Source organism: Novosphingobium profundi (genome assembly GCF_018491765.1).
Classification (GTDB): Bacteria; Pseudomonadota; Alphaproteobacteria; order Sphingomonadales; family Sphingomonadaceae; genus Novosphingobium; species Novosphingobium profundi.
Genome location: NZ_JABWCU010000018.1, coordinates 1 through 57,392, shown reverse-complemented (window position 1 = coordinate 57,392; position 57,392 = coordinate 1). Strand labels below are relative to the sequence as shown.

Sequence of the window (57,392 nt, the reverse complement as noted above, 5' to 3'; positions counted from 1 at the left end):
GGCGGCGTGGAAACGGCGCGCGCCCGCGACAATCTCGAAGCGTTGAGGCCGCCCGTCGCCATCCATCTCCCCTTGCGGAACGGGGCGCACGAGGACCGGCTGGAGCACGCCGCGCGCCCTTACGCTGGGCAGGATGTCGGACACGTCGGGGGCCTTGCGCGCGTGGCGCATGTTGGCTTTGGAAACGCTGAGCTTGTCAAGTTCGATGAATTGCAGTTTCATGGGTCACAACACTCCTTTGGGTAGTGGGAGACCGGTCCTTCACGCGCAGTTTGTTTTGGGAAGGCGCGTGTCGGGCCGGTCTTTTCGCGGGGAGCGCACGGGCGATCCGCCCGCTCCCCGGGCTTTCATTCGCGCAGGCGCGAAAGTTGCAGATACCCCACCGGGCAGGCTCCCGCCGGGCTGGCCCCAGCAGGACTGGCGACGCCGCGCGCGAGGCCAAGCTCGCCAGCTAGGCGTTCGAGCAGTTTTTGGGCGCCATCGAGCGAGCGCGTCAGGCGCGCCGCCGCGCACCATGCCGACAGGCGATGCGGCGAGAAAAAGCGCAGGTCGCGCACCACGCGCGCGCCTACATCTGAGCCGAACGCAGACACATCGCTGAGCGAAAAATAGCCGGGTTCGGGAGAACCTGAACCGGTATCTGCAAGGCCATAGAGCCAGCACCCGTCCGCGCTCAGTTCGGTGCAGAGCCAGCGCGCGGGTCCACCGCGTTCGACGAGCCGGACCAGGGGGCGCGGATCGAAGCCGGGCCAGGCCCTGCTCTGGCGCGCGTTGGCCAGGAGCAGCGAGCGGGTCACGGGAGACAGCAGGCTCACGAGCCTTCCTCCCGGTCCGAGGAGGCAGCGCCCGATTTCGCGGCCTCGTGGCGGCTCAGCAGCCAGTCGGCGGCCTTCGAGGCAAGCGAGGCGGCGCGAAAGATCGCGCGGGAGTCCTCGCGCAGCACCTCGAGCCAGGCCCCGAGGTAGTCGGCGTGGCGCACGCTCGGGCGAATGCCGAGCGCGGCAAGCGTGAAGGCCGCGCCGAGTTCGGCGACGAGCTCCTCGCGCGCGTAGTCCTTCGAGCCGAAACGACCGGTGAGCGTACGGCCAAGGCGCGAGGCATGACCCGTTGCGTGGCAAAGTTCATGGCAGGCGGTCCGGTAGAAATTGACCGGATCGTGAAAGGCCGGATGCGGGGGAACCTGCACGAAATCGGCGCCGGGTGCGTAGAAGGCCTTGTCGCCGCCGATGCGAAAATCGACGCCCGAGGCGGCAATGAGCGCCTCGCCTTCGGGTTCGACCGCGCATTCGGGCAAGGGGGCTGCAGGCTCCAGCAAATGCGTGTCCAGCCCCTCGCACTGGGCGAGATTGAAGAGGGTGAAGCGCTTCAGGAAAGGAACGCTGCGCGCGTCCTCGCCGCTTTCGTTCGCGCGCGCCTTTTCCGCGCTCGGCGTGAAGCGGTCGGCGTAGACGACGCACGTGCCTTCCTCGCCCTTGCGCACATGGCCGCCGAGCGCGCGGGCCTGCCGGTAGGTGAGCCAGCCCTGCGTGGGCCAGCCGCGCGCGATGACCGCCCCCCACAGCAAGAGCACGTTGATACCCGAATAGGCGCGCTGGCTTACCGCGTTGCGCGGGAGCGAGGGGGCAAGCCCTGCCTCACCGGGCGAACGGGTCCAGGGCTGCACCCACGGGAAGCGCCCGGCCTCGAGTTCGCCCACGATCCGCGCGGTCACCTCCTCATAAAGCGAGGCGCGCCCTTCACCGCGACCGCGCTGCCCAACACACTGCTTACCGCGCGCGGGGCTCCTCGCCTTGCCCCCCGCATGCCCCTGCGAACCCGGCGCTTCCTCTCCTACCCTCGTGCTGCGATCGACCATGGAACACTCCTTCCTCCTGCCTTCGCCCCATGCCTCGCGGCGCAAGGCGCGAGGGTGAGCGGCAAGGATCCAGGTCGCGGGCCCGCCGGCACGCAGCGCCCTCACCCGCTGCCGGTCCGGCACGGGACGGCAAGGGCCGCAACGCATGTGAAGGAGCCGGGCCCAAGGGCCCGGCTTGACGGCGCTGCAGGCGGGCCCAGCCGGGAGCCCGTCCACCCGCGCCTTGCCGCCGCAGGCCCCCTCCCACAGCGCCGCGGGAATAGGCGGACCGGTACGGCCCGCCCCCGCGTCCGCATGGCCGGGCGACACGGCCAGGCGCCAGCGGCGCCCGGCCCCACGCGCCAGCGATCGTCGCCGCAAGGCCGGGACCCGTTTCCGGGGCCCGGGGCCAGGCGCTGCGCGCCGCCGGTCCAGAGCGCGATCGCGGACTGCAAGGCCGCGAGGCGCCCGAACTTCCGGCTTTTCGCATCGCGCTGCTGAAGCGCTGATCGAACCTAACCGTATCGGCAATCGGTCACGCGAAAACCGGCCGGCGAACGCCTACGCCGCGTGAGACCCTCGTAACCAGCGAGGACGAAGCCGCACGCGAGCAGACCATACTGCATATCCGTCGCGCTCCTGTGATTGGCCGCGCCGCGAGCGCTCGATAAGACGCGCCCCCCCCCCCCCTGATCTGATCTCCCCCCTGACTGGACAATGGGTCCCTACGCCTGCCGGCCAGGACGTTCATGGGCTTGGCCTGGTACCTTTGCCGCCACCCGATCAACGCCGGGCGCGCAGCAGCTCGCGATATCCACCCGCCGCCAGAGCCCGTGCCTCGAGCACGAGGCGACGCAGGCGCGAACGCTGCGCGTCACCGCCCTCGCCTTCGCGCCAGGCAAGATCGGGCCACAAGGCGCTGGCGATCTCGCGCTGACACGCGCCCGCCTCAAGGGCATCATGAACGCGCAAGGCCTCGATCCAGCGCGCGACGCGCGGATCGGGCGGGAACAGCGAGGGCGAAAACCGGGCGTGGACGCACAGCGCCAGGAGCCGGCGCAGGGTCAGAACCCGTGCCTTGGCCCCATGAATGCCGGCAAGGCGATAGGACAGTACGACTGCTCCCTCCTGCAGCGAACCGGTCACGACGTCGAGACGGATGCGCCGCCGCCCATCGGACAGGACGGCGTATTCGCGCCCGGTCGCATGCCGGGCGATCGTGAGGAACGGAGCGAGCCTCGCCGGATCGAACCGCTCGGGATCCTTGGCAGCCGTGGGCGCGGCGTCGACTTCGAGCGCAGCGGGATCGAGCGCGGCACGCCAGATGATCCGTGCCCGGGGGGCATCCCGGGCCGGGTCCTCGGCGAAAGTGCAGCCCCCAGTCGCGCGAAGCAAGGTCAAGACACGCATCCGCCTCGTCCAGGTCGCGCGTCGCGCGATCGCGGCCCGTCGCGCGTGAGGCACGCGCCTGCCAGGCGACATAACCGGCGTCGCGGCGCAGCCATTCCCACATGACCCCCGCCCGGTCGGTTTCGGCAAGGCGCGCATAGGCCGGCGTGTCGCGCCAGTCGGGAAGATAGGGCGCCCCGGCCAAGAGCGGTCAGGAAACGTTTGCAGGGGCAAGCGGCTGAACGCCGGGCGTCCGACATGTGACATCGCGTACGATATATGACACTATCGTGACATAATTGCCGGCACGGCCGCGTGAGAAACGGACGGGCAAGGCCAGAACTCGGGAAGGGGCGATCGGCGGGGCACCGGTGGCAAGAGGACCGGCCGACGTTCGCGACATCGCAGTTTGGACACGCAAGGACTGAAGGCCGTCGCGCCGCTGATCGCGGCGATCGAGGCCAGCGCCAGCATCGCGCAGCTGGGCGAAGCGCTCGCCCACGCCACGCGCGAGATGGGCTTCGACAGCTACGCGCTCACGCATCACGTCGACATGCGGCGCATGCGCTGGCAGGCGATCCGCCTCCACGATTATCCGCTCGACTGGGCCGACTACTACGATCGGCATGGCTTCGGCGTACGCGATCCGATCCACCGCGCGAGCCATCTGACGACCGTCGGTTTCGCCTGGCCTCGGCTCGGCGAGCTCCTGCCGCTGAGTGAGGAGGACGAGATCTTCCTCGAGCGCGCCCGCAGCGAGGGAATCGGGACCGGCTTCACGGTTCCCGCGCACATTCCCGGCGAGGCGCATGGTTCGGTCTCCTTCGTCAACGCCGTGGGCAAACCGCTGCCGCACGCGGCCTTGCCGCTCGCCCAGCTGGTAGGCACCTACGCGTTCGAGCAGGCCCGGCGGCTCTGGCGCCTGCGCGAGCCCCCACACCGGGCGGGCAATGATAACGCCGCCCGCACTGTGCCACGGCTTACGCCGCGCGAGCGCGAATGCCTCGTTCTCGTCGCCCGCGGCAAGAGCAACTGGGAGATTGGGCGGATCCTGGGGATCAGCGACCAGACCGCCGCGCTTCACGTGCGCAATGCCTGCCGGCGTTACCATGTGCACAAGCGCTCCTTCCTCGCGATACGCGCGCTGTTCGACGGTTCGCTGAGTTTCATCGAAATTCTGCGCCCCTGACCATACCGCAAAAGCGGTATGGTCAGGGGCGGCACCTCCCACGCATCCTTGGTTCTTCCACCAAGACCAGGGAGCTCTCACCATGTCCGCTCATGCACCAGTGCCAAGCCAGCCGGTTCCCGATGCGCTCTTGCGCGCGATGTTCGAAGCGCGAAAGTCGGTCTTCGTCGATCTGCTCAAATGGGACGTGCCGGTCCTCGAGGGGCGCTATGAGATCGACCAGTTCGACGATTCCCACGCCCGCTACGTCATTGTCGCCGACCGGCAGGGCAGGCACCTCGGCTCCGCGCGGCTCTTGGAGACCGAGCGGCCTCACCTTCTGTCGAGCTTTTATGCGCCGCTGTGCGAAGGACCCGTGCCGCAAGGCCCGGCGATCCGCGAGGTCACGCGCTTCTGCCTCGATCGGCGCCTGCGCGCCGCCGAGCGTCGCGTCGTGCGCAACGCGCTCGTCCATGGCCTGGTCGATCACGCCCTCCAGGAAGCGATAAGCGCCTTCACCGCGATCGCCGCGCTCGGTTGGTTTCAGCAAATCCTCGCCTTCGGGTGGACATGCCGCCCGCTCGGACTGCCAACGAAACTGGGCGGCGAGACGCTGGGCGCCTTGCGCATCGAGATCGGCCCTGAAACCCCTGCCCTTCTCGAGCGCGCGGGGATCGATCGCACCAGCCAATCCCCCGACCTCGTGCACTACGCGGCCTGATTCGAGGCGACCATGAACGCGGGCGCGACATCGGAACGTATCCACGAGACTATCCGCGAGCGGGTCCTGAGCGCGCAGCTGCATCCTGGCGACCGCCTCGATCCCGCCAGCCTCGCCGGGCCTCTGGCCTCGAGCACCACGCCGGTGCGCGAGGCGCTGTGCCGGCTCGTCGGCGAAGGTCTCGTCGAGACGCGCCCGGGCAGCGGTTTCCACCTGCCGCTGCTCGACGAGCCGGAGCTGCGCGATCGGATCGCCTGGTCGCGCTACCTCTCGCTCATCGCCCTTCGCGAAGCATCCCCTGAACACCTGCCCCAGATTGCGCGCGAGCCCGGCAGAAAAGCCGCCCCCGATCGCGCGGAATACTATGCTCACGCGATCGCGCGGCGCCTGGAGGGCCTCGCGCGCGCTTCGGGCAACTGCGAAATCGTGGACACAATGGCGCGAACGAACGCGCGCCTTCACGCCGTGCGCACCGGCGAGCCGGCCCTGTTCGAGGACACGGCCGAGGAACTTGCTCGCCTCGACGCCGCGCTGCGCGAGGCCGACACCCGGCGGCTCGCCCGCCTCCTCAACACCTGGCACCGGCGCCGCGAGCGCCACGCCGGACAACTCGTACGCCTGCGCTATCGGACACAATAACCGATGCAACGGCGCCTTTGACATTCCCTGTGACGTCGCTCGTCCAGCGCGCGCCAAAGGGCAGATTTAATATTCGCGATATCGAATCCGTATAAAGTTCGAATAACGCGTGCAACGCCATAGCCTTGATCCTGTCGCCAATTCCGGCGGCCATGAACGAGGAGCAAGACCATGGAACGCAGCGAACGCGAAACCCGCCCCATCGAACTCGGCACAGCCAGCGTCGAGACGAAGGGCATCCTTCCCGGCGACCAGGACGTCGCCCAGGGCAATCCCAACGCCGGCCTGACCGACGACTGACTCCCGATCGTGGTGCGCAGCCTCCAGGGCTGCGCACCACACGCTGGAAACGGGAGCAAGCGCAATGTCTTCAAGCGAGGATCGCCCCCATCTCCATTTCTGCCGGGTTGGCGAGCGGCACGTCTTTCTCGATGTGGAACGCGATCGCTACTTCGGACTTCCCGACCCGCTCGATGTCGCCTTTCGCAAGCTTGTCGAGGGCGACAGGTGCGAGGCGCACGAGGCCCGCGCCCTTGTCGCCGCAAGCCTCGCTTCGCGCGATGATCGCGGCACGCTGATGTGCGCAGCCCGCCAACTGACTTACGACTGGCCTACATCCGAGGTCGGCAGGACATCTGGCGCAGGCAGGGCAACGCTCGGCTCGGTTTCACGGGCGCTTTGCGGCCGCCTGGTCTGGCAGCATCGCACGCGCAGCAGGGCGCTCCTCGAAAATCTTCAAAGCCTCGCGCAAGCACGGGCGCGCCTGAACAATACCGGAGCCGCGCCCGACATTCTCCCCTCCGTTGCCCGCGCGTGGTGCGCAAGCGAGGTCATTCATTCGGCCCAGGGGCGCTGCCTTCCCAACGCCATGGCTCTCATGAGCGCGCTCACGCGCGCCGGTGTCGTCTCCCGGCTCGTCTTCGCCGTACGGCTTGCCCCGTTCAGCGCCCATTGCTGGATCGACCAGGAGCGGCACCTGGTCTGCGAGGAGATCGAACACGCCCGTAGCTACACTCCGATACTGGTATGGTAATGGGAGACTACCTGCTCGCGCTTTCGGCCGGAGGCCAAGCGCCTTCTCATCTCGTTCGCCTTGAAACCCTGGCCCGTGATCGAGGCCTGCGCATCAGGTCAGCGACGCCCAATCTTTTTCTCGCCGGCGCGTCGGACCTGGGTATCTTCACCGCGGACGAGGGGCACATCCTGGTTCTGGGCGACATCTACCGCAGCAACGGCGCCGTGCGCCTTCGCCAGCAGGACATCGGCGAGAAGGATCGGCAAGCACTCCTGGACATGCGCCGCCTGCACAGAAACTTCTGGGGAAATTTCATCGCCATCAGCCCCGGCGCAGACAGGCGCGATGCCATCCTCAGCCGCGCGCCGTTCGGGCGCCTTCCCTGCTATTTCGTCGCGATCGAGGGGACCTTGTTCGCGTCGAACTGCACGAACTTGCTGACAGGCGCCGGGCTCACCGCCAGCGTGCACGCGCCTGCCCTGGTGACACGTCTGGCGTTCCGCGGTCTTCCCTTGCGCGACACCTGCCTGGAAGGCGTGCGTGCTCTGAGAGGAGGCGCGGCCCTTTCCTTCGGTCCTGACGGATATCAGGAAGACGTGTCCTGGTCCGCCTGGGACCATGCAGGACGACAGGACCGTCATTCTTCTCCGCTCGAAGCCAGTGCGCACCTTCGCCGTGTCATCATCGAGACTACGCGCGCCATTCGCGACGATGCGCGCGCGCCTCTGCTCATGCTGTCCGGCGGTCTCGATTCCTCGGTTCTGGCTGCCAGTCTATCCAGCCTGGGGAGCGGACTGCGCGCCCTCAACCTTGTGCGCCGTGATGCAAGCGGCGATGAACGTCGCTATGCTCGAAGCGTGGCCGAATCACTGGGCATTCCCCTGTACGAGGCGGAATGGTCGCTCGATGACATCGACGTCACGCACAGCGCCAGCCACGCGGCGCCAAGTCCGGCCAGCCGAACGTTCATGCAAGCTACGAGCACCTGCCTGGCCCGGACCGCGCGGGAACACGGCTGCGATCTGACGCTCGACGGCGGAGGCGGCGACAACGTCTTTTGCGCGATGAATTCGGTGGCGCCGGTCTGCGATGCCGTGCTCAAGGGTCATTCCCTTGAAGCGGCCCTCGACGTGGCCGGCACGATTGCGGCCAATGCCCGGGAAAGCATCGTCAAGGTGCTCTGGCTTGCCACGCGCCGCGCCCTGCGCCGCTCTCCCGCCTATCGCTGGTCGAGGGACCTGACATTCCTGAATCCCGAAGTACAGGCAATGTTGCCGGCCGACGTCCCCCATCCCTGGCTAAGACCGCCCGCCTCGGTATCGCCCGGGTTCGCAGCCCAGGTCGCGGTCCTCGCGGTCGCGCAGGGCTGGGCCGAGGAAGGCGACCTCGTAAGCCCGGTGCGCCATGCGTCACCACTGGCCAGCCTCCCGGTCGTGCGTGCCTGCCTCGACGTTCCCATCTGGTGGTGGTTCAAAGGCCGCCGCAGTCGCATTCTCGCACGCGAAGCCTTCAAGGACCGCCTTCCACCGGACGTCTACACGCGCCAATCCAAAGGTTCGCCCGATGGTTTCGTCGCGGAGGTGTACCTTGCCAACCGCGCCGCGCTGCGCGAGATGCTGCTCGATGGCCACTTGCGACGTCTCGGCCTGCTCGATCCCGACGCTATCGAAACGGCGACCCGGTCAAATCAACCGGTACGCGGCGTTGTCCACGAGAGGATCCTCTTTCTCGCGCAAGCGGAGGCCTGGCTTGGCTCATGGTCCTGATCTGGATTCAGCGGGCTTCCAGCCGGCGGCCAAGGCGTTCCAGTGGGCGTACGTGCCCGCTTTCTCCTCAACTTCGTTCGGATCCGGGGCGGTCTTCCCCTGAAGCCAGAACGCGAACCAGTCGATGTTGCGCTGATAGGCCGCGAGTTTCTGCGCCGGTTGCCACTTGTGATGAAACGAGTCGGGAAAGACGTACATGTCGACAGGTTTGCCTTGTTCCCGCAGCGCCGCGTAGACGTCGACACCGCCGAGATATTCACGGTCGGCCAGTTGCATGAGCAAGGGCGTATCGATCCGCGCCGCGTTCGCGACCAGCGAACCGTGTTTCCAAAACGCGTCGTCCCGCGCGGTGAGCGGCGCATAGCCCTGTCCCTGCTTGAGGCGGGCGAAGGCCGGGCCATAACCTGCATTGACCGCCCATGGCTCCATGCAACAGGTGCTGATCGATGCAGCCGCGAACCTGCGGCTGTTGATCATGGCGAACGCCGCGCTCGTCGAACCGTCGCTCAAGCCCGTGATACCGACCTTGCTGGGATCGGCGACACCCATTTCGACGACACGGTCGATCCCCCGTTCGATCGCCGATTCGACCGCGCGCCGCCAGACCCAGGTCCGTGTCCCGGCCGCGCCGACTTGCTCCCGACTGTCGAGATCCGGATCGCTGGCCGATGCGCGCTCGGGCGCATTGTAGCTCAGAACAGCGAAACCGGCCCCCGCAAACGGATGAATAGGGTACTCGTCTCCCATCCCGCCGCGCAGAAATCCGTTGCTGGTATAAGTCGTCACGATGAGGGGAACGCGTGTTCCAGGTTCGTAGCCTGGCGGGAGGACAAGATCGCCGCGCACCTGAGCGCCCGCATCGTTGCTCCACTGCAAGTGCCGAACCGCGCCAAGCCGGAATGACGCCCATTCGGGATTGGGATCGTACAACAGTTCTGATTTCCCGGAATGGACATCGAAACGAACCAGACGTTGGGGCTGCGTGGAAGTTTCGCGCAGACAGACAAGGCCAGCCTTTGCGAGCACGCAATTGCTGATCAGGTCATGGGTCAGGACAAGACGCTCGGGCTCGCCTTGTCCCGGCGCCCAGCGATAAAGGCCACTCAATCCATGGGCCCAACCTTCCCGGCGTAGAAAGACAAGGGTCTTGGCGTCCGGTTTCCACCACATGTCGACGATACGCCCCTCGCACCGCAGGGAACGGCATGCGATCTGCGTTCCGTTGGGCAAGCTCACTGTGATCACGAGCGGACTTAGCGGGTTACTCGTCGAATGACTAGCCCGAGCGACGCGGCCATCGTACCCCTGCGCCACGGGCAAGGGAGGGAACTTGCCCAACTCATCGTCGGGCAACCGCTCCGCCTCGGCCTCACGGGCCGGACGCCGGGCTCCCGATTCCAGATCGACACTATAGCTCGTCCACCCGATCGAAGCATCGGGCATCGGCCGATCGGACATGATCGGAACGAAGCGGTCATCGTAGTGGAAGCCGGAACGTCCTTCGCGCGCAAATGCCGCGCGTTCCGCGATCTGCCCCGTGCGGCTGGCATAGATGAGCGCCTCGCCATCCGCCGACCAGCTCACCGCTTCGACATCGACCGCTTCGTGGGTGACAGCCCGCGCATCGCCGGTCGCGACATCGGCGAGCCACACTTGTGTAGTCCCGTCATCGCGGCGCAGCCAGGCGATCGACCGGCCATCAGGAGACCAGCGCGGGATCGTGAGCGAGGGATATCCAACGCCCCATATGCGGCCCCTGAACGAATTGACCGTGAGAATAATGCTCCCACCCGAGTTCAGGAGACGTGGCGGCCCCGGGCGATCCAGATCCAGAACGGCAAGGCCGGTACAGTAGCGATTGGCCTCGGGATCGGCGCGCTGAATCACGAAAGCGAGGTGCCGGCGGTCCGGCGACAGGGCGAGCGCAGGGTGGAACGTGAACATGGCTTCCGGCTCGCCGATCTGGCGCAGCCGCAACAGGTCGACCGGGCGAACGGTCCGAGACGCCCCTTTTAGCCTCGCCACGATGGTCGGATCGACCACAAGATCGGTGCAAGGCGCCTCGGCGCAGGCCGGCACAGCCGCGAGCGCCCACGCAAGGCTCAGCGCAACCACCGCGCGCCTGCGGACGACCGGGCTTACCATGTACGACGAACTTCGAATGCCACGAAGCGCCCAACGGGTGAGTAATTCGTGGAATCGTAAGGCGTGTCGTAGAACAACGTCGTCGAGATTTTTCCGGGCATGGCGTCGAAGAGATTGGTGATGGTAAGGCCCAGCTGCGTCCCGTTCAGCGCCCCATCGGGCTCTGAGAACGCGTAGCGAGCACCAATATCGAACGTCGTCATACCGCGCACTTTGGCCATCGGCTCGGAGCGTGTGTCGCGCACGCCGCCCTGGTAATTGACCGCCGCCGACAGGCGCAGCCCCGCTTTCTCCCAGCCGGCGCGAGCCTGTCCGCGCCAATGCGGCGGATTGTAGAGGTGCCCGGCCAATGTCTCGACACTTTGGCCCTCGGCTATCTGCTGCGAGCTTTCCAGGTAACTTGCGTTGAGGGCCGCCGTCAGGCGACCGGCGGCGAACTCGCCTTCGTAGGTCGCCTGGACGTCGAGCCCCTTAACGTCCTGCCGTCCCGCGTTGACGTTCCGGTTATCGATGAGAACCGCGACATTGGCGGGATCATATGGATTGGATGTTGCGTTGACGAAGGTATCGGCTCCCGCAAGGACGTCCTCGAGTAGGCTGGCATCGGGCGAATAGGTCAGTTGTGAGGCGTAGGCCGAGTTCGTCAGCGCCTGCGCCGTCAGCGTGATCGGCGTGACCACGCGGTTCGTGTAGTGCGTTGCGAAATAGCTCAGCTCCAGCCCGAAACCTGGAAGCGCTTGCGGACGGATATCGACACCGGCTGACCAGCTCTCGGCGCGTTCGGGCTTGAGATCCGCATTGCCCCCCGAGACGAGCAGTGCCGTGGCGTCCGGCGCATAGCCCTCACCGCCGAAGCGGGATATCGGATAGAGGTTCGCGGCCTGGACTCCGTACAGATCGTAAAAGCTCGGCGCGCGAAACGAACGTCCCCATGATGCCTTAAGCGCGATCCCTTCGAGAGGGGTGTAGATCGCCCCGAGCTTCGGCGTTGTTACCCCCCCGATCCCTTCGTAATGCTCGTGGCGCAGCGCGGCGCTTGCCGTCAGCGCGCGAACAAAGTGGATACCCATGTCGTTGGAAACGAGCGGCAGACTCAACTCTCCGTAGACATACTGACTGTCCTGGGTGGGACGAACGTTCTGATAATTTCCCGCGCCCCGGAAAATCTCGAAGCCGTTGCTGCGAAAGCCAGCTCCGGCGGCCAGGCCCACCGCGCCAGCCGGAAGCGAAACGAGGTCGCCGGTGGCCGAGAGTTCGCCTCCGGTCGAGCGATTCGCGTAGCGCAACCCGTCGGACAGCGACAGAACGTCATCATAGTAGTACTCGGCCAGCATATCGTTGCGGCCTCGCCCAAGGGTCATCGATGCCGAGAGCCGCCAGTCGTGCAAGGTGTAGTGGAGCGCGCCCGAGACGGCGAAGGAATAGGAATTGTAGCTGCGTTCGGTGCGGCTGACGTCGAGATCCGCCTGCGCGTTCAGAGGATAGAAGAACGATCCCTTGCGCCGATTGTAGAGACCATCGACTTCGAGCGTCAGATCGCGGGCCAGGTCCTGGTGAAAATGCCCCGCGAGAGCGTGGCGATGGCTGGCTGGAAGGAGCGTGAGATTGGGCTGGAAGGATGTCGAATCGCGCTGGTTCGACACGACATCCGTGTTGCGATTGTATTCGTAGGTCGCGAAGAACCCGCCGCTTTGCCAACGGTGTCCGCCCAACAGGCCGTAGCGTTGCTGGAAATCCCCGCCCTGCGTGGCTCCGCCCAGCCGCGCCTGCGCTTCGAGACCATCGTAGTCCTCGCGCAGGATCACGTTCACGACGCCGCCCACGGCATCCGAGCCGTAAATCGCCGATGCGCCATCCGCCACGATTTCAAGCCGCTCCACCGCCGCCATGGGGATTGCTGAAATATCGACGCCCTGCAGCGCGGAATCGTAAGGAAGGCGCCGTCCATTCACCAGGGTGAGAGTCGCATCGCTCCCCAGCCCGCGCAGATTGACCGTCGAGCCACCGCCCGCATTCGCCCCAGCCGACTGGGGAACACTGATACCGATGCCGGGGTTCTGTCCGCCTCCAAAACTCTGCGGCAGATCGCGAACGACTTCGCCCAGGTCAGCACGTCCCCCATCGCGCAGCGCATCGGCATCGAGCCGTATCACTTGCGAGGAGATAAGAGCCCCGCGAATGCGCGAGCCGGTCACGGTGATGGCATCGCCGTTGGCATTGGGCGCGTCGCCCCCAGCATCCGCGCGGCGCACCGCGTAACCACCCTGGACCGCATAGGCGACCAGCCCGGAGCCCGCCAGCAGCCGGTCGAGCGCCTGTTTCAGTGAATAGGAGCCGCGTAAGGCGGGAGCGCGCTTTGCAGCCACGCTCCCGCCATCGGCCAGGACGACCTGTCCCGACAGCGCCGCCAGTGCCCGTAGTGAATCGCCCAGGCGCTGCTCTGGAAGATCCATGGTAAGTTGCGCAGTTTGCTGCGCGTTTGCGACCGAAGGGCTGCTCAATGCCGCGATCGCGCCCAGAAGCGCGAGTTCGCGAGCAATGCCTGTACTTACGCCGGTGAAAGACGTCCTCATGATGATCGTTCCCCCCATTCGCCGGCTTTTCCGGCAGGTTCCCCCGGGGAGACGACGGGGTGTGAATTCACCCCCTGAATATTTTCACGAAAACATCATCGCGTGCGCAAGACCACCCTGTCCGTGCGGCTTTGGTCGATCTCAAGATCGTATATGCGCGCCACAGTTCGCGCAAAGGCCTCAGGATCCGAGCGTCGAAACGCCCCGGTGACCGGACGCGAGGCCAGCGCCGGATCAGCTAAGAGGAGAGGCCTTCGGGCGTAACGGTTGATGATCGCGACCGCCTCGCCCAAGGGCATGTTCTCGACCGCCAGCATGCCACTCACCCAATTCGCGTCGTCCGCGCCCGGGGCGAGCACTTTCGCGTCCAGGTCGCTTCTTTGCCCCATGGCAAGTTCGACGACCCGGTCCCCGGCGGCCACGCGGATCGGCACACGCGGGGCGAGGACATGGCCCATGCCTGCCTCGAAACTGACGTCGAACGGCGAACCGTCCACCCGCAGCGACCTCGCTCCGGCCCGCACGCGTACATGTCCTTCTGCAGTCTCAACCCGTATACGACCGCGTGCGAGATCGAGTTCCACGTCGCCACCTTCTTGCGAAACCGCGACACGCGAATTGCTGTCGAGCACGAGAACCAGCCCACCTTTCGTTTTGAAGCGCCGGATTTCGCCGATGCGTGTGCTGTAACTCGCCGCGTGCGCCACGCTCACCACGCCCAGGTCCCGGCCTGGGATTCCCACGACCGCCAGCGTCAGGCCAAGGCAACCGACCAGGCCGGCCGCGCCTAGCGCCAGATGCGTCGAGCGGCGCATGTAGACGGGCGCACGGACCAACCGGCGATCGCGCCCGATGGCGGTATGGCCTATCTCTCCTGGCACATCCCAAACGCCGTGAACTTCCTCGTACGCCTGTCGGTGGCGCGGATCACGCGCCAGCCAGGCCGCTAGCTTCGCGTCATAGTCGGCCTCACCCTTGCCCGCGCGCGCCACCCAGCGCGCGGCGGCCGCGTGAATGGCTGCCGGGATGTGCGCCCGGTCATTCATGGCCGCGCAGGTCCCGGGCCAGAATTTTGAGCGCCTTGCTCATCTGTTTCTCGACGCCTTTCACACTCAATCCGGTTTCACTCGCGATTTCGGTGTAACTATAGCCATCGACCCGGCTTGCCAAAAAGATCTGGCGCGTGAGCGGCTTGAGCTTTTCCAGAGCCCTCTCGATGCGGCGCAGCCGGTCGCGCGCTTCGAGCCTGGCCAGTTGATCGCCGTCGGCCAGCTCCACCTCGTCGAGCGAATGATGGTCGTGCTCGCTGCGCCGCTCTGCACGGCGCTGACGATCGCGCACCAGATTCCTCACCGCCTGCCCGAGATAGGCGCGCGGCAAGCGCACCGCGCGCACGTCCCGCTCGGCGAGCCGCACGAAAGCATGTTGCACGATATCTTCGGCGTCCTGGCGCGCGCCTCGCGCGCTGGCAAGCGAAAGCAACCAGGAACGCTCGTGCCGGTACGTATCCTCGAGCAACGCGTCGTCGCCCGCCGCGCGTTCGGAGGGCACGTGGTCTTCGGGCGGCAAGGGGTTCGCCTCGTCGAGTGGTGCACGGGCCGTCCCGAAAGGCCGGCTCACGCCGCACCACTCCCGTCGATGAACGGATATTTCGCAATCATCAGTCGGTCCCCGACTGCGAGGCGAACCGGCGAAAAGCCGGGTGGTGAGACACGCAAGAGTCGTGCACCGACGCCTTTAGCCGAGATGGCCTGGACATTCGCGTCGGCAACCCGGCCGCATCAGGAAGCGGGCTGTAAGGATCTCAAGCGAGGTTCTCACGCCTCGGCATCGAATTTAGATGCAAATTCAAATCTACAGAAGGAACCCGTAGGTGCAAGACCCATCTGCGATGGTCCATCTGCATGGGACTCACCGGACCGAACGCGCCCCGCTCGCGGGGGCATTGCGCGCACGACACCCAAAGTTTGGCAACACCCGTCGCGCATCAAGCCTGCCTCACATACCCGGACCTCGCACGCGCGAATGTATGATCCGGGTCAACAAACGGTGGCCTGGAGTAACCTTCGGGCGACCTTTTCCATCCGTCACGGCTTGGGCTTGTGTGTGCACGCAAGAGGAGGAAGCACGGTCGGCGGAGCGACGGTATGGCGAATGACATCGTGCTTCTTTGCGCAGGAGTAATGATCCTGCTGGTAGGCTGGCTCCCGCTGGCCCTTCGCCGCTTGCCGATGACTCTGCCCCTGGCCTGCATGGCCGGGGGCGTAGCGGGCGGAGCGATGATCGACGCCGGGCCGGATTACGTCGCGCTCGTTCGCACCGAAGGCTTTTGCGTGCTTGCCCAAGTCGCGCTTGTCCTCGCCCTGCTCGGAGCTGGCCTGAGAATCGATCGACCGTTCGGCTTGCGTCGCTGGAATTCGGTCTGGCGGCTGATTGGCGTAGGCATGCCGCTGATGGCCATTTTGATCATCGCGGTGGGCCGGATGGCCGGAATACCTCTTGCCGGCTGCGTGCTCATTGCCGGCATCCTCACCCCGACGGACCCGGTACTGGCATCGGCCGTTTCCGTGGGGCCGCCCGGCTCGGGAGCAGAGGGAGAAGTGCGCTTCGCCCTAGCCGGCGAGGCTGGCCTGAATGACGGGTTGGCCTTCCCTATCGTCCTGACCGCTCTGGCTCTCCTGCAGGACCAGCCACTTTCGGTCGGATGGTTCGCCGAGAAATTCCTGGTCGATGTCATACTGTCCGTAGCCTCGGGTTGGCTGATCGGACGGCTGCTGGGCTGGCTGTTGTTCCGTTTGCCTCGCGTTCCTCTTTCCGATGCTGCGAACGGTCTGGTCGCGATCGGCAGCGCCTTTAGCGCCTATGCCATCGCCGAACTGATCGGGGCCTATGGCTTCATTGCGGTCTTCGTTACCGCTCTGACGTTGCGCGCGACATGCCCCGAAGCGGCCTTCCACCGGGCCATGAACGCGTTTGCCGAGCAGATCGAGCGGCTCGCCGCCATGAGTGTGCTGCTGATGTTCGGTGCCGGCGTCGCAAGGGGCCTGCTCGCCCCCCTGTCCTGGCCGCAAATCGCTTTTGTCGCAGCCGTGGTCTTCGTTGCCCGGCCGCTGGCCGTGCTCGTGGCGATGATCGCGTCGCCGCTGCCCCTTGCGGGGCGGCTAGTCCTGGCCTTTTTTGGCGTCCGGGGTCTGGCGACGCTGTTCTACCTGGCCGCGAATGCGAATGCCCTTCTGATCTTGGCCCGTCCGCTGATGGCCATGACCGGACTGGCCGTCGCAATGTCGATCGTGGTGCACGGGATCGCGGCTCCGCCGGTCATGGCCTGGCTTGATCGGCGACGCCTCCGCGCGCGCGACGCCCAGGCCCATCCGCATCTGGACGACCTCGTCGGCGAAACGTTCACCATCAAGGAACGCGCATCGTGACCGATCGGCGAGGGCATCGTGCGTTCGTCGAACGCCTGCTCATCATCATCGCCTTTGCCATAATCCTATCGATGGCGTGGACCGTGCGCGCGCTGCTCGCGGTTCTCATGGGCGCCATCGTGCTTGCCGTGCTCTTGCGTACGGTTTCGCGGCCCCTGCGCAAACATGCCGGCCTTGGTTCAAAAGCATCGACCTGGCTGGCGATCATCCTGATCGCGACGACGATGGGCGCCCTGGCATGGCTTTTCGGCATGGAGACCGGTGACCAGGTTGCCCACATCGGCACGGCCCTACCCGAGGCATGGCGCGAACTGCGCGTGCGTTTGCTCGACTGGCCGATGGGCAGCCCCGTCCTTGACGCGATCGAAAGCAGTTTGAACGCTGCCGCGCTCCCGCGCCGCGTCATCGGCCTGGTGGGGAATATCTTCACCACCTGCGTGCTCATGGTGTTCGGCGGCGTTTTCATCGGACTTGAGCCGGATCTCTATGTGCGCGGCCTTCTTGCGCTGGTGCCCCGGTCCCAACGCGCGCTTGCAACTCAGGCGCTCGACGAGAGCGGCCAGGCCTTGCGCAAATGGCTGGAGGGGCAGCTGCTATCGATGGCCGTGGTCGCGATACTCACAGGCCTGGGGCTTTGGCTCGCGGGCGTTCCCTTCGCCCTCGCGCTCGGGCTGATCGCCGGCCTGACCGAGGGCATACCATACCTCGGGCCCATCATTGGTGCGATCCCCGGCGTACTGCTCGCGCTCGTGGCCGGGCCGGACAAGGCACTTTGGGCCCTGGCGATCTATGCCGCCGTCCAGCAGATCGAGGGAAACACGCTTGTCCCGCTTATCCAGCGGCGCATGGTCGCCCTTCCGCCAGCCTTGACGCTCTTTTCGATCGTTGCCGCCGGACTGCTGCTCGGCCCGATCGGGCTGGTTCTGGCAGCGCCGATGACCGTCGTCGCCTATACCTTGGTACGCCGCCTCTACGTCCGTGAAGTGCTCGCCCACGATCCGTCACCGACACCGCCAGCGCCAGCGCCGAAAGCGGCGCGCGAGAGAACCTCCTAGCGCGCTGCGCCGACTGCGACCGGACATGGTTCCTGCCGCTTTCCAAAAAAAAGGGCCGCCTCCACACGGGAGGCGGCCAACTGCAAGGCTTGTGGCAGCGATTGAAATTCACGGAAACCAAGCGGCTCCACACACCACACACGGAGGAACACGCGCGCCGTCCATGCGGTTTCGAATGCTGATCGATGTTATACCGATGCCCGGCGCGCGAACCCAGCGCCCATCTGGTACCCTAACCCCGCACCGTGTCGGCGGGCGCGACGGTGCTCTGCGCAGTGGACTCGACCGGCACGCGGTTTTGCCACACCAGCGTGAGCAGTACGGCCAGCGCCGAGAGGATGACGACAGCCACGATCATGGGCCGAAATGCCTTGGGCGTGCCACCATGATGCGGCGTGAAGCTGTCCTTGTGATTCCTGTCATGACCATCTGTATCCATGGGGCGCTCCTTGCGTTGATTGGGTCGCTCTACCCAGCCAAGATCCAGAACAGTGCATCGGTTGCCGCCCGACAGCCCGATGGGCCGGGAACCTGATCTAAATCAGTGAAACGAACCCTTGGTGGGACCGCCCAGCGCGCACTCCCGACGATACTGATCGGGATCAATATTGCCGGTCTTGAGGAACGGACAAAATCAAACTGGAGGCCCATACCCGACCAGCGCCAGCGGCAGGACCGGATCCGCACATTTGCGGGGGTCACGGCTTGGGTCTGGCGAAGACCCTAATCGCGATCGCGGCGGCGAAGGGCGGCATGCGGATCGCATCCGCGCTGCTCGGCTCGGAACCATCGCGAAAACAGGCCTTTGCCCAGACAGGGAGGAGAACCCTCCCCAGTCCTCCCCGTGCGCAGAAGGCAGAACCATTCATGACCTCCAACGACCCGCAGTTCGAAGCACGCAGCCAGGCTTCGGGCCATCCTGAGCGTCATGCCGTGACATGTTCAGAAACCGTCAGGGCCACGAGCATCGCCCTGGCGCGTGGCCTCAACGAAGCCGACGCCACGGCGCAATCGATGCCCGATGCCTCCCCGGTTCAATGGCCCCTCGCGCACACCACCTGGTTCTTCGCGGCTTTCGTGCTGCGCGAAGCCCTGGCCGGCTACCAGTTGTTCGACGAACGCTGGCCTTTTTTCTTCAACAGCTATTACGAAGCACAAGGTCCGCGCCTGACCCGCTCCAACCCGGGCCTGCTCACCCGACCTACACTTGATGCGATCCTGGCCAACCGTGCGCACATCGACACCACGGTGGCAACCGTGTGGGAATCTGCACAAACGCCACGCGGACCGGCTCGAGTTGGGTCTCCAGCACGAACCGCAGCATCAAGAATCGCTCCTCACCGATCTAAAGCACTTGTTCTTCTCCCATCCAGTGGGCCCCACCCGTACCGGCAGGCTATCGCCTCATGCACGGGCCAATCGTCCGATCACCTAGCGTGAGTGGCGCTAGTTCATGGCTGATCGCCGCTACGCCAACGCAGGATTATGGCTGTCGGACGGCTGGGACCGGATCAACCATGCGGCACGCGTCCGAGGAGCCAAAACCCATGAACCGTGAGATCGAAAAGCCTGTCGTCGTCGTCACCGGCGCCTCGGGCAACCTGGGCCGATCGCTTAGCCAGGCCCTGGCCCAACGGTACACCGTCGTGGGGCTCGACAAAGTCGCCCAGACGGGTCCTGTGCCGGTATTGGAAATCGATCTCACCGCCTCACGATCGGTCGACGCCGCGCTTGCTGACCTGCGCCGCACGTATGGTAGCAAGATCGCCGCAGTCATTCACCTGATCGGCTATTTCGACTTCTCGGGCGATCCGGACCCGCTCTACGATGCCATCAACGTCGAGGGAACGCGGCGGCTTCTGGCCGGTCTGGCCGACTTCGCGATCGAGCGTTTCATCTATGCCAGCACGATGCTCGTCCATGCCCCGACACGGCCAGGCGAGCGAATCGACGAGACCGCACCGCTCGGACCACGCTGGGTCTACCCGCAATCAAAACTCGCCGCAGAAACGGTCATTCGCAACCACGCCTCGATGCCGGTCGCGATCCTGCGGCTTGCCGGGGTCTACGACAGCGCACAGGCCGTTCCCACGCTCGCCCACCAGATCGCGCGCATCTACGAACGCAGGCTGGACTCGCACCTCTATTCCGGCACCCGTTCGGCGGGCCAGGCCATGCTTCACCGCGAGGACATGCTCGACGCGATCACGCGCGCCGTCGCGCGCCGCACCGACTTGCCCGGGCAGACAACGCTTCTCATTGGAGAGCCGGAAGCGGTCGCGTATCAGCGTCTTCAGGACATCCTGGGCCGTTGCCTGCACGGCGAGGCGGGCTGGGAGACCGTGCGGATACCCAAGCCTCTCGCCCGGTTCGGCGCCACGATCCAGGACCGGCTCGAACCGGTCATCCCCGATGCCATCGACAAGGGCGCCGCCCCATTCATCCGTCCATTCATGGTGGAGATGGCCGACGATAGTTACGCGCTCGACATCTCGCGCGCGCAAGACCTGCTCGATTGGCGCCCCACGCACCGCCTCGAGGATGAACTTCCCGCAATGATCGCCAATCTGACCGCGGATCCGGCCGCGTGGTACGATCGCAACGGCATCGACCGGCCCGAATGGCTTGCGCGCCCGATGAGCGAGGACACGCCGGCTGTACTGTCACCGCAGGCCGTCGAACGGCACACGCACGCGCAGCGACACCAGTGGCGCTGGACCCACTTCGTCAACGCCCTGCTCGGCGTGCTGCTGCTGTCCCAGCCGCCCGCGATAGGCCTGTCCGACACGGCACACGTCGTCAGCGAGGGAGTACTAGGCGCGGGTCTTTGCGCCGCAAGCCTCTGGGCCCTAGGCTCCAAACGCCCCTGGGCCCGCCTCCTGGCAGGAGGGCTTGGCCTGATTATCATGGCCCTGCCGATGCTCTTCGTAACCCCGAACGCAGCCGATTATACCGCCGACACGCTGATCGGAGCCCTGGCCTTCGCTCTCGCGCTGGGGCCGCCGCCCGAGATTGGCCCCTCACCGGCCGCGCGCGGCCCATTACCTCAGGTTCCGCCTGGGTGGAGCTTCAATCCCTCGTCCTGGGTTCAGCGTTTGCCGGTCATCGTTCTGGCCCTCTTCGGATTTCTGATCTCGCGCACTCTCGCGGCCTATCAGATGGGCCATACTGCGCATGTCTGGGACCCGTTCTTCGCCGGATCCGCCGCCGATCCGCGCAACGGGACCGAAGAAATCATCACCTCGTGGGTCTCACGTGCTTGGCCCGTGCCCGACGCCGCGCTGGGCGCCTACACTTATCTGCTCGAAATTCTAACGGGCATCGTTGGCTCGCGGGCGCGCTGGCGCACGATGCCTTGGCTGGTGATCCTGTTCGGGCTCATGATCGTCCCCCTTGGCCTGGTATCGATCACGTTCATCATCATCCAACCGATCGTCCTGGGCACCTGGAGCACGCTGGCGCTCGCCGGGGCCGCCGCGATGCTTCTGCAGATCCCCTATTCGCTCGACGAACTGGTCGCCAGCCTCGCCTTCATCCGGCGTCGCATGAAGCGGGGAGACAATGCGCTGACGGTCCTTCTGTTCGGAGGGCCCGACGAAGGGGCGATCGCCACAAGGCCTGCTCACGAATTCGAACGGCCCGCGCGTCATGTCCTGCACGCGATGTGGAGCGGGGCTGTCAATCTGCCCTGGACTCTGTCGCTAGCCGGAGTGATCGGCGTCTCGCTCATGTTCACTCGCCTGACGCTCGGAGCCACGGGCTCGATGGCCAATGTCGATCATGTCCTGGGCGCGCTGGTCCTCACGGTCCTGTCGGTAGCGGCGGCCGAAGTGACCCGGCTTGCGCGCGTTGCCCTCGTCCCCATCGGCATCGCCGTAATGGTCAGCCCCTGGCTGTGCGCCGGGGGCGGCATCCACGGCGCGGTAAGCCTCGGTTGCGGCGGTGCCCTGATCGCCCTGAGCCTCGCGCGTGGGCGCATTACCGAGCGCTACGGGGCGTTCGAGCGGTTCATCCGCTAAGCGCGCCCCTGCCCCCCCAATCGGGCCTTGTGAAGTTGATTTCGATCGATTTCGACCGCCTTGCCTGCCGCCCCGGGGAACCCTCCAGGCCAGGGCGCGCTAGTTTGAGAACGGATACCCAGCCAACCGTAGACAACAAGAGGAGCGTCCCCATGCCGCGCGGCGACAAGAGCAGCTATACCGACAAGCAAAAACGCAAGGCCCGGCACATCGAAAAAGGCTACGAGGAGCGCGGCGTCTCGCATCACGAGGCCCAGCGCCGGGCCTGGGCGACAGTCAACAAGGAATCGGGCGGGGGCAACAAGTCCGGTTCGGGGCGCGGTCACGAAGACACGCACGAGGCCTCGGCCAAAGGCGGCCGGGCGCACAAGTCCGGCTCGCGGGAACAACGCTCCGCCGCCGCCCGGAAAGGGTGGGAAACACGGCGGCGCAACCAGGCACGCTGACCGGCGCAACAGGCGCCTCGCGCAGGGGCAGGAGGGACTATCGGTGGACAAGGGTTCAGGTGGCCTGAAGAACAGGATCGTAGGCAAGGCAAAGCGCCTGATCGGAGAAATGTCGGCGCGGCCCGACCTCGTGATCAAAGGCGAAAAGCAGCAGACCCACGGAATTCGGCAAGGCAAAGCGCTTCGCGGTGCCGATTCATCGGCACCGGAACGGACGGAGCCGCCCGCGTCGCGCGGCGACGGTTGATCGCAACGCCGCCCCGGTCCGTCCGTGCCCTCCTGTGCCCTCCTTTAGGCCCGCGTTACCGCCTCGCGATCCCAATGGCGTAGACCGGCACAGCGCGTCATGAACGTGTCGACACCACCTTCGGCAGCAAGATCAACGCAGCCATCGTCCATCCACTTCGCGATGGCCGCGCATTCGAGAATGGGCAGTACCTGCGGCACATAGCCGATGAACTTGGCGTGGGCGAAGGCATCCGAGGCGAAGTCGAGACTGGGCTTGTCCGCGTTGAAGCGTTGCCCGGCCTCCTTCCCCATGACGATCGCCACGCAATCGTAGAGCACCGAGGGCGCGCCATCGATCTTCTGATCCGCTTCTACCAGCGACCCGTCCGAAAGCCAGGCGCCGGCGATGTGCGGCGCGATGATCTCGACCATGCCCCCGGCCTTCTTCACCGCCGCGAGCAAGGCCTGCACGACGCGCGCATCGGCGCCGTCGGCCAGATAGAGACCAAGCTTGCGGCTGGCGAATTTCCCGGGACCGTTGGCCTGGATGGACAGCGCCGGACTCGGCGGCAAGTCCGCGATCGGTGCGCGAGCGGGGGCAACAGGTTCGGGCATTTGAGCCAGTCCCAGACCGGCGGCAAGCGCACCGGCGAAATCCTCGTCGATGTTGCGAACATGGCCCACCATGCGCTGGCGAATGTCCATCCGGCCCACTTTGGAAAGTTCGAAGGTCAGGGCATCGACCATGTGTCTCTGCTCGACAGCGGTTTGCGAAATATAGAACTGGCGCGCCTGGCTATAATGGTCGGCGAAGGTTTCGCTGCGCTCTCTCTGCTTGACACCTTGCACGACGACCTCATGCGAAACGAAGCCGCGCATGGGGCAGGCTCTGGGACCGCGCTCCTCACCGGTCCCCTCGCCCCAAGAATTGGGCTCGTAATTGGCCCTTCCCGTGGGGTTGTGCATGGCCATGTGGCCATCCTGCTGGAAATGGCGGACCGGGCAGCGCGGCGCGTTAACGGGAATATGCGTGAAGTTTGGCCCCCCGAGACGCTTTAGCTGGGTGTCCAGGTACGAAAAATTGCGCCCCTGCAACAACGGATCTTCGGTGAAATCGATGCCCGGCACGACGTTTTGCGTGCAGAAGGCCACCTGTTCGGTTTCCGCGAAGAAATTGTCCACGTTGGCATCGAGCGTCATTGTGCCGATGCGCCGCACCGGCACGAGTTCCTCGGGGATGATCTTGGTGGCATCGAGCACGTCGAAGTCGAAGCGCTCGGCGAAGTCGTCGTCGAACACCTGAACGCCCAGGTCCCATTGCGGAAAGTCGCCGGCTTCGATCGCCGCCCACATGTCACGCCGGTGGTAATCCGGGTCGGCCCCGTTGATCTTGACCGCCTCGTTCCATAGCACCGACTGGAGACCCTGGCGCGGCTTCCAGTGGAACTTGACGAAATGCGCCTGCCCCTTGTCGTTGACGAAACGAAAGGTATGCACTCCGAAGCCTTCCATGAAACGGAACGAGCGCGGGATGGCGCGGTCCGACATGATCCACATCACCATATGCATCGCCTCGGGCGACAGCGAGATGAAATCCCAGAAATTGTCGTGCGCGGTCTGCGCTTGCGGAAAGCCCCTGTCGGGAGCCGACTTGGCGGCGTGGATCAGGTCGGGAAACTTCATCGCGTCCTGGATGAAGAAGACCGGAATGTTGTTGCCCACGATATCCCAGTTGCCCTCTTCGGTGTAGAACTTGACCGCGAAGCCGCGCACGTCGCGCGCGAGATCGGGCGAGCCCTTGTTGCCGGCAACCGTCGAAAAGCGCACGAACACGGGGGTCTTCTTGCCCTTTTCGCCGCTCAGCGGCGCGGCACGGGTCAGATCGGGAATGGGATCGGTCAGTTCGAAGGTCCCATGGACGCCATAGCCGCGCGCGTGCACGACGCGCTCGGGTATGCGCTCGTGATCGAAATGAAAGATCTTCTCGCGCGCCACCTGGTCTTCCAGCAAGGAGGGGCCGCGCGCACCGGCCTTGAGCCAGTTCTGGTCGTCGCTGACGGGTGCCCCCTGGGCGGTCGTCATGACCGCATCGCCTTCGGGCTTCTGGTGGTTTGCCCCACCCTTGGATAGATCAAGTCGTTGCATCGCGGATGTTACCCTTGCCGGAGTTGCGGCGACCGATCCCCGGTCTGCCGATGCAACAGCAAGGCGCCCCGCCGCGTGCCTCTCCAGCGTCTGCGTCAGGGCGTGGCCTGGCATAGACCAGGCGTGGATCCGCTAACGTCGATCAGTCGCAACGACCATCTGGCGCCCGGGCGTAGGCGCACCGTCAAAGCATAAACACGACAAAGGGCAGCGCGATAAGCAGGCAAAGCCCCGCGATGAACGTGTTGCGCTGCCAGCGCTTGCGAAGAACGATATCCCCCCCGCGCGCTTCCTGGGGGGTTTTCTCGATAGGGTGGGCCATGGTGTCCTCTCCATTGGGGATCTATCGGACCCACCGCACGGGGGTCCTTCCACGATGAAGCGTACCAGGCCCGCTGCGCGTTCCCACGCCAATGCGGGGTATAACCTGGATCAATCGCACGCGGCTCGATCCAGGCTGGCGCGTCGCAGCGCGGAACCGGTCCGACGGGCGATTGCTTACGCTCGCATGACCCGAACCAGACAGGCTGTCGTCGTGACCGGAGCCTCCGCCGGGATGGGCCGCGGGGATGCGAGGGGCTCCAAGCGGCGGCACGCGTCGGGGGGGGGGGGGCAGAGAGGCGGTGGCGAACGCCGCTCGCCCTCTGCCTCGACTGGAGCGCAGCAGCAGGCTGTGGACCGCGTAGAGGCCGTCTTGGAACCCAACAACGCACGGACCAACGCGGAAAAGCCTGCATTGCCAACGTTCTTTGACCGACAAGTCCGTGCCTCATCAAGGAGAGAACCATGTCCGACCCCCAACCCAGGATTCACGAAGATGCCCTGCCCGGCCACGAGAGCCGGCTCGAGCCCAAGCCCGCCTGGCAACCCCGTTTCCCGGGCTCGGGCCGTCTTGCCGGCAAAGTGGCTCTGGTGACGGGCGGCGACAGCGGTATCGGTCGCGCCGTCGCCGCACTGTTCGCGCGCGAAGGAGCGGACGTCGCCATCGTCTACCTGCTCGAGGACGATGACGCCGACGAAACCCGGCAAATCGTCGAGGCGGAAGGGCGCGAAGCCCTCACCGTGCGCGCGGATGTCGGTGACAAAGTCCAGTGCGAGCGGGCAGTGGGCGCGACGATCGAACGCTTCGCCCGACTCGACATCCTCATCAACAACGCCGGCGAACAGCACCCCGACGACGACATTACCGACATCACCGAAGAGCAGCTTCGGCGCACCTTCCAGACCAACATTCTGGGCATGTTCTTCATGGTCCAGGCCGCGCGCCCGTATCTGGGCCCGGGAGCCACAATCGTCAATTGCACGAGCGTGACCATGTACAAGGGCAGCGCGGGCCTTCTCGATTACAGCGCCACAAAAGGGGCAATTACCGCCTTCACCCGCTCCTTGTCGGAAAACCTGATCAATGACGGCATTCGCGTAAACGCCGTAGCACCCGGACCGATCTGGACCCCGCTCAACCCGTGTGGCGGAGCGCCGGAGGAAAAGCTCGCGCATTTCGGCGAGAGCACCCCCATGGGCAGACCGGGCCACCCCAACGAGGTCGCGCCATCCTTCCTGTTCCTTGCTTGCGAGGACGCCAGTTACATGAGCGGCCAGGTGCTTCATCCCAATGGCGGCATCGTCATCGGCAGCTGACCGGTCCATGGGCGCGGGTTCGCGCGAAGCCTTGCCTGCCGCCCGGCTTCATCACCTGCCTCATAATCCGCATCGTCCTGCACCGGTCCAGCCACACTTCGTCGCGGTCGCCCGGTCTCTCCCGGTCTCTTGCCGTTTCCTTGGATGAACGTGCCAACTTCCCATCACCGAAAGGACTGGAAATGAAAGTCAGTGAATGCATGAGCCGGGACATCCGCATCTGCTCGCCCGACCATACGCTGCAATCGGCGGCGCAGGTCATGGCCGATGCCGATGCCGGATTTCTGCCCGTCGGTGAGGCCGACAGACTTGTCGGCACCGTGACCGACCGTGACATCGCCATTCGCGGCGTCGCGCGCGGCCTTGCCCCCGACAGCCCCTTGTCCGACGTCATGAGCAAGCAGCTCCTCTACTGCTTCGAAGACGAGGAAACGGATCAGGCACTTGCCTCGATGAGCGAAAATCAGGTCCGCCGGATGCCGGTCGTCAACCGCGACAAACGTCTCGTCGGGATCATCTCGCTCGCTGACATGGCGCGCGAAGGCCAGGGCGCGCCAGCCGGTGCGGCGCTTGGCGACATTGCCCGTCCTCGTGGCGCCAAAGCCACGCGTTCCTGAGCCAAAGCAAGACCTGCCCGCGCTCAAGCCGACGTTTGGGCCGCGGGCGAAAGCCGGCACGAGCGCCACACCATCCAACGGAGCCGAACATGAAACCACGCATAGAATGGCTGCTGTGCAGCCTGGCACTTGTCAGTGCCTGCAACGACCGGGGCGAACAGCCCGGCACTCGCGGCACACCCGATGCAGGGGCAAGCCTTGCCGTTTCGCCGACCGCGCACCCCGAACTGACGACCAATTCGGCGATGAACGCGGCGACACTGCGTTTCGTGGATACGGTCGCGGCAGCCAACCGCTATGAAATCGCCGCCGCGCACAAGGCCAAGATACACGCAGGCACGAAGGCTATCCGGGATCTCGCCGATACCATCATCAAGGACCACGAAAAAGCCCAGGACGATCTCGAGAACACACTCAAAGACGCCAGCCTGCGCGTGGGTGTCTCCCGGCATCTCAGCGATGACCAGCAGGCCAAACTCGATGCGCTCGACAAGGCAGGCACCAATTTCGACCGGACCTATCTCGAGCAGCAGATTGCGGCGCACCAAGGTGCCCTCGCCCTGTTGCGCGACTATGCAGGCTCGGGCGACAACGCCGCGCTTGCCGGCTTCGCCAAGCGAACCGCGCCGACCGTTGAGAATCATCTCGACGTAGCCCGCCACCTGGCGGAGGCGAAACCGTGACGTAGGGCTGGCCGGCCGGCCGTGCGATCGGCAGGTTTCCCATCGAGGGGAGCGGACAAAGAGACGAAACGAGCCAGTAACACGCCGGCCTGGACATCGTATCGATTGCATATCCAACCTATGTTAATGGCACGCGCCGCGATCGATGAGACACTGCTTGGGGGTGGGTAATTAGGAGAGAGACATGCTGTTCTCGGGCCTCCCTACCCGACAGGAATCGAAAGGCGATGTCCAACGTTTGTCGTCTAGCGATCTGGTCATGCATTTTTTCGGCCAGCAAACCCTGCAAAGCTATCGGGCGCACGAAACCATCCTGAATCAGGGCGACTGCACTGGCTACGTATTCATTCTCGTCCGGGGTTGGACCGAACGGCGCCTCGGACTTCCGGACGGACGGTGCCAGACTTTGTCCTTCGGCATGCCCGGAGACCTGTACTGCACCGACCTGCGTGCCCGCGCACCGGTCAACTACACCGTAAGCACCATCACGCCGGTCACGATTGCGATCGTTGGCAAACTTGAATTTCGCGCCGTTCTCACCGGCAATCCGTCGCTGTCGCGGGCGTTCTGGCGCGAACAGCAGGCCTCGCTGGCGATCCAGCAGCGCTGGACCGGCATGCTGGGGCTGCTTGGCGCCACGGAGAAGGTGGCCCATCTGTTTTGCGAAATATACAAGCGCCAGGAGCATCGCGGCGGCACCCGGGACGGCGCATGCGTCTTCCCGATGACGCAAACGCAGATTGCCCGGGCCTGTGGACTGACGCAGGTCCATACCAACCGCACGATCCAGGACTTGCGCCGCCGCGGGCTCATCGCTTTACGCAGCCGCCGTCTGGTCGTCAGCGACTTCGAGGCGCTTGCCCGCCTCGCCCAATACGATTGCGGCTATCTTGACGGAGAGAACGCCCCGACCAAGGCCGCCTGCGCAACCGTGTGAAGCCACGCCACGCGCACGACATTCATGTCTGACCGCATCTTTCCAAACGAAAGGACGCTCATGATTCATACGGCATGCCTGCGCGAAGTCCTCTACGACGCCGGCCACGACGAACTGGTCAGGCGTCGGCATTGCCTCGAGTTGTGCACCTCGCACGACCTTGTGCCTGGCCTCGCCCATGATCTCGTCGCGCATGCCGAAAACGGCCTGATCCGGCGCGCCTGGCTCAATGCCGCCCGCAAGGCTCCGGGCATCACCCCCCCTACGCACTGGCCCGTCTGGCGACGCAGTTTCCGGCCAGCCCCGCGTGCAGCCGCCGACGCCCCCGTCTCGCTACGACACATCCTTAGCGAAAGCCTGTCCGCTCAGCGCAATTACGCCGATCTGGGTCGCCATGCCAGAAAGGCCCGCCAGGAGCGACTGGCCGCAATTTGTGCGCGGCTCGTCAACGCAGAACGCCATTTTCGAGAGCGGATCGATCACCACCGCATGAAGGAGAGGACGCCATGACCAAGCCTTCCCGCCACAGTCCCGCGCATCGCCCCAAGAATCGCCCAAAGAATCGCGAAGTGGAGGATGAAATGATCCGGCCACCCGAAAGAGAGAACGAAGCACCCCGTCCGGCGACAAAGCCGTCCGGCAAGGCCGACGGTGACGATTCCACGCAACGGAAGAATGCTCCGGCCCCGCCCGGCAACATCCACGACGCACGGCGATGACCGGGGCCTCCCGGATCAGCGCGGCGATGCCGACGGCCAGGAGGGCATGGCCCTTGACGATCGCCCGGATGGCTTGCCAATCGTACGCTATTGCCTCACAAGAATGGACCTCTGCCAGAATGCCGGACTTTTCAGACCGGCCTTGGGTGTAGTGGTCATGACCTTGGTCCCGGGACGATTCAACATGCGAAGTCTAGCAACCTTTGACGTGGTTCGCCCGGACTTCGGGCTCGGGCAAGCCCTGGCCGCACAAGCCGGTTTTGGCGCTGCCTGTGCCGTAAGTGCCGTTGCCCTGCGCTCCGTGCTCGACATGTGGGCACCGAACACGGGGCCCTTCGCGGTAATCTATCCCACGGTTCTGATCGCCACCCTATTTGGCCATGCCCGAAGCGGCCTGGTTGCCTTTGTACTCAGCTTCCTATGGGCCTGGTGGCACGTCCTGCCCGTCGCCCATTCCTTCGCTTTCCTGCTCGCGAGCGACCGGGCGCGAGTCATCATCAATGCCGCTTTCGCGCTTCTCGTGGTGGTTCTTGCCGAGGAATTTCGCCGAGCGGTCTGGCGCACGACCCGAAGCCTCAATCGCGAAATCGAGCGCGGCGACCTGCTCAGAGCCGAATTGGAGCACCGGACCAAGAACAACTTCTCGTTAATCGCCAGCCTCCTGTCCGTTCAGGAACGCGAGCACCGCAGCGACGAGGTCCAGGCGGCTCTGGCCCAGGCCAACGCCCGCATTCACACGTTCTGCAAGACCTATGAAATCCTGGGCCAGAAAGGTAATGCGTGCGGTGATCCGTGTGGCGCCGTGCCGATGCAAGCCTATATCAGCGAGATCGCGCAAAGTGCGGTCGCGGCACTCCTTCCCACCGGCATAAATCTCCAGATTTCGTGCTCTCCTTCGCGCCTTCCACAGCGCACGGCCATCGCCATAGGCCTGTTCGTCAACGAGGCGGTGACCAATTGCGCGAAATACGCGTTCGTCGGACGCCCCCAAGGCACGATCCGCGTCGATTTCGACGCCTGCGACGAGCATTGGCGGCTTTCGGTGAGCGACGACGGCGCTGGAACCACAGCCGAGGAAACGACCACTTGCGGTGGACTGGGCCACGGCTTGATGGACGCCTTTGCCGCGCAGGCTGGTGCCCGCTTCAACAAACGGATTGACGGCGCGGGATGCACCGTGACGTTGTCGACCGGCGAGCACGAACACATCCCGCACCGATCAGAACGGCAGCCTTCGGACCGGCACTTATTTCCCTTTCAGGCTGGCCCAGCCTGACCACACGCCGTTCGACCAGTCGCGGTTGATCGAAGTTATCATAGGCCCGGCAAGACCCATAGCAGACCAGGCTTCGCGTGACACGCCGTGCTCACGCATGGTTACTGGATCGATGTTGGAACCAGGCGGCCTTGTCCTTTGCGTACTTCATTGCTGAAAATTTCAGAGGTAAATATCGCAACGCAGCTCCAAACTCTGACCTTATATCAACCAAAATGGTGATCCCACCTGAGCGGAAGAAGATTGCCAGAAGGGCACTCCGAATCCGCAGGACGTGATCGCGATAAATCGGCGTCCGTCGAATCTCATTTCATCGTACGATATTTTTCCCTGAAGGGTCTTTCGGCGTTGCTCCGGCGGGTATGGCCTTTCCTTTGCTCGGACACGCCTGTTGTTCCCCTGACAGGCCGAATCTGGCAGCCCAGCGATAAGCCTTGCTCCAGCGGGGCGCCGCCCGACCTGACAGCGAAAGGCGCCCCCTGGGATGCAGAGGTCCGCAACAGCAAGGGCAGCCAGCGCCATGGCCTCGCCTTGATCTGGCCTCTGCGATGAAATCGCCGCATGGCAGCAATCTAGGATGGCGTAAGGCGAAGGCGGCCTATGGCTGGCAAAGCCTAATGTTCCTCAAACGGAACCTCGTCCTTCTTTCGCCCTTTCACATCCAATGCCCGGATTGGCCAAAAGGGGAATACCACTTGGAACCGACAAACGCTCATGCGGCGCAGCGCTATTGGACCCTGAGCAAAATCGTCTCGGCGGCCGTTGCTATCATTGCCCTCGTCGGCGTTAGCCTGCTGCTGATCCAGCTCGGCGGCTTCCTGCTACTTGTATTCGCAGCCGTAGTGCTTGCGGTAATCTTGGACGCACTCACCCGAGCAATCGGCGCAATCCTACCAGTTGGGCGGCAGCTGGCATTGGGCCTCGCAGTCATCTTGCTGCTGGGCACGTTCCTTGGTGCCCTCATCCTTTTCGGCGCGCAGCTCGCTAGCCAGTTCGATACAATCCGCCAGAACCTGCCAGGCGCGGTGGACCAGCTTCAGGCCTTCTTGGAACGCCTGGGCCTTGGCGAAACGGTGAGTGGCATGCTTGAGAAAGGCAAGGATAGCATGTCAGGCGCTATCTCCGAGATAGGCACGTACATGCTGGCGTTCGGCAACGGCATGGCCAACCTTGTCCTTGTCATCTTTGGCGCCATCTTCCTCGCCGCCAATCCGCCTGTCTACCGTCGAGGCCTTCTGCTGCTCATCCCTGACAAAGCCGTAGACGTCGTACAAGCGGCCCTTCGCGATTCCTGGAATGGCCTGCATGGATGGATGAAGGGACAGGCGGTGTCATCCTTGGTCGTTGCTGCCCTGACTTCCGCCGGCCTCGCACTGCTGGGCGTTCCGTCTGCCGGCGGCTTGGGATTGATCGCGGGTCTCCTCGATGTGATCCCGATGATTGGTCCGGTGATATCCGGCGTACCGGCCGTCCTCCTTGCCTTCACTCGATCACCGATGACGGCGTTGTGGACGGTGGTCCTGTTCCTCATCGTGCAACAGCTTCAAGGCAATTTCCTGCAGCCGATGATCCAGAAGCAGGCGGTGGACGTCCCGCCTGCACTTCTACTGTTCGCTGTACTGGCCGCGGGCATTCTGTTTGGCGGACTTGGCGTTCTAATGGCCGCGCCGCTAACGATCGTCGTGTTCGTCATGACCAAGCGAATCTACGTCAAATCCATCCTTGGCAAGGAGGTGAGTATAGACGGCGAGTGACAGGATGAACTGAGCCGGTGACGGCTTGTCGAAATATTCGAGCAAGCCACTTTTACTCTTCGGACGGCTTTGATGATGTAACCGCTTCCCGATGGCACGGATACGCAAAGGTGGGTCTGGAAAGATCCACGCAGGAGCGCCTTCCCATCATAAAAGCATGGGCCAAGGATCGCACGGAACCTCAAGCTGATCAGGCGGCTTTCTTCAACATCACACCCGGCGGCCCAGCCGACAGGAGAACGCCATGTCCCCGCTTGCCCCGCGAGTATCGCCAGCCCAATTCGCTCGCACGCCGCGCCGAGCTTTCAATGCCGGCCCGCGGCTCACGCAAGTGCAGTCGATCGACGACCTGCGCGCCCGTACGCACCAGCTTATGCCACGCTTCGTGTTGGAATACCTCGAAGGCGGCGCTCAGTCGGAAGCGACGCTGGAGCGTGACCGCACCGCGTTCGAGGACTGGCGCTGGGTGCCGCGCATGCTGCGCGACGTGTCTCATCGCAAGGTATCCCGCCGCGTGCTGGGCCAGGACGCGCGCCTGCCGCTGGCGATCGCGCCGACCGGTCTCAACGGCCTGTTCATGCGCGGCGCAGATTTGACGCTGGCGCGTGCCGCAGCGCGCTTCGGCGTGCCCTTCGTGCAGGGCACTATGTCCAACGAGACGATGGAGGACGTAGCGCGGGTGCCCGGCCTTCGCCACTGGTGGCAGCTCTATATCTTTGGGCCCGACGAGATATGGCAGGCACTGGTCGATCGCGCCGCCGCCTGCAAGTGCGAGGCACTGGTGCTGACCGTCAACGCCCAGCTCTATGGCCTGCGCGAATGGGACAGCCGTCAGCGCTTCGGTCGCACGCTGCCGAAGCCCGCGACGGTGCTTGATGCCGCTTGGCACACTCGCTGGCTGGCAACGACGCTCAGCCATGGCATGCCGCGCTTCGCCAATGTCGAGCCGTTCCTGCCCGAGGACAGCCGCGGCTTCTTCGAAGGCGCGTTCTGGATCCGCGACCAGATGCCCAAGGCGCTGACCTGGGCTGACGTTGCCCGCATTCGCGAGCGCTGGAAAGGCGCGATGTTCGTCAAGGGACTGCTCCACCCCGACGATGTACGCGCCGCGCGCGACAGCGGCGTGGACGGTGTCATGCTCGGCACCCATGGCGGGCGCCAGGCGGACGAGGCGGTGAGTGCGCTCGACGTGCTGGAGGAAGCCCGCGCGATCCTTGGCGATGACCGTCCGCTATGGATTTCGGGCGGCATCCGCCGCGGGGGAGACGTGCTGAAGGCACTGGCGCTTGGCGCCGATGGCGTGCTGGCGGGCCGGGCGCCACTTTACGGTCTGTGCGCCCATGGCGAGGCAGGCGTCCTCAAGGCGCTGGTGCTGCTCGAAACCGAGATGCGCAACCAGATGGGCCAGATCGGTGCGGATACGTTGGACGATATTGGCTCGCACCTGCTGCGCAGAGTCTGAATTCAGGCGCCGGGAACGCTTTCGTCTTGGAGCGATCTAGACTTTCATTGCCGCATGTTCTGAATTGTCAGGTGATTTCACCTGACTGGAAAATGCTCTACCCCGCCGGATAAGCGATCGTCGCCATCAGCAATCCCTTCGCCGTGCGCATGTCGAGCCGGATGTGCTGCACCACGACCGGCTCGTCCGCTTCGATCACGCAGGCGTAATCGGTTGCGCGTAGTACCGGCTCCGGATCGACCAGATCCTTGAAACGCAAGTGCAGCGTGCGCCCACCTCCAGACGATAAGGGCCGACCGGCTCGCGATCCGTGAAGAACAGCGTGATCGTGATCCGCGCCGACGCATCAGCGATGTTGAGGATACAGGCAACTTCGGGATTGATGAGCGCCCCTCCATCGCCCGGCTGCGGGTCGCCGGGAATATAACCTGCGGCAATGACCCAACGGCGGTTCCCAAGCCGCTCCATGGTGTTTTCCTGAGGTTATCGGTTTTCGCGGGATTTTTTACGGAACGGCCGGGGCGGGGGATTGTTTCCGAACAAAGGGCCATCGCTTTGGCACGGCCCGCTCGGGGGGCACCGTAACCTGCATCAGGAGAGCTCTTCGCCATGTCGCAAACCGTATCGCATTTCATCTGGAACCGCCTCCACGAATGGGGCGTGCGCCGCATTTTCGGCTACCCCGGAGACGGCATCAACGGCCTCGTGGGCGCCCTCGACGAGATGCGCGACAAGTTCGAGTTCGTGCAGGTCCGGCACGAGGAAATGGCCGCGTTCATGGCCAGCGCCCACGCCAAGTTCACAGGTGGGCTTGGCGTCTGCCTCGCCACCTCCGGCCCCGGTGCCTCACACCTCGTCACCGGACTGTACGATGCCCGCATGGATCATATGCCGGTACTGGCGCTGGTCGGCCAGCAGGCACGCACCGCGATCGGCGCGCACTTCCAGCAGGAACTGGACCTGCCCTCGCTGTTCAAGGACGTTGCCGGAGAGTTTACCGGAATGGCGATGGAGCCGCCGCAAGTGCGCCATCTGGTTGATCGCGCAGTGCGCATCGCGCTCGGTCGCAGGCGTGTGACTGCGCTGGTTGTGCCCAACGACCTGCAGGAAGAACCGATGAGGATGCCCCCGCGCGTACACGGCGCGGTGTTCTCTGGCGTCGGCTATTCCCGGCCGCGTGTCGTGCCTGAGGACGCCGACCTGATCCGCGCCGCCGAAGTGCTCAATGCGGGCAAGAAGGTTGCCATCCTCGCCGGCGCAGGATGCATCGGCGCCGAAAAGGCGGTGATGCGGCTGGCCGATACCTTGCAGGCGGGCGCCGCCAAGGCGCTGCTCGGAAAGCAGGTGCTGCCCGATACGCTCGACTGGGTGACCGGCTCCATCGGCCTGCTTGGTACCGAACCCAGCGACAAGATGATGCGCGAATGCGACACCTTCCTGATGCTCGGCTCGGGTTTTCCCTATTCCGAATTCCTGCCAGAAGAGGGCCAGGCGCGCGGCGTCCAGGTGGATATCGACCCCGGGATGCTCTCGCTGCGCTACCCCATGGAGGTGCCGCTGGAGGGCGACATCGGCACGACCATCGAGGCACTGCTGCCCTATCTCGAGGCCAGGGCGGACACCGGTTGGCGCGAGAAGATCACGGGCTGGAAGCGGGACTGGCTGGAAACGTTGCAAGACCGCGCGATGGTTGCCGCCAACCCGGTCAACCCGCAACGTATCTTTACCGAACTGTCCCGGCAACTTCCCGATCGCGCAATACTCACCAGTGATTCCGGCTCCTGCGCCAACTGGTACGCGCGCGACGTCATGATCCGCGAGAACATGATGTGTTCGCTCTCGGGCGGCCTTGCTTCAATGGGCGCGGGCGTACCCTACGCCATTGCCGCCAAGTTCGCCCACCCCGACCGGCCAGTAATTGCATCGGTGGGCGATGGCGCGATGCAGATGAACAACATGGCCGAACTCATCACCGTTGCAAAGTATTGGCGGCAATGGGAGAACCCTACTTTCGTCGTTTGCGTGCTCAACAACCGCGATCTCAATCAGGTGACCTGGGAACAGCGGGTAATGGAGGGCAATCCCAAGGCGGAGATGACGCAGGACCTTCCCGACGTACCTTATCATCGCTTTGCCGAGACGATCGGGCTGGAAGGCATCCACGTCGACAATCCCGACGACCTCGGCGATGCCTGGACGCGCGCGCTTTGCGCCGGCCGTCCGGTCCTGCTCGAAGTGCGCACCGACCCTGAAGTGCCGCCGCTGCCGCCGCATATCACTTTCAACCAAGCCAAGAGCTTCATGTTCACGGCGGCCAAGGGCGATCCGCACGAAGGCGCGATGATCAAGGGCAGCATCAGGCAGGTTGCCGCAAGCCTGATCGGGAATCGCGACAAGTGAGCACCGGCACGGCGTTGGCGCGCGGTATCGCGAGGCTGAACGATGTCGCGCGTGCGCCGCGCGGTGCGGAGCGGGCGGCGAGCCGCCTGCTCTCCGCTGGCGCGAGCGTGGTCGCTTCCTCGGTGCTCGTCGATTCGGCCATGGAGCACTACCGGGGATCATTCCGCGATCCCGCAATGGTGCTGCCGATCGCGCTTTCGGCGGGTTCGCTGCTGCTCAACGGTCGCGAGACATTAGCGCCCGCCGGCCCTTCCACGCTGGCCCGCATGGTCCATGTCACGGCCGGGGCGGTGGGCAGCGCTGGCCTTGCCTTCCATGCCTGGAACGTGGGCAAGCAGGCGGGCGGCTTCCGGCTGGTCAACCTGTTCTACCGTGCGCCGCTGGGCGCGCCAGCCACTCTGCTCCTGACCGGGCTGATCGGGACCATGGCCGAGCGCCTGGCCGATCCTGCCGCGCCGCGCTTCGCCGCGTTCCTGCGGGCCCCGCGCGTGGTGGGAACCGTCGCCGCCATGGGTCTTGCCGGCACGGTGGCCGAGGCGGGCCTGCTGCATTTCCGGGGCGCGTACCATGACCCAGCGATGTGGCTGCCGGTTTCGCTGCCGCCGCTCGCCACGCTCAGCCTGCTGCGCGACGTGCTGACCTTGGCGCCGCGCCGGATGACCTACGGCCTGCTCGGCGCAACGGCGGCGATGGGCGTGATTGGCATGGCGTTCCATGCCTATGGCGTGGCGCGCAACATGGGTGGCTGGCGCAACTGGCGGCAGAACCTGCTTGCCGGCCCTCCCCTGCCCGCCCCGCCCTCGTTCAGCGGCCTTGCCGTGGCGGGGATCGCCGCGCTGCGCCTGTTGAAGGACATGCGCCGTGGCTGATCGCTATCCCGACTACGACGTCCTCGCCAAGTGGGACAGCCCCAGCTTCAACGACAAGACCCGCGAGATCCTGCACGCGCGGATGAAGCTGCTCCCCCGCAGCAAACACCTTGGCGAAGCGCGGGTCGCGACGCTTGCCCGACTGGTGCAGCGCGTGACCCCACAGCCTGAAGGTCGAGCACCGGCCAATACGCTCGCCCTCGTCATCGCAAAGATCGATGCCGACGCCGGCGATGGCTTCCGCCCAGCCGGTCTGCCCCGTGTACGGGCCGCGTGGCAGTGCGCGCTCGATGCCATCAACGCCGAGGCGCGCGAAGGCCATGGTGCGGCTTTTGCCGACATCTCCGATGCGCAGGCCGACGTATTGCTCAAGGCGCTGTCCGAAGGCCAGTTGCACGGCGCTGCATGGGGCAATCTCGACGCCAGGACATTCTGGAGCTGGCGGTTGATCCCCGATCTCGTTTCCGCGCACTGGGCGCACCCCTCGCTGTGGAGCGCGATGGGCTTCGGCGGCCCTGCCTCACCGCGCGGCTACCTACGCCAGCAAGCGGGCTACCGCGATCCCTGGGAAGCCGAATGGGAGCACGCATGATTGACCAGCGGCACGATACGCTCGATCATACGCCACGCTGCGGTGATGGCCGCGCGCCCGATCCGCTGGTCCCCGCCGGATGGCTGCCGATGCGCGAATATGGCGAGGACGAAGTCGATTTCGTGATCGTGGGCACCGGTGCCGGCGGTGCGCCGCTCGCCGCCAAGCTTGCCGAACAGGGCTTTTCGGTGATCGCTATGGATGCGGGCGCCTTTTTCCGCCCGCTGGAGGACTTCGCCTCGGACGAAATGCACCAGCGCAAGCTCTACTGGACTGACGACCGGCTCGTCGACGGCGACAATCCTCTGCAACTGGGCGCGAACAATTCGGGCAAGGCGGTGGGCGGTTCGACCATTCACTTCGCAATGGTCTCTCTGCGTTTCCGGCCCGAGCATTTCGCCAGCCGCAGCAAGCTGGGCTATGGTGTCGACTGGCCGATCGACTGGCGCGAGATGTGGCGCTACTACGAGGAGGTGGAGCGCATGCTGCACATCTCCGGCCCGGTCCGCTATCCCTGGGGGCCGAAACGCCCCCGGTACCCGCTGCGCGTGCACCCGATGAATGCGGGTGCCCAGTATCTTGCGCGCGGAGCCAAGGCACTGGGGATCGACTGGACCGAAACGCCGATCGCCACGCTCTCCACACCGATCGGCAAGGCGCACCCTTGCGTCTATCGCGGTTTCTGCGTGACCGGCTGCTCGACCAATGCCAAGCAATCCGCGCTGGTGACGTGGATACCGCGCGCCATCCGTGCAGGCGCCGAGATTCGCGATCTTGCCATGGTCGGCCGGATCGAGACCGATGCCAGCGGTCGGGCGACTGGCGTGCATTACCATCGCGCCGACGCCTGGCACTTCCAGAAGGCACGCCATGTCGTCGCCGCTGGCTATGCCATCGAGACGCCGCGCCTGCTGCTCAATTCGGCCAATGCGGCTCAGCCCGACGGACTTGCCAATTCGTCGGGGCTGGTCGGGCGCAACCTCATGGTTCAGCTCAACCAGGCGGCCTGGGGCGAGGTGGACAAGGAAGTGCGCGCCTACAAAGGGCCGCCCAGTCTGGCCATAAGCGAACACTGGAACTACACCGATGCTGGCAAGGACTATCTCGGCGGATGGACCTACATGAGCCAGGGACCGTTGCCCGCGCAATGGGCGCGCACACTGGCCCGCACGCGCGGGCTGTGGGGGCAGGCGCTGGTGGACGAGATGAACCGCGCCAACCATACGGTCGGTCTCAAAATGGTGGGCGAAGTGCTCCCCAACGAGGCCAACCGCGTCACGCTGGCCGATGAGACCGACCAGTATGGCTTGCGCATCCCGCGCGTGACGTTCTCCTATTCCGACAACGAAAAGCGCATGATGCGCCATGCGGTCGCCTTCATGAAGCAGAGCCTCGAAGCCACCGGAGCCCGCGACACGTGGGACCAGATGGACGACACCTGCCATCTGGGCGGTACCGCACGGATGGGACGCAATGCGGCGACGAGCGTGGTCGATGCCGACGGCCGCAGCTGGGACGTGCCCAACCTGTGGGTCTGCGACGGCTCGGTGTTCCCGACCGTGGGCGGGGTCAATCCCTCGCTCACAATTCAGGCGCTGGCCTGCCGCACGGCGGACCGCATCGGTGCACTGGCGAGGCGGGGGGAATTGTAATGCATCCACATTTCCCTCTCTGGCTGCACGCGCTGTCGATCGCCTCGCTCGTCCTGGCCGTCCTGTGCGCGGGCTGGATTGCTCGCGATGTGCGGCGACGGCCGCCCCATATGGCGATCATGGCGCTGGTATGGCCGCTGTGTGCGCTGTTCGGCAGTGTGCTGTGGGTCTGGCTTTACCGGCGTTTCGGACGCGCCACACCCGACGGACACAGCCACGAAGTCCACCACGACGAAAGTGACCATGATGACCTGGACACGGACGACAAGACCCCGATGTGGGCCTCTGTCGCCAAGGCAGCCAGCCACTGCGGCGCAGGCTGCGCTTTGGGTGACCTCATCGCCGAATGGGCCGCCTTTGCCTTTCCTGCAATCGCGGTGGCGATGGGCTGGCACACGCTATTCGCCGAAAAGACCTTCGCGGTGTGGGGGCTCGATTTCCTGGTCGCCTTCGGGCTCGGCATCGCGTTCCAGTATTTCACGATCAAGCCGATGGGCGATCTCTCGCCCGGGCGGGCACTGGTCAAGGCCGTGAAGGCCGATACCGCCTCGATCACGGCATGGCAGGTGGGAATGTACGGGTTTATGGCTCTGGCCCAGTTCGCGGTGCTGCGCCCCGGTTTCGGTGATATCGCGCCGGTTGCCAGCCCGGAATTCTGGTTCGTGATGCAAGGTGCAATGCTGTGCGGCTTCGTGACCGCCTTCCCGGTCAACTGGTGGCTGATCCATGCGGGGGTAAAGGAACGCATGTAAGGCTGGCGTCTGCCAACGCTCGCACGCACTAACGTCATCCGGAGGTATGACCAGCGTGCCGGCGCGCCGCCCGTTACCCCCATTTCTGAAGGTATAAGGCCGGCAAGAATCGGAACCTTGCGCAGCGCAAGCGATTAGAAAGTCACCCATCCTTTTTTTCCTCGCACCCCGGCGTATTGCGCCGAAGAGAAAAGGAGCGTCCGAGGTGTTCGCCCACCACTCCCGTGTGCCCACAAGATCAGCCGCTGACATATCCCTGTCTGCCCCGGCAAAGTTCGCTGTGGCCATCACAGCTGCCCCGCTCGCTGCCTGTGTGCGCGATGACGGGGTGCTGCACGCGGCAGGACCGATCGCGGCGCTGCAACGCACCACGCTGCTGGAGACCAGCCTGATGCTGTGCGCGGTCCTCGTGCCGATCTTCATCGGATTGCCGCTGGTACTGTGGCGCTATCGGCGCGGCAACCCACGGGCGGCCTATCGGCCGGACTGGACCTTTTCCTGGCCGCTCGAAATAGCGATTTGGGGCGGCCCGGCCGTACTCGTGGCGATCCTTGCCTTCGTGACTTTCACGGCGACCCAGGCCGCCAGCCCGTGGCGCTCAGTCGACGATGCCGCGGGCCGCCCCCCGCTCGATATCCAGGTCATCGCACTCGACTGGAAGTTCCTGTTCATCGATCCCGCGCACCATATCGCCACCGCCGACGCGCTGGTGATCCCCGCCGGGCGCGCGGTCCGGCTGTCGCTCACCAGCGATGCCACGATGCAGGCGCTGATAGTGCCGCGCCTCGGCGGGCAGATCTACGCCATGGCCGGCATGGAAACCCGACTGCACATGCGGGCCGACCGGCCGGGCGACTATCCGGGCGCGAACACGCAATACAATGGGCCGGGCTTCGCGGCCGAGCATTTCATGGTGCATGCCCTGCGGCCCGCCGCCTATGCCCGCTGGTTGGGGCAGGCGCGCAAGGCGCCGCCGCTCGATGCCGCATCCTACGTGCGGCTTGCCCGCAAGGGCACGCTTGATGCGCCGCGCGTTTATGGCAGCGTCGCGCCCGGCCTCTTCGCGTCGGTGCTCGCCCGCTACAGACACGCACAATATAGGCACGCGTCATACGGGGAGACCCGCTAATGCCAACCTTCACGCAGGACTGGACGTACTGGCTGTTCGGGCTGCTGCGCTGGTCAGACTTTCCGCCCAAGGCGGACGGCATCGCCACCTTCGCCGCCTCGCTGGTCGTGCTCGGCGCGCTGGCGGTGGTCGGCCTGGTGACGCGGAGCGGGCGCTGGCGCTGGCTGTGGCGCGAATGGCTGACCAGCCTCGATCACAAGAAGATCGGGGTGATGTATATCGTGCTGGCCTTCGTCATGCTGAGCCGCGCGGTGATCGAGGCGATCCTGATGCGCACGCAGCAGGCCAGCGCCATTGGCCAAGCCGGCGTGGTCAGCGCGGACCATTTCGCGCAGCTGTTCACCACGCATGGCTCGATCATGATCTTCTTCATGGCGATGCCGTTCCTGACCGGCCTCATCAACTACGTGATGCCGCTCCAGATCGGCGCGCGCGACCTGTCCTTCCCGTTCCTCAACGCGGTGGGGCTGTGGCTGACCGCAGCGGGTGCCGCGCTGATGATGGCCAGCCTCGTCGTCGGCAAGTTCTCGACCGGCGGGTGGAGCGGCTATCCGCCCTATACCGAACTGGGCTTCTCGCCCGGCGAAGGGGTGGATTACTGGATCTGGGCAGTCTCCCTGTCCTCGATCGGCTCAACCGTTACCGGCCTCAATTTTGCGGTGACGATCTACAAGAAGCGCTGCCCCGGCATGGACCTCCTGCGCATGCCGCTGTTCTGCTGGACGGCGCTGTGCACCTCAATCCTGATGATCTTCGCGATGCCCGCGCTGACCGTCGCCACCGCGCTGCTGGCACTCGACCGATACCTGGGCTTCCACTTCTTCACCAACGGCGCGGGCGGCGACGTGATGAACTATGCCAACCTGTTCTGGATCTTCGGCCATCCCGAAGTCTACATCCTGATCCTGCCCGCCTTCGGCGTGTGGTCGGAGGTCATCTCGACATTCTCGGGCAAGCACCTTTACGGCTACATCTCGCTGGTGGGCGCAACGATGGCGATCGCGGTGCTCTCTTTCACGGTGTGGCTGCACCACTTCTTCACGATGGGCCAGGAGGCGAACGTCAACGCCGCCTTCGGCATCGCCACGATGCTCATCGGCATTCCCACCGGCGTGAAGGTCTACGACTGGATACTGACCATGGTGCGTGGGCGAATCCGCTTCATTGCGCCGATGCTGTTCGCAATCACCTTTCTGCTGTGCTTCGTAATCGGCGGCCTTTCGGGTGTCATGCTGGCCGATCCGGCGATCGACTTCGCGGTCCACAACACGCTGTTCCTTGTCGCCCATTTTCACAACATGCTGATCCCCGGCACTCTGTTCGGCATGCTCGCCGCGTACATGCTGTGGTTTCCCAAGGCCTTCGGCTTCCGCCTGGACGAGATTTGGGGCCGCATCGCGTGGGCGCTGTGGAGCGCAGGCTTCCTCGTCGCCTTCATGCCGCTTTACCCCCTGGGCCTGATGGCGATGATGCGCCGCACGGCACAGACCACGCGCGCCGAATACGCGCCCTGGCTGTGGACCGCCGAAGTGGGCGCGGTGCTGATCGGCCTCGGCCTTGCCGCCCTGTTCGTACAGCTGTGGGTCTCCGTGCGAAATCGCGCGCGGCTGGCAGCGCCGCTGGGCGATCCGTGGGACGGACATAGCCTCGAATGGGCAACGCCCTCGCCCCCGCCCGAATGGAACTTCGCCGTTCCGCCCGAAGTCTCGGGTCGCGATGCCTTCACCGCGCTGAAGGCCCAGGGCATCGCCTATCGCGAGCCGGAACGGTACGAGGCGATCAGCCTGCCGCGCGGCACCGGCATACCCGTGGTGATCGGCGGCGCCGGTTTCGTGTGCGCGTTCGGCCTGACCTGGCACATCTGGTGGGCCGCGCTGGCGGGCCTCTTCGCGATGTGGGGGGGCGTGGTCTGGCGCAGCTTCCAGACCGATCTCGAACGCACCGTCGAAGCCGGCGAGGTGGCCGCCACGCACCGCCACTGGCTGAGCAGGGTCCACGCGGTCACGCCGGTAGGGCGCGATGCGGAGACCTCTGCTGACAACCGCGGCCTGGCGGAGCACGAAGCATGAGGTTCGCCAGCGGCACCGACCGCCATCCCGGCCTCAACATCCATGGCCGCGATCCGGACGCGCACCGCGCAGCAGAGCCGGTGATCTTCGGCTTCTGGATCTTCCTGATGAGTGACCTGGTGCTGTTCGCGCTGCTGATGGCAACCTATGCCAGCATGAGCCTTCACGGCATCGCTGGCGGCCCCACGCCCCGGCAGGCTGGCGATCTTGCCAGCGCGGGCGTGGAGACCGCGTTGCTGCTCGCCTCCAGCTTCACCTTCAGCCTCACCTCGCTCGCGCTCAAGTACCGCGACGATCGCCGCGCGCTGGTAGGCTGGATGGCGCTGACCGGCCTGCTCGGCCTCGGCTTCCTTGGCTGCGAGGCGAAGGATTTCGCTTCGCTGATCGGCAAGGGCTGGGCGCCCGAATTATCGGGCTTCCTTTCAGCACATTTCACGCTGCTCGGGACACACTTCCTGCACGTCGCCTGCGGCCTTGCCTGGATGGCGGTGATGTTCGTGCAGATTGCGGTGCGCGGTCTCGATCAGGCGGTAGCCACCCGCATCATGCGCCTCGCGCTGTTCTGGCACCTACTCGATGTCGTGTGGATCGGCATCGTCACCCTCGTCTTCCTGCAAGGCTCGCTATCATGAACCCACGCAACATCCCCCCCGCCACGCGGGACGACCCCGCCCGCGAACGCCGCCATTCGCTGCTCGGCCTGGTGTCGAGCGCACTGCTCACCGGCGCCGCCTTCGCGCTGGTGCTCGCCCAGCCTTTCGCAAGGCCGGTGCTGTTGGCCTGCATCGCCGCGCTTGCGCTCGTCCAGATCGGCTGCCAATTGTTCTTCTTCCTCCACATCGACCTCCGGCGCTCGCACCGCGACGACCTGCAACTTGTGCTGTTCACCAGTCTCGTCATCGTGCTGATGGTGGCCGGCTCGATGTGGATCCTGTCCAGCCAGCACGCGATGATGGGCTGAGTGCGATGGATGATATTGCCACCTGGCACCCCCACGCCATCGCCGACCATGCCATGGTGTCCGATGGACAGACGGGGGCGCTGGTCCACCGCGACGGTACGATCGATTGGTTGTGCCTGCCTCATTTCGATTCCGAGCCGTGCTTCGCCGCTCTCCTCGGCAATGGCGAGAATGGCGCATGGTGGCTTGCTCCAACCGAGGAAGTGGTCCGCTCGCACCGCCGCTATCGGGGCGATACGATGATCCTCGAAACCGAGTACGAGACCGCCAATGGCAGCGTGCGCGTGACTGATTTCATGCCCGCCGCGCGCGGGGCGGCACCCGATATCGTGCGCATCGTCGAGGGACTTTCGGGCAGCGTGTGCATGCGTAACCGCATGGCCTTGCGCTTTGCCGAAGGGCGCGTGCATCCGCGCGTATCGCCCATGCGCGACAAGGAAGACCCCGACGCTGCGCCTGTGCTGCGCGCCACTGCATTGGCGGGGCCGAACGCGGTCATGCTCGATTTCAGCCAGCCGCTCCGCGCACGTGACGGCCACGAGGAAACCCACTTCACAATCCACGCCGGCCAGTGTGAACACTTCGTCATGACCTGGTATCCCAGCCACGCCAGCCCGCCCGACCCGGTGGACGTCGACAAGGCGCTGGCCGAGACCGAAAAGTGGTGGAGCGACTGGTCGCGCCGCAACCGCTATGACGGGCCGGATCGCGCCATCGTCATGCGCTCGCTACTGGCGATCCGAGGACTGGTTCAGGACGAAACCGGAGGCATGCTCGGCGCGCTGACGGCTGGCCTGCCTGAAAGCCCCGGCGGTGCGCGCAATTGGGACTATCGTTTCTGCTGGCTGCGCGATGCTACCTTTGCACTGCTGGCTCTCCTGCGCGCGGGCTATCGTGACGAGGCGCGCGAGTGGATTCACTGGCTCTACCGCGCACTGGCTGGCGAACCCATCGCGGTGCAGCCGTTCTACACCATCGATGGCGGTCGCATAGCCACCGAGCGCGAGGCGTCCTGGTTGGAAGGGTTCGCTGGCGCCCGCCCAGTGCGCTTCGGCAATGGTGCCGCCGATCAGCTGCAGCTCGATGTCTATGGTGAGGCGATCGACGCTCTTTTCGTGGCGCGCAATGAGAACCTGATCGAGGACGGACAGCTGATCCTCGAACTGGGCATGCAACTCGAAAAGATGTGGTCGGCCCCCGACGACGGCATCTGGGAAAGCCGTGGCAAGCGCGAGCACCACGTCTATTCCAAGGCGATGTGCTGGGTCGCCTTCGACCGCGTCACCCGGCTGTTGCAGGAGACCGGCGAGACCGATCCCGAAGGGCGCGATGCGGAGCATTGGCGCGCGCTGGCGAATACCGTTCGCGCACAAGTGATGGAGCGCGGCTTCGACAAGGACGTCGGCGCGTTCACCCAGAGCTACGGATCGCGCGACCTTGATGCCGCTGTGCTGCGTCTGCCGCTGGTCGGCTTCATCGATGCCAACGACCCGCGCATGCTCGGGACCGTCGCTGCGATCGAGCAGGAACTCATGCGCGAGGGCTATGTCTGGCGCTACAAGACCAACGGGTCAGACGGGTTGGAGGGCGAGGAAGGTGCGTTCCTCGCCTGCTCGTCCTGGCTGGTCGATGTCTACATAGGGCAGGGCCGCGATGAAGACGCGCGCACGCTGTTCGACCGGATCGCCGCTTCCGCCAACGACCTCAACCTGTTGAGCGAAGAGTACCTGCCTGAAAAGCGCATGATGCTGGGCAATTTCCCGCAGGTGCTGAGCCATGTCGCGGTCATCAACAACGCCTTTGGTCTTGCCGTCGGGTCTGGCCGCATAGACCGCTACCAGCGCGGATGAACACTTCCCCGCAAGCGCGGGGCCATAACCGGGGAAAGAAAGCAAAGGAGAAGTATCTTGTTCGGAAAAAACGAGAAAAAGCCGCCCATCGTCGTCGTCACAGGCGCCTCCGCCGGTGTTGGCCGGGCGGTTGTACGCCGCTACGCTCAGGACAAGGCGAAGATCGTCCTTATCGCGCGCGGAAAGGACGGGCTGCACGCCGCTGCGCGCGAAGTCGAGGAAGCCGGCGGCGAGGCGCTCGCCATCAGTGCGGACGTGGCTGATGCCGATGCGGTGGAAGCTGCAGCTGCCAGCGCCGAAGGGCGTTTCGGTCCGATCGACATCTGGGTCAACGTCGCCTTCGCCGGGGTTTTCTCGCGCTTTGCCGACATGAGCCTTGCCGATTACAAGCGCGTTACCGAAGTGACCTACCTCGGCCAGATCCACGGGACGATGGCGGCGCTCAAGCGCATGATCCCGCGCGATCACGGCGCGATCGTGCTGGTCGGCTCGGCCTTGTCCTATCGCGGTATCCCACTGCAATCAGCCTATTGCGGAGCCAAGCACGCGATCCAGGGCTTTCACGATTCGCTCCGCAGCGAACTGCTACACGACAAGTCGCGCGTCCACGTCACCATGGTCGCGCTGCCTGGCGTCAACACGCCGCAGTTCGACTGGGTGCGCAACAACCTTGGTCGCAGGGCGAAGCCGGCCAGCCCGCCCTATCAGCCCGAACTGATAGCCGAAGCGATCCATTTCGCCGCACGCACCCGGCGCAAGACGATCCAGATCGCCTGGCCGACGGTGGAGGCCATCTGGGGCGATCGCTTCGCCTCCTCGCTGCTCGACCGCTATCTGGCGCGCACCGCCGTATCCGGTCAGTTGAGCGACGAGCCACTGCCGCCCGACTATCGCGACAATCTCTACGAACCCGTTCCCGGCGATCATGGCGCGCACGGCCGCTTCGACGCGAAGGCGCGGCAAATCAACTCCAAGTTCTGGTTCACCCGCCACCGCCACGCTCTTACCGTGCTGCTCGGCGCCGCGCTCACCGTCACGGGGACTGCCTATACCCGCTCGCGAACCTCAAAAAAATGAAACATATGCCATACTAGATAAATCATGCAGATTCTCGCAAAGACGAGAACCACGATTTTCATCGCGAATTGGCTCTGAATAAGACTTTATGACAGCTATTATAATGCACCGATCACGGGCACCTAAAACAGGGCAGGTTTCACGCCTCCCCACAACTTCCGCTTGTTCAGTCTGAGGCGCGTAATCTGTCCCTCAGTCTGGTCATTCGACCATGGCGAGATGATCGCGTGCGGAACCGCCATCAGGGCCTTCAAAAACCAAGGCGCATTCCAATCGACATGATGTACCTTAGTATCAGTCGTTCGCGCTCGCGACGAGGCTCCCTGCTGATTGGCCCGTTGCAAGATCGATGGCAAACCGCTCGTCACGGCTCTCGCCCAGAACCGCGATCCGCCAGGGTTGCGTGCGAAGGAACCGCTCCGGCGCTTCACGAAGCAGTTCCCCGGCAAGCTGCACCGCAGCGAGAACCGCGCTTTGCTCGCTTGCGAAGTCGGCCGACACATCATCGCTCGCGGGCGTACCATCGTTGACCTTGAAGTAGAATCGGGACACTGACCGGCTCCATTGTTCTTACGCTGCGTGATCGCCTCTGGCTCGTCAGGAATAGGAGAAACGCCTGAGCACGGCATCGCGTCCTGCCCTCGTGCTGAAATCTGGACGAAACGTGGGGTTTTTCCCCCATACACGCCAAATAGGGCGGTGCGTGGCCATGCCATCCGGCTCCCGTGAGGCGCCGGGATGCAAAGCTCTTCACCAGCGACGGCAGATGCCCAGGTTTGGGAGGAAACGCCAAGATCATCCTAAGAGTTCCCGCTCTTTGCGTGACGTTGCATTGCTAGATTCAGCTACGAACACGGCGGCCTGCGACTAGCACGCGAACGACATGATGCGGCCATTGGAACCGTGGCGAGATGGCTTATTCCGGAGCAATGCATTCGTGTCCCCCCGCCTCGAGATGAAGGTAATTCGGATTGAACATGGCCACGGCCATGAGTGCGCGCAGATCGTGAACCTCAAGTCGTTTGTTACGGATTTCGATCAAGCCTTCCCGACGCATTTCCTGGACCGTGCGATTGACATGAACCTGCGTCAGCCCCGTGGCATCGGCGATTTCCGACTGGGTCAGCGGAAACTCGCAGGACCTTTCCTGCGTGCGCCCGATCGTGCGCAGCCGAACGAACATTTCGCACAGCAGGTGGGCGATACGTTCGTAGGCGGTGCGCTGGCCAATGCTCGTCGTCCATTCACGCTGGATCGCAACAGTGACCAACTCGCTCCACCAGAGCGCCTGTGCGATGCGCGGTGACGTCTCGATGATCTCCTGAAATTCGCGTTGGGAAATTTCCGCCAGCCGGACCTGCGTTACGGCGGACAACGAATGGTCCATCGACTTGAGGATAAAGACGTTCGTGTCGCACAGGTCGCCTGGCACGAAGAAGGACAGGATTTGCCGGCGCCCGTCCGCCAACTGCTTGTAGCGTTGAGCCCAGCCTTCCAGAATAACGTTGACGAAACGGGGTTTTTCGCCCTCGCGGATGATGTCCTGACGCGGAGCAAGAATACGGGCACGCTTGCGCAGAGCCTTGTCGAGGACTTCACGATCGGCATCAGACAGGCTGACAAAGGCGGAGAGATGCAGCGTCAAGGAATGAACGAGCTCCATGGGAAAGTAAGTCCTTCTCATTGCTGTGTCCTTGAGAGCCGACATTCACATGCGTTAATACGCCGCGCGCGCTGCGCGGCCTCTTCGGGATGCAAGACCCCACCGTGCTTCCCGAAAAACCCGCTTGCTTCGACGCCGCGGTGGCTTCGTGGCGGAACGCGTCTTGTCCGCACACCGGCATGAAACGCGTGGGTATGGGAAAGGCTCCCGTTGACAACCCTATCCCGGGGGTAAGCGGCAGGCTCTGCAACAGGGCGGTGACGGACGCAGGTAAAGCCGCCTTCGGCCGCGCAGGAAATCCTTATGATAATTATCAATTCCCATCGATCCCAAGAAACGCTGCGGAGACTGACGGCATTGTCGTTTTATTCCGCGTGAGAGAGGCGAAACGAGAAAACCATGAATGAACGCGTTATCGTCGTATCCAATCGCCTGCCGATGGGTGACAATCCATCCGGCGGTCTTGTCGTCTCCCTGCATGACGTGTTGGCTGCATCGGGTGGTTGCTGGATCGGCGCGCACCCTGATGCCGGCAGCGATGACGGCCGCTTCGAGCCAATCGGCGAAACGCCATACCGCCGCCTGGCCTTTAGGCTCAGCGATGCGGAGGTGAAAAACTACTATCTGGGATTTTCCAACTCGGTCCTGTGGCCGCTTTGTCATCGGCGCGCCGACCTGGTCAAGATCAGCCCGGGATTCACCGACGCCTACCGGGCGGTCAACCGGCGTGTTGCCGAGATGATCAAGGGGGAAATCACCGCCACCGACCTTATTTGGGTGCAGGACTATCATTTCATTCCGCTAGCCCGCGAATTGCGCCGATTGGGCGTGCCCAATCGTATTGGCTTCTTCCTGCACATCCCGTTCCCGGTCCTTGCCGACCTCTCGATCCTCCCGTCTCCCGAATCCTTCGCGCAAGATCTTACCCATTACAACCTGATAGGCCTTCAAACACGCGGCGACGTAGCCCGTTGCCTTGAAATGTTCCGCTCCGATCCCCGCGCCGAATTCATGACCGACGGCTCGATAAAATTTGCCGACCACGTTACGCGTGTCCGCTCGTTTCCAATCGGGATCGACGTCACATCGTTTCGCGCGCAAGCCGCGCAAGATGGGAAAGACCCCTTCGGTGCCGCTAGCCCCGAACCATTCGCCATTGGTGTCGATCGGCTCGATTACAGTAAGGGGCTGCCCAATCGTTTTCGGGCTTTCGGGCGCTATCTGGAAAATCGCCAGGACGGCATTCGCCCCTCGCTCATCCAAATCGCGCCCCCCACCCGGCAAGGGGTACAAGCCTACGACGACATCACTGAAGAGCTCCAGGGCCTTACCGGGAAGATAAACGGCCAGTTTGCCGAGCTCGACTGGACACCGATCCGCTTCATCAACCGCTCGGTTGAGCGCTCGCGGCTCGCCAGGCTGTTCCGCAGGGCTCGTGCTGGACTCGTCACCTCGCTTGCCGACGGCATGAATTTGGTGGCCAAGGAGTATGTAGCGGCGCAAAGCGAGGACGATCCAGGCGTCCTTATCCTGTCACGCTTTGCCGGCGCGGCCGAAGACATGACCGACGCCCTGCTGGTCAACCCATACGATATAGAAGATATGGCTGGTGCTATCGATCGCGCGTTCCGGATGGATCTCAGCGAACGGCGTGAGCGCCACCGAGCCTGCCTTGAATGCGTCATCAACTCCCGAGCCGGCCTGTGGGCGGAAAACTTTCTCACGATGTTGCGAGCAAGCGTGGAAACCCTCGAAATGCCACCCACGCCGGAACTGCATCCACAGCTGAACTAAACGCGCACCGCGCGCATCCTTTCCCCGCGGTTCAGCTCAAGTCCCGAGCGAGCGATTCAGCTGGAAATGCACCAGACTTCCTCGCTGCGGTGCATGGAGCAAAGCTTCTTTTTGCCCAACCACAACTCCACGTTGCGACCCGCGGCCTCGCCACGCGCTGCCCTGAGCGCGCCGCCAGCATCCACCGAAGTGAATTCCACCGACTTTACCAGGCCCTGGCCATCGTCCGAAAAACGTAAAGTGAAGACAGGCATGAATCGCCTTTCTGCTTCCTTGAGGGAAGCGCTGGGAAGTACGTTGGGATGCGGCGCACAATACCATGCCGTGGCGCTCGCGGCGATGTTCGCCGCCCGAAAAACCGCTTGATCGTTATCAATCGATGCGGGCTTGCAGGGCCAGCACGATCATCGCGTCCACACTATCGTCGTGCAAAAATCCGCATCTTTCCAGGACCAAAGCACCGTCGGCGATTCGAATTGCTCCCCGAGGCACCATCGGAATGGGAGCACCGGCAACACTTGTGCATTATAGGAGCAATGCCAACAGCGACGCGAAAAGGAGGTGCTTTGAGCCGTGTTGACGCAGGCCTTTCTTGCCAATCGCCGGGGAGTCGAGCTCAGCCTGGAGGAACGCCAACTACTGGAATCGGCCATCGCAGAGGTTCGCAACGTCGAGCCACGACAAACGCTCATCCCGCCCCGATCGAGCATCGCGGTGAGTACCCTTCTGCTCGACGGTATCGTCTCGCGCTTCATCGATGATCACCAAGGCTTACGTCAACTCGTAGCGATCCACGTTCCAGGTGAGTTCGTCGATCTTCATGCCTACCCTATGCTCGAGCTCGATCATGGCATCGCGACACTCACTGCGGCGCGGGTCGCCATCGTCCCACACGCCGCACTAAGGCGCATTCTCGACCCACGCCCCGATCTGACACGTAAACTCTGGTTCTCCACGCTCATTGACGCCGCATTGCACCGGACGTGGCTGTTTCGCGTAGGCCGGCTTGACGCGGTCGGCCGCGTTGCTCATTTCCTGTGCGAAATGAATCTGCGCCTGCAGGCGATCGGTCTGTCCGATGGGCAGACTTACGCACTCGCGCTGACCCAAGCGGACATCGCCGAGATCTGCGGGCTGACGACAGTCCATACCAATCGTGTCCTGCGCCAGTTGCGCGAGGCAGGACTGTGCCATGTCCACGCCTCGCTGGTTGAAATTCTCGATTCCCCCGGGCTGGCCCGACGCGGCAACTTTGATCCGCACTACCTGTACCTCAACGTACCCGCTTCCGGGAACGGGACGAACGCCATTGATCTGGCCTGAAGTCCCCCACCCGGGCTCTGGGATCCATCATCTTGATGACTGTCGTGGAGCGGTCAGCGTTGGCCGTCAGGCGCGGCAACGCGCGCACGCGGAGGGCAGCGGGCGACGAGAGCGTCCTTCGTCCCAGGCCGATCGAGCAGGACACGGGACACCCCGTTGGTCCAGCCGAACCCATCCTGAACCGGGTACTCCCCTCCTCCCCCGGCCAAACCCTGGTCGACGTCGTATTTCTCGACCATCCGTCCGGTGCAGGCATAGAACGCGGACACCGTGGCGATCCAGCGCCCCGCAATCCGATCCGCAAGGTCCGATCGACCATAGCGATCTAGCCCCTGCACCGCGATCCACACCAGCGGCGCCCAGCCGTTTGGCTCGTCCCATTGCTGCCCGGTCGCGACGCTCGTCGTGCGCAGTCCGCCTGGGGCAAGCAGACGCGCCTCGGCCAGCTTTGCGGTGGCCTCAGCTTGATTGGGCGAAGCCAATCCCACGAAAAGCGGATAAAGCATGGCCGCACTCAGCGACTCGCTCGGGGCCTGGCGATCACGGTTCCAATCCACGAAGCGCTGCTCGTCCCGCGACCAGAGATAGCGCATGATCGCCGCCTTACGATGCGTGGCGCGTGTTCGAAAATCGTCATGGCAAGCCTTGTCCGCCAATTCCTGACAGCGCCGCGCAATTGTGTTTTCCAGGTTCCAGAGCAGGCTGTTGAGATCGATCGGCACGATCCGAGTGGTTTCGATAGTCGCCAGTGTTCGGCCGTCTCCCAGCCAACGCGAGCTGAAATCCCAGCCGCTTTCGGCGCCGGCACGCAGATTGCGGTATACCTCCCTGGCGGGACGCGGTGCAGCGGCGCGTGCAGGCCGGATCGGAACTGCGGCTCGCGGCGCTCACGATCTTCGCCGTTTCCGACGGCGTCGCTGCATAGTTGGCCGCGACGACACCGGAGCCATCCACGCCAGGCTGGCCCTGCGCCTGCCCGGCCCCGTCCGCGTTCGCATCGTAGTAGCTTACACCGCGACAGGCGGCGGTGTAGGGGATCGCGCTGTCGGGCACGCGGGGATCGAAGCGCCACTTCTGGTCACCGGTCGCCGGATCGTAGGCGATCACGATGTTCTTGGGCGTGCACACGTAAAGCGTGTCGCCAATCTTGAGAGGCGTGTTCTCGGCCCCATAGGTGCCCTTGGCCTTATCCGATGGCATGTCGCCGGTGTGGACGCTCCAGGCGCGCGTGAGGGTACCGACGTTGGCGGGGGTGATCTGGGTCAGCGGCGAATAGCGGTGCCCGGCGAACGAACCGCCATATTGCGGCCAGTCGTTCCCGGCAATCTGCAACGAAGGATCGCTCATCGCCATGCGTGCGGCAGGAAGGATCGCCCGGCCGCCCAGCCCCGTCGAGCGTGCCGACGATCGCGAACAAGGCGCCGACCGTGACCACCGTCCCCGCGCAGGACAGCGCCGCCACGCGCCACCGCCCGGCCCTGCGCCCCAGCGCAGCGAGCGAACAGATCACCGGGATCAGCAGGACCGCCGGAGCGAAAATCCGCGGAACGAGCGCCCAGGCATCATCCCCCGCTTCCCAAAGCGCCCAGAGCACGGTGCAGACGAAGATAGCGACGTAGAGCCAGCCCCCCGCCGGGCGGCCGAGAACGAGCAGGACGCCCGCCGCGATCATGGCCGCGCCGGTGAAGAGGTAATAGGGCGAGCCCCCCAACCAGGCGAGCCATACCCCCCGCCCAGCAGCACAAGGCCGATGAGCGCGAGAAGAACTCCTGTGGCGATGACCAGCCAGGAGCGTGCGAAAGAGGACGGAATGGTCATGATAGCGGCGTCCGGCAATGGGCTTTGAGGGGCTCTCGGCTCGTCCGAACTCGATCAGCTGGCTCAGGCCCTAGGTTTGACTCGGGAATGCCTCGACCCAAGCAATGTTCCGAATTGATCAGGAAAAGCTTTGGAAGCATTTTCGTGAATCGTCCCGACCAGACCGTATCGAGAGCCTGCAACGCGAACCTCGGCAACCTCCCCGCAGGTCGCGGGTTTTTCGCCCATGACGGCGCGATCGCGAGACCAGAAGAAGGCGAAGGGCCGCAACGTTGACCGGGTGGGTCGGATCCTCGTCGCACTGGCTACGATCGCCGCGCTTCTTGTGTTGGGCGCTGCAGCTTTTCCCTTTTCCCTCGTCAAAGGTCCGATAGCCGACCGGCTCGGCGCCCGGCTGGGCACGCACGTCTCAATCGGGGCAATTGAGCGGCATCCGGCACTCTCCTTCACACCGACCCTCGTGCTGCACGACGTGACAATCCGGCAGCCAGCATGGGCGGGGCCCGGCAACATGGCACAGGCCCAGCGGCTGACCGTCCGCATCGCTCTGCTGCCACTGCTGGTGGGAGATAAACCGGCGGTCGAGCGAATCGACGCAGAGGGCCTCACGCTCAGTCTCGTACGCGATAGCCAGGGACGCGCAAACTGGCTGGGGCCACGGCGTCAGCCAGCCAAAGAAGACGAGCCGCGATCCGCCCGGGGTCACGGCTTTCTTGAGATGTACGTCAGGGATGCCCATGTCTCGCTGCGCGACGTCAAGCGCGCACTCGCACTGGAGGGACGGTTCTCGTCCGACGCAGCGGGATTACAGGTGGAGGCCAAGGGCCGCTTCCACGATTCCCCAGCCACGCTGTCCCTGCGCGGAGGCCGCATCGCCGCACTGGCCGCCGACGCGCGCTATCCGATCACGCTCGAATTCACCTCGCCGCTGCTCCAACTGCGAGCCTCGGGACACAGCCAGGGGGCGCTCGACCTGCAGTCGATGACGCTCGCCATCCAAGCCAGGGCGCCCAGCCTCGGCTATCTCGACGATATGATCGAAGCGGGACTGTTCGGCACGCAGCCGATCGATCTCGACGCGCACGTACGCCATCTTGGCCCAGACTGGTTCATCGACAGCCTGACCGGCTCGATCGGCCGCTCAAAGGTCAAGGCCCGGGCCACGATCCTGAAACGCGCAGGCCGCACGAAAATCGATGCCGACACGCATTTCAGCCAATTCGCCTTTGACGACCTGTCGGACTCACAGGGGCGCGCCAGGGCGCGCGCAATCGAAGCCCGGACCGGCCCGCGCGTGCTGCCGGGAACGCGGATCAACCTCGCCAAAGTCGGACCGACAGATGGAACTATCCGCTTCATCGCCGACCAGCTCTTGTTACCCAAGTCGGTGTTCCGTTCGCTTTCGGGGCGCCTCACACTTAAAGGCAAGCGGCTGACTGTCGAGGACATCGATGCGCGAATGAAGCAAGGGCGGATGACCGGCCATCTGGCGGTCGATCAGCGTGGCGGGGCGGCGCATCCCCAGCTCTCGCTCGACCTGGCGGTGGAGGACGCGCGCCTCGAATCGGTGCTCGGGTCGGCGGACGCCACCGGCCCGCTGCGCGCCCACATTGTCTTGAGTGGAACCGGCGACACCATCCGCGAAGCGCTCGGGCGGGCCAACGGACGTGCGGGTGTCGTCGTGCACGACGGGCGTGTGAAACGGATTCTCGCCGCCGTGCTCGGGCAGGATCTGGGCAAGACGCTCGGCGCACTGCTCAAGGACAAGGAAAAAATGGTCCCGCTACGGTGCCTCGCGATCGGCTTTCAGGCCCGTGACGGTCGGCTTGCGGCCCAAACGTTCCTTGCCGACACAGGCATCTCGATTGGTCAGGGACGCGGCGAACTCTCGCTCTCCTCCGAAGGCATCGCCTTGTCGATCCAGGGACGCTCGCGCGATTCCAGCGCGCTGCGTCTGAAAGACCCGATCGTTGTTGGCGGCACGTTCTCCGCGCCGACGCTTAGCGCAGCTGGCCATCCCCCCGGCAACGCGGTGAACGTCGGGACCGTTCTCTCAGCCATCGGGAACTCGGTCGGCAACGCGCTCGGTCTGGATGGCCAAGCAAAAGAGGACGCCGCAGAGCTACCAAACCAGATAGACTGCCCCGCGCTCACCAAGCGTGTGCTGTAATCACGCGGCCACCTAAAACGTACGATTGAGCGCGCCTTCGTTTGGTCTTGGTGGGTCTCCGGGCGACGAAAAGGTCGCCCCGTAACGTATGCCTAAGCGAGCCGGTGATGGGACCCCAGGAGCGTCTGGACATGTTAACCTGCTTAACCTTCCGTTTCCACCTGTCGATAAATCCACCCGGTCGGTCTTCACATCAACTCGGCCCCGAACACGTTGGCCCGGCCCGGCTTTGACCAAAGGAACACGCGAAAAGGAACCGGACTATGGTGGACAGTTGGAAAACCTCGTTGGAAAAGGTTGGCGATGCCTTTGGCGGCGCGGCCGGCAAGCTTCGCGCCTCCATTGTGACAGACGCAGGGGAATTTATCGAGAAAGTCAGCGTTGGAAATCGCTACGAAATTGAAGCCGCAAATATTGCGCTTCGACGAACGCCTTCCAATCCCGTGCAGGCCTTCGCGCACGACATGATTAGCGATCACACGCGTGCCAGCGAGGATCTGACCGCTGCGCTGACAAGGTCGCAGGACACGGCAGGCCTCCCCACCCTTCAGGAAGATCTTGATGAACGGCACAAGGCGATGCTTCGTCATCTGGATGAGGCACCGCAGGAAGAATTCGAATCCGCCTACATGGACCAGCAAGCCGTGGCCCATGAGGAGACAGAAGCGCTCTTGCGAAGCTATGCCGAGCGTGGTGACAACGCCACCCTCAAGATCTTTGCCGCCAAGACACTTGAGGTGGTGGTCGAGCACATTGGAAGGATAGATGCGATCAGAACATCGAACTCTTCTTAAGCGGGCGAAGTGCCGCCACGAAACGCGACGCAGCGGAGACTCTAGCAATCACGATTGCCCATGCCTGTGCTTTACCGAACACCAACGGATCAAAGGAAAAACGGATGCCCCAGAAGGAAGGGGATTTGGACGACGAACGGTGCAACCCCGGTCAAAACACCCAAGGGACAGGCGGAACTGGCGCAGCCAGACGACAGCCCCAAGAGTCAAAAAAGCACGAATCATTTCAACGTGAAAATAGAATTTTTGCGGGAAATAAACGCGACACACAACACCATGAAGAAAATAAATAACAAAATAAACAAACAAACAAATCAACTTCATTAATATCCCATGCAATTTATCATTAAAAAAATCACACTAAAGGTGAAATTTTCAATTTAAAATTCTAAATGAAATATAAATTTAAAGTCCCGCTCAATACATTTTTACGACTAACCGACAAACCTCCCCTACAAATAGACGCTTGCCAAAAAATTGTTCGCACCAAGAAGTGTGCAACAGCACTCTAGGCGCAAAAACGCCACGCCCTGTCGCAAAATCAAACGCGTCTCAAAATGTCCTCGTGCAGCTCGCGTCGGCGTTGGCTTTTCGAATGGAGCATTCCTGCCTAATAAAAGATTATATCTTTATAATTCAAACAAAAAGAGATTATGAATTCCGCCTGCCGCCCCAGCCAGTTTTCAGGTTCAAGTGGCTTTGTTGCGCAAATCGTTCAGCGGGTAGCGGTTGGCCTTTGAAAGCGTTCGGTCACGCGACGCGCTGAGTTTGAGGCGTTCCGAGCGCGGTGAAGCGGTTGAGGATGGCCGCACGGATTTGCAT

52 protein-coding genes and 3 pseudogenes (1 of these 55 running past the window's edge) are annotated in these 57,392 nt (G+C 64.2%); 37 read left to right on the top strand and 18 right to left on the bottom strand.

Going from position 1 to position 57,392, the window contains the following annotated elements; all coding sequences use genetic code 11:
* From HT136_RS19850 to HT136_RS26735, 5 genes and pseudogenes are all read right to left on the bottom strand, one after another.
* Positions 1-222 carry the 5' end (the start) of a ParB/RepB/Spo0J family partition protein gene (locus HT136_RS19850; RefSeq protein ID WP_214201589.1) on the bottom strand. It extends 1,692 nt beyond the left edge of the window, so the window shows 222 of its 1,914 coding nt (coding positions 1-222); it begins with the start codon at positions 220-222; its stop codon lies off the left edge, out of view.
* Between the two features lie 125 nt (positions 223-347).
* On the bottom strand, positions 348-815 hold the full coding sequence (locus HT136_RS19845; RefSeq protein ID WP_214201588.1) for a DUF2958 domain-containing protein: 468 nt from the start codon (positions 813-815) through the stop codon (positions 348-350).
* Positions 812-1,855, bottom strand: a complete 1,044-nt coding sequence (locus HT136_RS19840) for an ArdC family protein (protein WP_214201587.1) — start codon at positions 1,853-1,855, stop codon at positions 812-814. The genes HT136_RS19845 and HT136_RS19840 overlap by 4 nt, the downstream gene beginning before the upstream one ends.
* A 762-nt stretch (positions 1,856-2,617) precedes the next feature.
* Positions 2,618-3,235: a DNA -binding domain-containing protein gene (locus tag HT136_RS19835; RefSeq protein WP_214201586.1), complete on the bottom strand. Its 618-nt coding sequence runs from the start codon at positions 3,233-3,235 to the stop codon at positions 2,618-2,620.
* Positions 3,236-3,257: 22 nt separating this feature from the next.
* A pseudogene (locus HT136_RS26735) lies at positions 3,258-3,347 on the bottom strand (hypothetical protein); the annotation flags it as partial.
* A 285-nt stretch (positions 3,348-3,632) separates the two neighbouring features.
* On the opposite strand from HT136_RS26735, the gene HT136_RS19830 reads away from it, so the two are divergent.
* The 6 genes from HT136_RS19830 to HT136_RS19805 all read left to right on the top strand — a co-directional run bounded on the left by HT136_RS19830 (position 3,633) and on the right by HT136_RS19805 (position 8,532).
* Entirely contained in the window at positions 3,633-4,412 is a 780-nt protein-coding gene (locus HT136_RS19830; protein WP_214201585.1) for a LuxR family transcriptional regulator, read from the top strand.
* Positions 4,413-4,494: 82 nt separating this feature from the next.
* Complete coding sequence (locus HT136_RS19825) at positions 4,495-5,112, top strand: acyl-homoserine-lactone synthase (RefSeq protein WP_214201584.1); 618 nt, start codon at positions 4,495-4,497, stop codon at positions 5,110-5,112.
* Positions 5,113-5,124: 12 nt separating this feature from the next.
* Positions 5,125-5,751 carry a GntR family transcriptional regulator gene (locus HT136_RS19820; protein ID WP_214201583.1) on the top strand — a complete coding sequence of 209 codons (627 nt, stop codon included), beginning with the start codon at positions 5,125-5,127 and terminating at the stop codon, positions 5,749-5,751.
* Positions 5,752-5,922: 171 nt separating this feature from the next.
* Positions 5,923-6,051 (top strand): benenodin family lasso peptide, encoded by a 129-nt coding sequence (locus HT136_RS19815; RefSeq protein ID WP_214201581.1) that lies wholly within the window; start codon positions 5,923-5,925, stop codon positions 6,049-6,051.
* A 64-nt stretch (positions 6,052-6,115) separates the two neighbouring features.
* Positions 6,116-6,784: a lasso peptide biosynthesis B2 protein gene (locus HT136_RS19810; RefSeq protein WP_214201580.1), complete on the top strand. Its 669-nt coding sequence runs from the start codon at positions 6,116-6,118 to the stop codon at positions 6,782-6,784.
* Entirely contained in the window at positions 6,784-8,532 is a 1,749-nt protein-coding gene (locus HT136_RS19805) for an asparagine synthase-related protein (RefSeq protein WP_214201578.1), read from the top strand. The genes HT136_RS19810 and HT136_RS19805 overlap by 1 nt, the downstream gene beginning before the upstream one ends.
* Here the strand turns inward: HT136_RS19805 and HT136_RS19800 are convergent.
* From HT136_RS19800 to HT136_RS19785, 4 genes are all read right to left on the bottom strand, one after another.
* Positions 8,521-10,677 carry an Atxe2 family lasso peptide isopeptidase gene (locus tag HT136_RS19800; protein WP_214201576.1) on the bottom strand — a complete coding sequence of 719 codons (2,157 nt, stop codon included), beginning with the start codon at positions 10,675-10,677 and terminating at the stop codon, positions 8,521-8,523. The two genes, HT136_RS19805 and HT136_RS19800, sit on opposite strands and share 12 nt — an antisense overlap.
* Positions 10,671-13,250: a TonB-dependent receptor gene (locus HT136_RS19795; RefSeq protein WP_214201574.1), complete on the bottom strand. Its 2,580-nt coding sequence runs from the start codon at positions 13,248-13,250 to the stop codon at positions 10,671-10,673. The genes HT136_RS19800 and HT136_RS19795 overlap by 7 nt, the downstream gene beginning before the upstream one ends.
* A gap of 95 nt (positions 13,251-13,345) precedes the next feature.
* Complete coding sequence (locus tag HT136_RS19790; protein WP_214201572.1) at positions 13,346-14,296, bottom strand: FecR family protein; 951 nt, start codon at positions 14,294-14,296, stop codon at positions 13,346-13,348.
* On the bottom strand, positions 14,289-14,819 hold the full coding sequence (locus tag HT136_RS19785; protein WP_246543958.1) for an RNA polymerase sigma factor: 531 nt from the start codon (positions 14,817-14,819) through the stop codon (positions 14,289-14,291). The genes HT136_RS19790 and HT136_RS19785 overlap by 8 nt, the downstream gene beginning before the upstream one ends.
* 578 nt (positions 14,820-15,397) lie before the next feature.
* On the opposite strand from HT136_RS19785, the gene HT136_RS19780 reads away from it, so the two are divergent.
* Positions 15,398-16,678: a cation:proton antiporter gene (locus tag HT136_RS19780; protein WP_214201569.1), complete on the top strand. Its 1,281-nt coding sequence runs from the start codon at positions 15,398-15,400 to the stop codon at positions 16,676-16,678.
* Complete coding sequence (locus HT136_RS19775; protein ID WP_214201568.1) at positions 16,675-17,733, top strand: AI-2E family transporter; 1,059 nt, start codon at positions 16,675-16,677, stop codon at positions 17,731-17,733. The genes HT136_RS19780 and HT136_RS19775 overlap by 4 nt, the downstream gene beginning before the upstream one ends.
* 232 nt (positions 17,734-17,965) lie before the next feature.
* Here HT136_RS19775 and HT136_RS19770 read toward each other — a convergent pair whose 3' ends face one another.
* Complete coding sequence (locus HT136_RS19770) at positions 17,966-18,172, bottom strand: hypothetical protein (RefSeq protein WP_214201567.1); 207 nt, start codon at positions 18,170-18,172, stop codon at positions 17,966-17,968.
* A gap of 266 nt (positions 18,173-18,438) precedes the next feature.
* Between HT136_RS19770 and HT136_RS19765 the strand changes: the two genes are divergently transcribed.
* The 4 genes from HT136_RS19765 to HT136_RS19750 all read left to right on the top strand — a co-directional run bounded on the left by HT136_RS19765 (position 18,439) and on the right by HT136_RS19750 (position 22,445).
* A complete protein-coding gene (locus HT136_RS19765; RefSeq protein ID WP_246543956.1) occupies positions 18,439-19,173 on the top strand; it encodes a formylglycine-generating enzyme family protein in 735 nt (244 codons plus the stop codon).
* Positions 19,174-19,280: 107 nt separating this feature from the next.
* A complete protein-coding gene (locus HT136_RS19760; protein WP_214201566.1) occupies positions 19,281-21,752 on the top strand; it encodes an NAD-dependent epimerase/dehydratase family protein in 2,472 nt (823 codons plus the stop codon).
* 152 nt (positions 21,753-21,904) lie between these two features.
* Positions 21,905-22,198, top strand: coding sequence for a plasmid stabilization protein (locus HT136_RS19755; RefSeq protein WP_214201565.1), 294 nt, complete (start codon positions 21,905-21,907; stop codon positions 22,196-22,198).
* Between the two features lie 43 nt (positions 22,199-22,241).
* The gene (locus HT136_RS19750; protein ID WP_214201564.1) at positions 22,242-22,445 is read left to right on the top strand and encodes a hypothetical protein; all 204 of its coding nucleotides are present in this window, start codon (positions 22,242-22,244) and stop codon (positions 22,443-22,445) included.
* A 44-nt stretch (positions 22,446-22,489) separates the two neighbouring features.
* Here the strand turns inward: HT136_RS19750 and HT136_RS19745 are convergent, their stop codons facing one another.
* Complete coding sequence (locus HT136_RS19745; protein ID WP_214201562.1) at positions 22,490-24,571, bottom strand: catalase; 2,082 nt, start codon at positions 24,569-24,571, stop codon at positions 22,490-22,492.
* Positions 24,572-24,755: 184 nt separating this feature from the next.
* Entirely contained in the window at positions 24,756-24,893 is a 138-nt protein-coding gene (locus HT136_RS19740; protein ID WP_214201560.1) for a peptide ABC transporter permease, read from the bottom strand.
* Positions 24,894-25,357: 464 nt separating this feature from the next.
* Between HT136_RS19740 and HT136_RS19735 the strand changes: the two genes are divergently transcribed.
* From HT136_RS19735 to HT136_RS19695, 9 genes are all read left to right on the top strand, one after another.
* Entirely contained in the window at positions 25,358-26,209 is an 852-nt protein-coding gene (locus HT136_RS19735) for an SDR family oxidoreductase (protein WP_214201558.1), read from the top strand.
* A gap of 182 nt (positions 26,210-26,391) precedes the next feature.
* Positions 26,392-26,826, top strand: a complete 435-nt coding sequence (locus tag HT136_RS19730) for a CBS domain-containing protein (protein ID WP_214201556.1) — start codon at positions 26,392-26,394, stop codon at positions 26,824-26,826.
* Between the two features lie 89 nt (positions 26,827-26,915).
* Positions 26,916-27,509, top strand: a complete 594-nt coding sequence (locus HT136_RS19725) for a DUF4142 domain-containing protein (protein WP_214201554.1) — start codon at positions 26,916-26,918, stop codon at positions 27,507-27,509.
* 184 nt (positions 27,510-27,693) lie between these two features.
* Positions 27,694-28,446, top strand: coding sequence for a Crp/Fnr family transcriptional regulator (locus tag HT136_RS19720; RefSeq protein WP_214201552.1), 753 nt, complete (start codon positions 27,694-27,696; stop codon positions 28,444-28,446).
* Between the two features lie 60 nt (positions 28,447-28,506).
* The gene (locus HT136_RS19715; RefSeq protein WP_214201551.1) at positions 28,507-28,956 is read left to right on the top strand and encodes a hypothetical protein; all 450 of its coding nucleotides are present in this window, start codon (positions 28,507-28,509) and stop codon (positions 28,954-28,956) included.
* A complete protein-coding gene (locus HT136_RS19710; protein ID WP_214201550.1) occupies positions 28,953-29,165 on the top strand; it encodes a hypothetical protein in 213 nt (70 codons plus the stop codon). Before HT136_RS19715 ends, HT136_RS19710 begins: the two co-directional genes overlap by 4 nt.
* Before the next feature lie 46 nt (positions 29,166-29,211).
* The gene (locus tag HT136_RS19705; RefSeq protein WP_214201549.1) at positions 29,212-30,441 is read left to right on the top strand and encodes a sensor histidine kinase; all 1,230 of its coding nucleotides are present in this window, start codon (positions 29,212-29,214) and stop codon (positions 30,439-30,441) included.
* A 548-nt stretch (positions 30,442-30,989) separates the two neighbouring features.
* Positions 30,990-32,195: an AI-2E family transporter gene (locus tag HT136_RS19700; protein ID WP_246543954.1), complete on the top strand. Its 1,206-nt coding sequence runs from the start codon at positions 30,990-30,992 to the stop codon at positions 32,193-32,195.
* A gap of 244 nt (positions 32,196-32,439) precedes the next feature.
* Positions 32,440-33,657, top strand: coding sequence for an alpha-hydroxy acid oxidase (locus HT136_RS19695; protein ID WP_214201546.1), 1,218 nt, complete (start codon positions 32,440-32,442; stop codon positions 33,655-33,657).
* A 97-nt stretch (positions 33,658-33,754) separates the two neighbouring features.
* Here HT136_RS19695 and HT136_RS19685 read toward each other — a convergent pair.
* Positions 33,755-34,125: pseudogene (locus HT136_RS19685) on the bottom strand (sensory rhodopsin transducer).
* 141 nt (positions 34,126-34,266) lie between these two features.
* On the opposite strand from HT136_RS19685, the gene HT136_RS19680 reads away from it, so the two are divergent.
* From HT136_RS19680 to HT136_RS19630, 11 genes are all read left to right on the top strand, one after another.
* On the top strand, positions 34,267-36,057 hold the full coding sequence (locus HT136_RS19680; RefSeq protein WP_214201543.1) for a thiamine pyrophosphate-requiring protein: 1,791 nt from the start codon (positions 34,267-34,269) through the stop codon (positions 36,055-36,057).
* A complete protein-coding gene (locus HT136_RS19675) occupies positions 36,054-36,926 on the top strand; it encodes a hypothetical protein (RefSeq protein ID WP_343222252.1) in 873 nt (290 codons plus the stop codon). The genes HT136_RS19680 and HT136_RS19675 overlap by 4 nt, the downstream gene beginning before the upstream one ends.
* Positions 36,919-37,518, top strand: a complete 600-nt coding sequence (locus HT136_RS19670; protein ID WP_214201542.1) for a gluconate 2-dehydrogenase subunit 3 family protein — start codon at positions 36,919-36,921, stop codon at positions 37,516-37,518. The genes HT136_RS19675 and HT136_RS19670 overlap by 8 nt, the downstream gene beginning before the upstream one ends.
* The gene (locus HT136_RS19665; RefSeq protein ID WP_246543952.1) at positions 37,515-39,170 is read left to right on the top strand and encodes a GMC family oxidoreductase; all 1,656 of its coding nucleotides are present in this window, start codon (positions 37,515-37,517) and stop codon (positions 39,168-39,170) included. The genes HT136_RS19670 and HT136_RS19665 overlap by 4 nt, the downstream gene beginning before the upstream one ends.
* Entirely contained in the window at positions 39,170-39,922 is a 753-nt protein-coding gene (locus HT136_RS19660) for a DUF4396 domain-containing protein (RefSeq protein WP_214201540.1), read from the top strand. Before HT136_RS19665 ends, HT136_RS19660 begins: the two co-directional genes overlap by 1 nt.
* Before the next feature lie 205 nt (positions 39,923-40,127).
* Positions 40,128-41,051 carry a ubiquinol oxidase subunit II gene (locus HT136_RS26645; protein WP_214201539.1) on the top strand — a complete coding sequence of 308 codons (924 nt, stop codon included), beginning with the start codon at positions 40,128-40,130 and terminating at the stop codon, positions 41,049-41,051.
* Positions 41,051-43,120, top strand: coding sequence for a cbb3-type cytochrome c oxidase subunit I (locus HT136_RS19650; protein WP_214201538.1), 2,070 nt, complete (start codon positions 41,051-41,053; stop codon positions 43,118-43,120). The genes HT136_RS26645 and HT136_RS19650 overlap by 1 nt, the downstream gene beginning before the upstream one ends.
* The gene (locus HT136_RS19645) at positions 43,117-43,752 is read left to right on the top strand and encodes a cytochrome c oxidase subunit 3 (protein WP_214201537.1); all 636 of its coding nucleotides are present in this window, start codon (positions 43,117-43,119) and stop codon (positions 43,750-43,752) included. The genes HT136_RS19650 and HT136_RS19645 overlap by 4 nt, the downstream gene beginning before the upstream one ends.
* A complete protein-coding gene (locus HT136_RS19640) occupies positions 43,749-44,081 on the top strand; it encodes a cytochrome o ubiquinol oxidase subunit IV (RefSeq protein WP_214201536.1) in 333 nt (110 codons plus the stop codon). The genes HT136_RS19645 and HT136_RS19640 overlap by 4 nt, the downstream gene beginning before the upstream one ends.
* 5 nt (positions 44,082-44,086) lie before the next feature.
* Positions 44,087-45,931: a glycoside hydrolase family 15 protein gene (locus HT136_RS19635; protein WP_214201535.1), complete on the top strand. Its 1,845-nt coding sequence runs from the start codon at positions 44,087-44,089 to the stop codon at positions 45,929-45,931.
* A gap of 57 nt (positions 45,932-45,988) precedes the next feature.
* Positions 45,989-47,008: an SDR family oxidoreductase gene (locus HT136_RS19630; RefSeq protein ID WP_214201534.1), complete on the top strand. Its 1,020-nt coding sequence runs from the start codon at positions 45,989-45,991 to the stop codon at positions 47,006-47,008.
* A gap of 294 nt (positions 47,009-47,302) precedes the next feature.
* Here HT136_RS19630 and HT136_RS19625 read toward each other — a convergent pair whose 3' ends face one another.
* Positions 47,303-47,560 (bottom strand): DUF6894 family protein, encoded by a 258-nt coding sequence (locus tag HT136_RS19625; protein WP_214201532.1) that lies wholly within the window; start codon positions 47,558-47,560, stop codon positions 47,303-47,305.
* Positions 47,561-47,924: 364 nt separating this feature from the next.
* The gene (locus HT136_RS19620; protein WP_214201531.1) at positions 47,925-48,671 is read right to left on the bottom strand and encodes a Crp/Fnr family transcriptional regulator; all 747 of its coding nucleotides are present in this window, start codon (positions 48,669-48,671) and stop codon (positions 47,925-47,927) included.
* A gap of 399 nt (positions 48,672-49,070) precedes the next feature.
* On the opposite strand from HT136_RS19620, the gene HT136_RS19615 reads away from it, so the two are divergent.
* Positions 49,071-50,465: an alpha,alpha-trehalose-phosphate synthase (UDP-forming) gene (locus tag HT136_RS19615; protein WP_214201530.1), complete on the top strand. Its 1,395-nt coding sequence runs from the start codon at positions 49,071-49,073 to the stop codon at positions 50,463-50,465.
* Between the two features lie 56 nt (positions 50,466-50,521).
* Here the strand turns inward: HT136_RS19615 and HT136_RS19610 are convergent, their stop codons facing one another.
* Positions 50,522-50,719 (bottom strand): hypothetical protein, encoded by a 198-nt coding sequence (locus tag HT136_RS19610; protein WP_214201529.1) that lies wholly within the window; start codon positions 50,717-50,719, stop codon positions 50,522-50,524.
* A gap of 319 nt (positions 50,720-51,038) precedes the next feature.
* Here HT136_RS19610 and HT136_RS19605 point away from each other — a divergent pair, with 319 nt between their 5' ends.
* Complete coding sequence (locus tag HT136_RS19605) at positions 51,039-51,788, top strand: Crp/Fnr family transcriptional regulator (RefSeq protein ID WP_214201528.1); 750 nt, start codon at positions 51,039-51,041, stop codon at positions 51,786-51,788.
* A gap of 53 nt (positions 51,789-51,841) precedes the next feature.
* On the opposite strand, the gene HT136_RS19600 is transcribed toward HT136_RS19605, so the two are convergent.
* Both HT136_RS19600 and HT136_RS26775 read right to left on the bottom strand, forming a co-directional pair.
* Positions 51,842-52,600 carry a trehalase family glycosidase gene (locus HT136_RS19600; protein WP_343222257.1) on the bottom strand — a complete coding sequence of 253 codons (759 nt, stop codon included), beginning with the start codon at positions 52,598-52,600 and terminating at the stop codon, positions 51,842-51,844.
* Between the two features lie 181 nt (positions 52,601-52,781).
* Positions 52,782-53,135 (bottom strand): annotated as a pseudogene (locus tag HT136_RS26775) (membrane-bound PQQ-dependent dehydrogenase, glucose/quinate/shikimate family); the annotation flags it as partial.
* Positions 53,136-53,832: 697 nt separating this feature from the next.
* Between HT136_RS26775 and HT136_RS19595 the strand changes: the two are divergent.
* From HT136_RS19595 to HT136_RS19585, 3 genes are all read left to right on the top strand, one after another.
* Positions 53,833-55,776, top strand: a complete 1,944-nt coding sequence (locus HT136_RS19595) for an AsmA family protein (RefSeq protein WP_214201527.1) — start codon at positions 53,833-53,835, stop codon at positions 55,774-55,776.
* A gap of 263 nt (positions 55,777-56,039) precedes the next feature.
* Entirely contained in the window at positions 56,040-56,570 is a 531-nt protein-coding gene (locus HT136_RS19590; protein ID WP_214201526.1) for a DUF4142 domain-containing protein, read from the top strand.
* Positions 56,571-56,630: 60 nt separating this feature from the next.
* Positions 56,631-56,897 (top strand): hypothetical protein, encoded by a 267-nt coding sequence (locus HT136_RS19585; protein WP_214201525.1) that lies wholly within the window; start codon positions 56,631-56,633, stop codon positions 56,895-56,897.
* The last annotated feature ends 495 nt before the right edge of the window (positions 56,898-57,392 follow it).

Bases quoted from the DNA above. Each gene is read 5' to 3' on its own strand.
- HT136_RS19715 (WP_214201551.1), top strand. From the start codon at position 28,507: ATGATTCATACGGCATGCCTGCGCGAAGTCCTCTACGACGCCGGCCAC.
- HT136_RS19645 (WP_214201537.1), top strand. From the start codon at position 43,117: ATGAGGTTCGCCAGCGGCACCGACCGCCATCCCGGCCTCAACATCCAT.
- HT136_RS19770 (WP_214201567.1), bottom strand. From the start codon at position 18,172: ATGGATACAGATGGTCATGACAGGAATCACAAGGACAGCTTCACGCCG.
- HT136_RS19590 (WP_214201526.1), top strand. From the start codon at position 56,040: ATGGTGGACAGTTGGAAAACCTCGTTGGAAAAGGTTGGCGATGCCTTT.
- HT136_RS19615 (WP_214201530.1), top strand. From the start codon at position 49,071: ATGAATGAACGCGTTATCGTCGTATCCAATCGCCTGCCGATGGGTGAC.
- HT136_RS19800 (WP_214201576.1), bottom strand. From the start codon at position 10,677: ATGGTAAGCCCGGTCGTCCGCAGGCGCGCGGTGGTTGCGCTGAGCCTT.
- HT136_RS19720 (WP_214201552.1), top strand. From the start codon at position 27,694: ATGCTGTTCTCGGGCCTCCCTACCCGACAGGAATCGAAAGGCGATGTC.
- HT136_RS19745 (WP_214201562.1), bottom strand. From the start codon at position 24,571: ATGCAACGACTTGATCTATCCAAGGGTGGGGCAAACCACCAGAAGCCC.
- HT136_RS19755 (WP_214201565.1), top strand. From the start codon at position 21,905: ATGCCGCGCGGCGACAAGAGCAGCTATACCGACAAGCAAAAACGCAAG.
- HT136_RS19610 (WP_214201529.1), bottom strand. From the start codon at position 50,719: ATGCCTGTCTTCACTTTACGTTTTTCGGACGATGGCCAGGGCCTGGTA.
- HT136_RS19725 (WP_214201554.1), top strand. From the start codon at position 26,916: ATGAAACCACGCATAGAATGGCTGCTGTGCAGCCTGGCACTTGTCAGT.
- HT136_RS19635 (WP_214201535.1), top strand. From the start codon at position 44,087: ATGGATGATATTGCCACCTGGCACCCCCACGCCATCGCCGACCATGCC.
- HT136_RS19735 (WP_214201558.1), top strand. From the start codon at position 25,358: ATGTCCGACCCCCAACCCAGGATTCACGAAGATGCCCTGCCCGGCCAC.
- HT136_RS19620 (WP_214201531.1), bottom strand. From the start codon at position 48,671: ATGGAGCTCGTTCATTCCTTGACGCTGCATCTCTCCGCCTTTGTCAGC.
- HT136_RS19815 (WP_214201581.1), top strand. From the start codon at position 5,923: ATGGAACGCAGCGAACGCGAAACCCGCCCCATCGAACTCGGCACAGCC.
- HT136_RS19740 (WP_214201560.1), bottom strand. From the start codon at position 24,893: ATGGCCCACCCTATCGAGAAAACCCCCCAGGAAGCGCGCGGGGGGGAT.
- HT136_RS19665 (WP_246543952.1), top strand. From the start codon at position 37,515: ATGATTGACCAGCGGCACGATACGCTCGATCATACGCCACGCTGCGGT.
- HT136_RS19810 (WP_214201580.1), top strand. From the start codon at position 6,116: ATGTCTTCAAGCGAGGATCGCCCCCATCTCCATTTCTGCCGGGTTGGC.
- HT136_RS19710 (WP_214201550.1), top strand. From the start codon at position 28,953: ATGACCAAGCCTTCCCGCCACAGTCCCGCGCATCGCCCCAAGAATCGC.
- HT136_RS19795 (WP_214201574.1), bottom strand. From the start codon at position 13,250: ATGAGGACGTCTTTCACCGGCGTAAGTACAGGCATTGCTCGCGAACTC.
- HT136_RS19840 (WP_214201587.1), bottom strand. From the start codon at position 1,855: ATGGTCGATCGCAGCACGAGGGTAGGAGAGGAAGCGCCGGGTTCGCAG.
- HT136_RS19760 (WP_214201566.1), top strand. From the start codon at position 19,281: ATGAACCGTGAGATCGAAAAGCCTGTCGTCGTCGTCACCGGCGCCTCG.
- HT136_RS19695 (WP_214201546.1), top strand. From the start codon at position 32,440: ATGTCCCCGCTTGCCCCGCGAGTATCGCCAGCCCAATTCGCTCGCACG.
- HT136_RS19805 (WP_214201578.1), top strand. From the start codon at position 6,784: ATGGGAGACTACCTGCTCGCGCTTTCGGCCGGAGGCCAAGCGCCTTCT.
- HT136_RS19680 (WP_214201543.1), top strand. From the start codon at position 34,267: ATGTCGCAAACCGTATCGCATTTCATCTGGAACCGCCTCCACGAATGG.
- HT136_RS19640 (WP_214201536.1), top strand. From the start codon at position 43,749: ATGAACCCACGCAACATCCCCCCCGCCACGCGGGACGACCCCGCCCGC.
- HT136_RS19825 (WP_214201584.1), top strand. From the start codon at position 4,495: ATGTCCGCTCATGCACCAGTGCCAAGCCAGCCGGTTCCCGATGCGCTC.
- HT136_RS19705 (WP_214201549.1), top strand. From the start codon at position 29,212: ATGGCCCTTGACGATCGCCCGGATGGCTTGCCAATCGTACGCTATTGC.
- HT136_RS19595 (WP_214201527.1), top strand. From the start codon at position 53,833: ATGACGGCGCGATCGCGAGACCAGAAGAAGGCGAAGGGCCGCAACGTT.
- HT136_RS19585 (WP_214201525.1), top strand. From the start codon at position 56,631: ATGCCTGTGCTTTACCGAACACCAACGGATCAAAGGAAAAACGGATGC.
- HT136_RS19660 (WP_214201540.1), top strand. From the start codon at position 39,170: ATGCATCCACATTTCCCTCTCTGGCTGCACGCGCTGTCGATCGCCTCG.
- HT136_RS19790 (WP_214201572.1), bottom strand. From the start codon at position 14,296: ATGAATGACCGGGCGCACATCCCGGCAGCCATTCACGCGGCCGCCGCG.
- HT136_RS19820 (WP_214201583.1), top strand. From the start codon at position 5,125: ATGAACGCGGGCGCGACATCGGAACGTATCCACGAGACTATCCGCGAG.
- HT136_RS19780 (WP_214201569.1), top strand. From the start codon at position 15,398: ATGGCGAATGACATCGTGCTTCTTTGCGCAGGAGTAATGATCCTGCTG.
- HT136_RS19700 (WP_246543954.1), top strand. From the start codon at position 30,990: ATGAAATCGCCGCATGGCAGCAATCTAGGATGGCGTAAGGCGAAGGCG.
- HT136_RS19730 (WP_214201556.1), top strand. From the start codon at position 26,392: ATGAAAGTCAGTGAATGCATGAGCCGGGACATCCGCATCTGCTCGCCC.
- HT136_RS19650 (WP_214201538.1), top strand. From the start codon at position 41,051: ATGCCAACCTTCACGCAGGACTGGACGTACTGGCTGTTCGGGCTGCTG.